We start from the raw sequence: 56304 nt of genomic DNA, 5'->3' as shown, positions 1-56304 counted from the left end.
TGACGGAAGATCCGGCACTGTCAGCCACTTTGTTCGCCGCCGCGGTGTCCGCGGGGTTGCCTCTGGCCAAGTCGGCGGCAGGATGGGCGCGTGCGTCCGCGCTTGCCGGCGATCTGGACGCCGCGTTGCGTTTGGCTGACCAGGCGCTTTCCGGGACGGACGCGGCCGAGGGCGCCCGGGTCGCGGCGACCGCGTTGGCCCATCGCGGCCAGTTGGGGCGCAGCGCGGAGCTGTACCAGTGGTCCGGGGACACGGCGTTCGCCACCATCGGGCTGATCGGCACCGGCCGGCCGGACGTACCCCAGCCGACCGCGAGCGACGGCCCACCGACCCTTTTGGACGGTTCCGCCTCGTTGATGGCCAACGGGCTTCGGGAGTCGGTAACCGGCGACACGGTAGACGCACTGTCCACTTTGGTGCGTGCGGCCGGGTTGCTCGAACCGGCCGGACGCGGGGTGCTGCTGCCGGACAGTCCAGCCGCCCTCGCCGCCCTGGTGGGCCTGCACTGCGGCGAACTGGGTGTGGCCGAGTCGGTGCTGGAGCGGGCGGCCGCCGCGAACATGGGCGGGCCGTTGTTGGCCACCCGTCACCGGTTGTTGCGGGCATGGATCCACATGGTCCGTGGACAGCTCACGACGTCGGCGCAGTTGCTGGCAGGCGTACGGCCGCGCGAGCCACGGGACTGGCTGTTCGCGGTCGCGCTCGAAGTGGGATTGGCCCGCCGCAACAGCGATGTCCAGGCATTGCGGCGGATCTGGGCGCAGGCTTGTGAAGCCGTCGTGCGCCACCCGGTGGACCTGTTCACCATCCTGCCGTTGGGCGAATTCGCCGTGGCAGCGGCGAAACTCGGCGACGAGAGCCGGCTCGGACCGCACCTGCGGGAGGCGTACGCGCTGACCGAACGGCTCGGCTCGCCGACGCTGTGGGTCACCTCGCTGCACTGGAGCGGCCTGCACGCCGCGATCGTCGGCGAGCGGCCGGCCCAGGACCACGTCGACGCGCTGGCGGACAACCCCAGCCGGTTCGGCCAGGCCCTCGCCGAGGCCGCCCGGTGCTGGCTGGACGTCGTGCACGGCAAGGTCGACCCGGTCCGGGCCGAGGCGGCCGCCCGGGAACTGCACGACGTCGGCATGTGGTGGGACGGATCCCGGCTGGCCGGGCAGGCCGCGATCCGGACGTCCGACCGCAAGGCCATGGTGACGTTGCTGGACTGCGCCCGGGAACTGCAGGGACGCCAGGCCGCGGCCCGTCCGGCGCCCACTCCCGGCGAAAGCCCGTTGAGCGAACGGGAACACGAGGTCGCCGGCCTGGTGTTGCAGGGAATGACGTACAAGCAGGTGGGCGACCAACTGTTCATCTCGGCGAAGACAGTGGAGCACCACATGGCACGGATGCGGCAACGGCTCGGCGCCACCAGCCGCAGCGAACTACTCAACCAGTTGCGTACGCTTATCTCTCGCCAGTAACCGCACGGTCAGGACCAGCCCGGCCAAGCACGCGGCCACCGCGACGGTGAACGCGGCCGGATATCCGATGCCGGCCGCGACCACTCCGCCGAGCGGGCCGGCGGCCATGATTCCCAGGTCCCAGAACGAAGTCATCGCGCCCACCGCCGCACCCGGCCGGGACGCGTCCACCCGGGCCAGGGTGATCGCGACCGTGGCCGGGTACATCAACGCGACTCCCGCGCCCGCGATCACCCCGCCCACCAGGGCAATGGGCGGCGCCCAGCCGATGACCGCCAAGCCGACCGACGTCACCACGAGCGACGCCGACGCCGCTCGCCCACCGCCGTACCGGTCGACCAACGGCGACCCGAACGCCCGGATCAGCAGGAAACCCGCGGCGAACAACGCGAGCGCCGCGTTCTCGCCGCCAATGTGCTGAAGCCGCAACACCATCAGCGCGCTGACCGTGCCGTAGCCGTAACTGGCCAGGCCGAGCACGACACCAGGCAGGATCGCCCCCGCCGGAGCGATGAAACCGTTGGGCCGTCGGGTCTCTCGACCTGACTCCCGGCACGTGAGGACCAGCACGGACGCGACCCCGGCAAAGGCGACCACACCCCACCAGACCCCGTCGACCCCGTGCCAGCCGTTCAGGCCCACCGCGAGGACCGGGCCGAGCGCCAGGCCGCCCCACATGGACAGCCCGAACCACCCGGCCACGCGCCCTCGGCGCTGTGGCGGGGTGCCCGCCAGCACCCACGGCTGCGCGCCGGAGAACAGTGCCGCCTCGCCCGCGCCCATCACCAGACGGGCCACCAGGAGCGTGCCGAGGTTCGGTGCCACCAGGTGCCCGAGGCCGCCGATCGCCGCGAGGACACCGCCCGTGGCCACCACCGGATGGGCGAACCCGGCGTCCGCGAGCCGGCCGGCGAACGGCCGAACCAGCGCTGTCGCAAGGAAAGCGATGCCCACGGCGGTCCCCGCGGCCGCTTCGCCGCCGTGGAACCGCTGGATCACATAAGTGGGCAGTGCCTGCAACGTGGCACCCAATGCCATGTAGCCGCACAGCACCGCGAGCCAGAGCCTGCGAACCGGAACCCCCATGAGATAAGACGGTAACGTACCATCTCATCTTGCGCTAGGATGGTGTCATGCCGGTGAAGGCGGGCAGCCCGATCGATCCCGAGGCGACCAGGGCCAGGGTCCTGGCCAGCGCGTCGAAACTGTTCTATGAGCGGGGCGTGCACGTGGTCGGCGTGGACGAGATCGCCCAGCACGCGGGCGCGTCGAAACTCACCGTGTACCGGAACTTCGGATCCAAGGCCGGCCTGGTCGAAGCGGTCGTCGCGAACCGCAGCGACCGGACCCACGCCTGGCTCGAACACGGGATCGCGGACGTCCCACCCGGCCCGGACCGGGTGCTGGCCCTGTTCGACATGTTCACCGGCTGGTACGCCGAAGACGGCTACCTGGGCTGCGGCGTGCTGCAGGCGGCCGTGGAGACCCGGGCCAAGCCCGGCCCGATCCCGCGCCGGCACCTGGCGCGGTACCTGGACCTGTTCCGCCGGCTGCTGGCCGAGTGCGGCATCGCCGAACCGGCCGGGTACGCCAGGCGCATGCTGCTGCTGATCGAAGGCGCGACCGTGGTCAGCTCGATCGAGGGCACGGCCGAGGCGGGCAGGGACGCCCGCGCCATGGCGGAACTTCTCCTGACAACCGCACCCAAGTCGTGACGTTCCCGGACGTTCCCGCCGTTTCACGTGTTTCGGACTTGACGGCCCTGGTGAACGGTGTTGTGACGTTCCCAGATAACGTTCAGGTAAGTCCCAGCTAGCCGTGGAGGGTCCCGTTTCCGAGCAGCCGAACTCCGTCCCCCGACGCCGGTTCATCGGACTCGGGCTGGGGGCCGCCGCCCTGGCGGCGTGCTCGGCGCCGCCCGAGACACGACCCACCCCGCCCGTGCCCACGTCCGCATCGTCAACGACCACTCTGCCGCCGTCGTCAACGTTGTCATCGGCGGCGAAACCCGCCGGCGGCCCCGCGACCGAGCTTGTCCGCGCCGCGAGCGGGCGTCCGGAGGTGGCGCTGACGTTCCACGGCGCCGGGGACGTCGGTATCGCCCGCCAGGTCCTCGCCGCGCTGGCGCAGCACAACGCGCACGTGACCGTGCTCGCCGTCGGGACCTGGCTGCAGGACAGCCCGGACGCCGCGCGAATGGTCCTCGACGGTGGCCACGAGCTGGGCAACCACACGTGGAGCCACCCGAACCTGTCGACGTACAAACCGGAGCCGATGCTGGCCGAGATCGAGCGCTGCCGGGACAGGCTGGTCCAGCTGACCGGTTCGCCGGGCGCGTTCTTCCGGCAGTCACAGGGCCAGCACGCGAACGCCGAAGAACTCCGGGAGGCCGGCAAGGCCGGCTACGCCAACGTGCTGTCCTACGACATCGACTCATTGGACTGGCGTGACCCGGGCGCGGCGGCGATCCGGAAAGCCGTGACCGCGGCGACCGCCGGCAGCGTGGTGAGCATGCATCTCGGCCATCCGGGCACCGTCGCCGCACTGCCGGGGATTCTCACCGACCTGGCCAACCGCGGCCTGACCCCCGTGACCGCCTCGAAACTGATGGGCTGACGTGTCGAAAACCAGGATCTCGCTCGCCGTCGCGTTGACAGCCGCTCTGCTGGCCGCCGGATGCACGTCGGCGCCGAAACCGCCGGACGCCCACGCCGACATGCACGACATGCCGGACATGGGCGACCCCAGCGCGCCGCCGATGACCAACCTGCCGAGCCAGCCGAACCCACCCGCGCCGGGCGCCGGCAACCCGTTGCCCGGCATGCCGCCGGTGACGGACCCGAAGAACGTCGACGCGGCCGCGGGCGCGGGCATGCTGCTGCCGGCCGTGGCGGGCGACAAACCGCTGGTCTACGTGCCGCACAACAAGTCCGGTGACGTGTGGGTGATCGACCCGGCGACGTTCCAGGTGGTCGGCAAGACCCACGTGGGCGGGGAACTGCAGCACGTCGTGCCGTCGTGGGACATGCGCACGCTGTACGCCACGGACGACAAGACCGACCGCGCGATGTCGTTCGACGCGCGCACCGGCCAAGCCGGACCCGCGTTCCCGGTTGTCGACCCTTACAACATGTATTTCACACCTGACGGTCAGTATGCGATCTCGGTCGCCGAACGGATGCGCAAACTCGTCTGGTACGACCCGAAGACGTGGAAGGTGCACGACGAGACGCCGACCCCGGAGTGCGGCGGCATCGACCACGCCGACTTCTCCCCCGACGGCCGGACCGCGGTGTTCACGTGCGAGTTCGCCGGCCGGGTCGCGGTGATCGACGTCGCCACGCACAAGGTGCTGCGGATGATCGACATGACTGTGCGGCACACCCACATGGGCCCGCAGGACATCAAGCTCGCGCCCGACGGTTCGGTGTACTACATCGCCGACTCGGACGCCAACGGCCTGTGGGTGATCGACGGCGCGGCGACCAAGGTGCTCCGGTTCATCCCGACCGGAAAAGGCGCGCACGGCCTTTACCTTTCCCGGGACGCGAAACAGCTGTACGTCACGAACCGCAACGAGGGCACCGTCTCGGTCCTGGACGCGTACACCGGCGCGCTGGTCACGACGTGGCGGATCCCCGGCGGCGGCAGCCCGGACATGGGCAACGTAACCGCCGACGGCAGCCAACTGTGGCTCTCGGGCCGGTACAACGATGTCGTCTACGTGATGTCGACCAAGGACGGCTCAATGATCAAGACCATCCCCGTCGGCCCCGGCCCACACGGCCTGTGCGTCTGGCCGCAACCCGGCCGCTACTCACTGGGCCACACCGGAATCACCAGGTAGGGCCCGCTGCTCGGCGCCATGTAGTCCGTGGCCGGCACGTACGTCATGGCGTTGGTCGGGTCCGCGATCGTCGCGATTCCGATCAGAATTCGGCACGTGCCAGAACGTCCTTTCTGTCCAATGGACTGACCACCGGCTCAGCGATCCATTCCCGCCGGGGTTTCCGTGGACAGTGATTCCCACTCGGTCGGCCGCGTCATAAGGGCCAATTTCCCGTAGCGGCGCGGTGTGCCCGTCGAGCGAATCCGGCGGCCCGGTCGAGCCGTTCCGGTGACACGTCCAAACCACACTCAGCCACCTCCGCCAGTACGGCCCGGGGATGCGTTTCCCGCGTTCCCAGCGGGATATCTCGGCTCGGTCACCGCCTCGTTCCCGGACGTCTCGGCCAGCCTGACCTGCGACTGGCCCAAAGTGGCCACGCAGCTGGGTGATCAGCCGCGGCAATGGCGTCGGTACGTGGGCGGATCCCGGTCGGGTCGTCATTGCCTCGATTCCGGTGAAACGCAGGCGGGCGAAGAAAGGTGAACCGCGGCGATACCGCGGGAATCCAACGAGGCCGGCATCGACAATGAAACGTGGGACGTCCGAACAAGTGTCCCATCGGCGCAAACCGAACGGCTCGGCTCTTCGGGTGAAACCCGGAGAACTCCACTGCTGTCGCCGAACTCCGTCCAGGGTCTTTGTACCCATGTCGCGAGAATCACTGGATCTGACTGATTCACAACTCCTGATCGGCCGTTTGGTCGGTAGCTGGAGGGGATTCAGACGAATTCGATGTGCACGCCACCCGCATTGTTCCACCACCCTGCTACGGTCCGATTACGGAGTGTCGTCCGACGGACGTACGAGGAGGCGCCGCCCAGGTGAGCTTGCGACCACTGTCCACCCTCGAGGTGGTCCAGCTCCTGCTCGGGCGGTTCGGCGCGCGCGACGCCGCCGGCCTGGCCCAGCTGTTCGCGGCCCGGGTGCGGTGGCGGGTGACCAGCCTGCCGGCGGATCCACCGGCCGGCGCCGGGCGAACCCGCCGCGAGGTGGAGTCCTTCTTCCTGTCGTTCTTCGGCGCCCTGGCCCCGGAGGCGCTGGCCGTGCGCCGGCTCGTCGTGGACGGCGACGACGCGGTGGTCCTCGGCCGGGCCCGGTGCCGTGTGGGCACTTCCCCCGAGGTGGTCTCGCTGGATTTCGTCATCTCGGTCGAGGTACGCGACGGGCTGGTGCGCGAGTGCTGGCTGATGTCGGACACCCTCACCGCCGCGATCGCCCTCGGCCGCGCGCGGCTCGTGCGGCCGATGGCCTGATCCGGCCAGACAACGTTCAGGCAGACGACGAGGTGAGAAGCTGTGAGCAAACGCAACGGCCTGACAACACGGGGAAACCTGGTGGCCGCGGCGGCCGAGATCTTCGACCGGGACGGGTTCGCCGGTACGAGCCTGCATGAGGTCTGTGCGCGCGCGGAGGTGAGCAAAGGGGCACTGTACTGCCATTTTCCGTCGAAAAGCGCGCTCGCCGTCGCGGTGATCGAACGGCAGTCCATGCTGTGGCACGAGGTCAAGCACGACACGTGCGCCCGCGGCACCAGCCCCGTACAGGCGCTGGTGGACCTGTCCTTCGAGATCGCCGAGCGGATGCGGATCGACCCGGTGATCCGGGCCGGCTGCCGGCTGGTGCTGGACGCGGAACTGTTCGACGTGGCCGCGGCGGGTCAGTTCGCCGGGTGCGTGATGGTCGTGCGCGACCTGCTGATCGCGGCCGAACGAGCCGGTGAGCTCGTGCCTGGCGCGAACGTCCGTGAGGCGGCCGAGGGGATCGTCGCCGAGCTGATCGGCACCCAACTGTTGGCGCAGGCGATGACCGGCGAATGCCAGCTGCTCACCCGGCTGCCGGCGATCTGGCGGGTGCGGCTGCGCGGCCTGGTCCGCGAGCACGTTCTGGCCGGTCTGTGCGTCGACCGCCATCCCGTCGCCGCCTGGCGGATCTGACCCGCGTCCATCCGGCTCCCAACTGCCTGCCATCTGGTTTCCATTGACAATTTCGCATTAACGCGGATTTCTCGAAATAGCTGCGCGGCCTCGATGTCATACGGTACTCTCCCTTTGGTCGGTGCGGGATGAATAGCGGCACCTGCGACATATTCCGGAGCGAAACGTGAGCATGAACCCTGAGGAACCACGCGTCGGTGACGTTCTGGAGGTCGAGATCGACCGCTGGGAAGCCGCCCGGGGCACGGTCAAGACGATCTATCTGCCGGCCACCAGCGGGATGCGTGAACTGACCATTCGCATCCCACCGGGGAGCCCGGACAACGGCCTGTTACGCCTGAGCGGCCAGGGTTCGGACGGAACGGATCTCTTCGTCCGGCTGCGCTTCCGGAAAGGATCCACGAAGCCGCCGGTGCCCGGCTGGTTCGTGGCCAGCTTCGTCGCCATTCTGGTGGGCGGAATCGTGGTGTTCACCCAGTCACACTCCTCGTCGAAGACGAACAGCGCCAGCAGCTCGGACACATCGACCTATTCCAGCTACACCACCGACACCAGCACGTCGACGTATTCCTACAGCTATACCCCGCCGACCTACCGGTACACGTACAGCCCGCCGGCCCCGGTGGTACCGGAGACCAAGGTGGAATCGGCCCCGGAGGACTCGGCGGGAATTGGCGACTGCCTACGAAACGACGGCACCGACACCAGCCCGCAAATGGTCAAAGCCCCCTGCGGCTCGGGCACCTTCAAGATCCTGGCGCGCAAAACCGGAACAACCCTCGGCTCAGCGTGCAACGGCGTCGCCCGAAGCACCCACGACTACGTAGTGGAGAAGTATACGGTGTACACACGCTACGGAGTGGAAACGAGTCGAATTCCCAACCTCCTGGAATCCTACGTCCTCTGCCTGCGCCGCCAGTGATCATGCGAGCCAGCAGCCATTTGCGAATTCCCGAGCACGGCCACGTGCGGCGGCCAGTTAAGGCCCCCGCTCGCGACCATCAGCACGGTGCGTAAGCAGTGCGATCAGCTACTCACGTATGCCCGCACCTCGCCGCCCCTCAGCGAACTCGACGGTGAAGCCGTCCGGGTCACGCACCTGCATCTGCCGTTCCCACGGTAGGTCCCTCGGCGGACTCACCGGCACGCCACGGGCGAGTAGATCCTGGTACAGCTGGTCGAGATCGTCAGTGGTCAGCTCCACCTGAACCAGCGCACGCAACCTGCGCGGCATCCCCTCCTCACCGGCCGCCGCCGTGCCGACCCGGAGCAGGCCGATCGTGCCGCCGCCCTGCCGCAGCAACGCGAACCGATCCGACCGGCCTTCCGTGACGAACCCCAACGACTCGTAGAAGGCGATCGAGCGATCCAAGTCGGCAACAGGCAAACTCATGCCCTCAAACCACACCATGGCGTGTTTCTCCCCGACAGCGCGAGGCTGTCTCGCCCAGGAAGGTCGTGGGCTTCGCCAAGGGGACAGGCATCCGCTCCCTCACCCAGCAGGCTAACACCGAACGCCACAGGCTCAGACAGCAAGACCACGAAATGCGAGACCGACACGGCCAGGTGCCTCCTCCCCGCTCTGTGGCCGCCAGCGGGGAGAGTGAACTGGCCACTACCACGCAGGCACGGGCCCGCTGGAAAGCGAGGCCGCCGAAGGCGGCACGTGGGGGGTTCGGGGGGCTCGGCCCCCCAACATAATGACAGGCGACCCCGGTTCGCGCTTTCCGCGAACAGAGATCGCCTGAGCCTGTGGGCGCAGCAGGGTTCGAACCTGCGACCCCCTCCTTGTAAGTTAGGTTCGGTAGTACTTACGACCGGCCCTCCTACGCGAACATGCAGGCCAGAGCGTTGGATGACGTTGGTCTGCGTGGGCGTCAGTGGCGGTCGGTCGTGAGTACCTCTCCCAGATTTCTCCCAACCAGCAGCGGTCGCATCGCTGTCGCCTACGACCTGCCGTCGACTGGGAGCGTCAGGAAAGTCGCGGGTCGACGAGAAGCCCCCGGTCCCTGTTGGGTCGGGGGCTTCTTCGCTGCCAGCATCAACCGGGCCTTCGACGTGACCCAGGTGGAGGCATCAGTCCTGATTGGTCTGGTCGCCTGTGGGCGGTTGCCCATCCTGGTGTTGTACAGCGTTACACGCGGCGCCGGTCCACCGCAACACGCTGCGGTCCAGCAGCCGCGCCGTGAGTTGGTCGTACGTGAGCCCGCAGAGGCCCGCCATGACTTCGAGCGCCGGCTGGTCGACCCGCACTGTCCGGTCGTCAGCGGTCAGGGCGTTCTTGACCCGGGTCTGTGCCCACTTGCGGACGGGCGAGAGCGCCAGGTCGGGCAACTGCGTGGCCGCTTCGAGGCTGATGGTCCAGCTGGTTCCGGGGGTGGCCATGCTGCGTTCTGCGGCGGCGACGATCTCGCTGGGGGTGGTGTAGTAGATCGCCGCGAGTTGCCAGAGCCGGTCGACGGACACGGACCGCGTACCGTTCTCCCACGAGCCTACGGAACTTTTGGTGGCCTGCATGCCTGCCTCGTCGAGTGCTCGGACCACCTGCTCTTGGGTCATGTCGTTGGTGCTGCGCAGCTGCCGGAGTACGCGGCCGAGGGCGCGGCCAACCGGGGTGGTGGTGTTGTGGTCGGTCATGTGCTTTCCCCGTCTCGGGGGTGGGTCGGTGGCTGGTGGTGGTGTCAGGGCATCACCAGCCACCGACCCGGGTTGTGTGGCTATTCGGTTGTCTCGTAGTTATCGAGGATCGGCTGGGGGCCGCCGTTGTAGCACCTGTCGAGTTCCCACCTGGTTCGCTCAGCGGTGGTCAGTTTGGCGAGGTCCTCGGCCCTGATCTTGTCGGGGTTTCGCTTGTCCCAGCTGCGTTTGACGCCGTCGGGCATGTCACACCCAGTCGATCCCGTTGACGGTGGGCCACAGCTGGTTACAGTCCGCTTCACCGCACCACATTGGGCACGTACCGCACCCGCGGTTTTGCGCGACGTCCGGTCCGGTGAGGTCGGCCGTGGTGGGTGTGCCGAGCCGGGTGTCGATTGTGGAGCAGGTCATGACGCGTCCTTCGGGGGTGCCGGCTGGTCGTCCTTGTCGGTGGCGATGAGCAGTGGGGTGGCGTTGGCGGGGTCGCTGGGCAGCATGTCGCCGGCGGCGTGGGCGGTGGTTTCGAGGTCGGCGCACACGTCCTTGTCGGTGACGATGAGCGTGAGGCTGTTGCCGTCGTCGTAGCCGACGACGATCTCGACTTCGCCGAGCGGGTTCGCCCGCATGGTCATGGGGCACCCGACTGGGATGGTGTGGAAGGTTCTGGTGATCACCGTGTCGTTCACGTGTAGTTTCCTATCGGTTGTGGTTGCCGGCGCTTGGTTGCGTCCGGACGTTCGGCGGGGACCGGTGTGGGGCTCAGTCCGCCGGTCCCCGCGTGTGTCGCCTGTTGGTGACGTGTGCGCGTCGTACCCCTGCCAGAGTCGACGCTTCGAACAAACGTCCAGGCGACACGGGAAGTCAGCTCTCCTGTCCCACAGGGAGAGCTGACGGGGTTCATGGTCGAGACCGCAGGATCAGCGCTAGGGATGCTTCGGGGGGCAGTGCGATGGCTGCGAGGTGTTCGAGTGCTTTCCTGATCCGGTCTGCATCGTGTAGTTGTGCGTAGTCTCCGAGGGCGTCTCGGGTGTACGCCTCGCCGGGTGGGTCGGTGAAGTCGAGGTGGATCATGGGGCCGGCGAGTCCGGCGTGTAGTCCTCGGTCTTGCGGTAGGACTTGCAGGGTGATGCGTGGCTCGTGTGCGCATCCGATCAGTCGGGATCGTTGCATGGCGCCGATCCCTTGGCGCAGTAGGGGTTCGTGCAGGATGATGTGGAGTTGCGCGTGCCGGTTGGGGTCGAGGATGCGTATTTGTCGGCGGGCGATGGCTGCTTGTCGGCTTTTCGGTGTGACGGGGGTGGGTAGTCCCGTGGTGGCTGTGCGGGTGTAGTCGATCGTTTGGAGTAGTTCGGGCACGGTGGCGAGTGCGAATTCGGTGATGGTGGTGGCGTCGTCTTCGGCCGCGTAGTACCGACAGTTGTCCGCGCCGTGTGTGGTGGGCGCCCACCACATGGGGCCGTCGGCTCCGTGTCGGAGCTGGTAGTACCGTCCCCGGTCGCCTAGCGCGACGTGGTATATGTCGAGCAGGGTGTGTAGTTCGTCCAGGGTGGGCAGTTGGCATTCTTCGAGGCGGTGCATCTTGCGTTGCGTGATTCCTGCGCGGACGCGGACTTCGTTGATGGTGAGCCCGGTTTGCGCGCGTAGGTCGCGCAACGCCGCGATGAGGCGTAGGCCGTTGTGGTTCTGTTTCGCTTGTACCACGGGGTTCTCGTTAGTTCGTGGGCTGACTGGAGTCGGCCGGGTGGTCAGAGTGGTGGCGTGTCAGCTCTCCTGACGCCTGTGTCGAAGCATTCCTTATCAGCGTGAGGGATTCTTCGGGGGAAAGCGCGATGTCGGCGAGGTGCCGCACTAGCTGTCTAGTGTGGACTACGTGTTCCGCTGCTGTTTCCGTGTAGTCGCCGAACACGTCCCGGGTGTATGCCTCGTCCGGTACTCCTGGGTCGCTGAAACCAAGGTGGGTCACGGGGCCGGTGAGCCCTCGGTGGAGTCCGTTGTCGCGCGGTAGGACTTGCAGGGTGACGTGTGATTGCAGTGCGAATCGAATGAGTTTGGTCCACTGGGGCGGGGTGATCCCTTGGTGCAGTATGGGCTCGTGCACGATCGCGTGGAATTCGAGGTCGGTCGGTTGGGTCATGCGTCGTTGGCGTCGGCGGACGGCGTTGACTCGTTCGTCGGCGATCATTCGGGTAGGGCCGGTTTCGAGTTGTCGGCCGAGTGTGCGGGTGTAGTCCTCGGATTGCAGCAGGTCCGGGACGGCGCCGAGCGCGTATTCGGTGACATGTTGCGCGTCGTGTTCGGCCGCGTAGTACCAACAGTTGGTGTCGCCGTGCTTGCCTCTGGACCACCACCCGCCCATCGCGGCTGCTTCCCGCAGCTGACGGTATGGCGCCTGTTCGGATTGCCGCACGCCGTACACGTTGAGCAGGGTGTCTAGCTCGTTGTAGGTCGGTAGTTCGTAGTAGGTCTCGATGCGGTGTAGCCGGTTGCGGACGAGGTGGGCGGCTATGGAGGCACTGGACGGGCTGAGTTTGGCTGCTAGTCGCATGGCGTGCAACGCGTCGATGAGTCGACGTCCACTGTGGTTCGGTGTTGTTCTAAGCACGGGGGTGTGTGTTTCTTTGTGTCGTGGGCCGGGTTTGTCAGGTGGTTGCGTCGGGTGGGGTCGGGTTGTCTCGTTCGGTCGGTGCGGGGGTTCGTTTTTGCCAGCGGAGTTCGTCCCCGGCTCGGATGAACGTGTTGACGAACCGCAAGCAGGTTTCTTCGTCGGCGAGGACCAGCCGGAGCGCGGGGCCGGGGCCGGTTTGCGTGCCGATGACCACGTCAACTTGTGGACTGTCGGCGGGGTGTACGTCGATTCCTGTGGGGCAGCTGGGGTGGATGATGATGCGTGCGTCGATGATGAGGTCGGTCATGTGTGTTCCTCGGGTGGGCGCCACACTGTGGGAGCGGCGCGGTGTTGTCCTCGTGTTTCGAGGACTTGGGGGTCTGGGGTGGCGTGGCTGCGGTAGATCTCCCACGCGGGGTTTTCGCCTCGTATCGCGTCGAGGGCTTCGGTTGCGGTGGCGGCGGCGCGTTGTGCTCGTCGTGCGGCTGCTTCGATGCGGTTGACGTAGTGGCGTCCGACGTGCCAGGTGGCGAGGAAGAACGCTGCTCCGCAGGTTGCGGCTAGGAGGGTGATCGTGGCCAGCACCGCCGGGTGGGTGGTCACGGCTGTGGTGTGGTTGACGGTGGTGGCGGTTCGGGCGCGGGTAGGGCACGGAAGGCGTTGAGGACTGCGTCGGGTGTGCCTTTGACCCACCAGAGGGTGCGGTTGTGGGGGTCGCTGCGGTCCCCGGCGGCGCTGCGTTCGTTGTGGATGGTGAGCACGTCGACGGTGACGTCTTCTTCGGTGTTGGGGTCGGGGTCGTCGGCCCAGACGCGGGTGTAGGCGCCGGGGGCGTATGTGGAGGGTGTCCACCGTCCGCCGAGTAGTTGGGTGAGCAGCAGAGCCACGAGGTCGGTCGTTCTCTGTTGCTGTTGTTCGTGGGGGGGTTCGGTTGTCATCTGCTCGTCTGTCCTTTGTTGTCTGGTCGTCGTTGACCAGTGGTGTGGAACCGGTAGGCGCGGGCGGGGCTTGAGTTGCCTGCGCCTACCGGCGGCCGGACCGTGGGGCGTGCCGGGGTTGTCGCTGCCTCAGCTGCCCGGCGGTCTGGGGTTTCGCAGCCGGCACAGGAACCACGTTGAACGCCCAGTTGATGCTTGCAGCGAAGAAAGCCCCCCGACCCAACGAGGATCGGGGGGCTTCTCGTCGACCCGCGACCTAGGTCACGTCATCAGGGTGAGCCTTGCCGACTGCCGACGCCCAACGCATGGTGAGCACGCGCTGCCCACATCCTCGGCCGTAGCCCGGGGTGTTGGACGAAATCTACCCACCGGTAAGAAGTTGTTGAGGCCCATCAAGCACCCCCTCCACTATCTGACCATGGGTTGGGTGAGTAACCCGAAGGTGACATCGTGCGCACACGCCATCGATCGAGACAGGGGGATGCGGATGGATAATGATGCGGCCAGGGATATGTGTAGCGACTTTTCCCTCTACGGCCTTATTAACGGAGCTATCCGTATCCGCTGCGACACACCTACCTGCTGCGTCAAGCAGTACGCCAACGATATCCCGGTACGCCACGGGTGCGAGCGACGTTCCTGTCGCCAGTATCAGCCACCCTGTGACCGCATCCCGAAGCTCGACGAGAGCTTTGAGTGCGTCGACTTCTTCCAGTTTGGGCGCGTCGGTTGGCTCAGGGTTGTTGACGTTGGTCTCCGGCCAGGGCAGTGGATGATCTCTCATGTCGCTCCCTCGTAGCCGCGCCTGGCGTGAGGTGCCTGGCCCCTGTGACCAGCGGCAACGCTGATGTGCATGTCCTACCTCCAGACGGGTACCCTGGGATGTCGTCTCCGACGTCCTGACCAGTGATCTCGCCGTCACAGGTCGCGCGGTGACCACCCGCGACCACGGCGAAGAGCGACTCGTGACCGTCCACGTCGACGCCTCCACCGGCGAGAGGGCTGCAATTCCGGGTGTTGTCGTGAGCGAGGGACGGGAAGTGCCTCGCTCACGACAACCCACCCCCAGGATGAGAATCGGCTGTGTTCCTAAGCAGTCAGCGTGTTCCGATGTAGACAGTTGGCAGCGGAGCAACCGCCGAGCCGTTTCCGTCGACCTGGTGGTCGTCATCGGGCACGAAGGTGACGTCGTCGATGTCGTAGACAGCGTCGGGTACGTCAACCAGGACCCGAACGTTGCCCTCGTTCTCAAGCAAGACAGCGAGTTTGCCGATCAGTTTCGCCAACTTCATGATCAGTGCGCATCCCTTCTTCCGTCAGTCCGCGAGTGCTGGACACGGCCAAATGTCGTCATGTCGGCCGGTCCGAAGGCGTGACGTCGTTGATGGCTGCCATGATCTGCATGCGCGCGACCTGAGCAGCCTTCGGCTTGACGTATCCGTCCATCTTGAGGTGGATCAAGCCGGTCGGAAGTGACTGGGCGAATCCGATCGGCTCACCCTCACCCGGCATGTCCCCGTCGGTGATGACCCACTTGCCCATCCGCCTCACGTCCGTCGCGGTAGCCTGCCCCCTCCGGTTGCCCGACGAGGCTGTTCGCGAACAAGCATGCTTGTTCGCGAACACGCGCGCAATGCCCTGAACGGGCGACCCTGAAGGGGCATCGTGCGGCGTCGTAGGCTGTGTTTTGTGGAGGAGAACAGGCCCACCGCAGCAGAGCGCGAACTCGGTGCGTTGATCAAAGCCGCCCGCGGCCGAGCTGGACTTACGTTGCGTGCACTGGCGTCGGAAGCTGGGTTCAGGGCGTTCTCTCGCATCTCGGAGATCGAGAACGCCAAGGGCAAGACGCCGCCATCCGTTGACGAAGTCCGCCGCATGCTTGACGCGCTGAACGTCGATGACCTGGACGAACGTGAGCGCGCACTCGGCCTGGCAGCTCAGGCGTCCGAGGCTCCCGGACAACTGAACGTCGGGCCCGCCGTGATCAATGAGACCCTCGTTCAGTTGATCGACCACGAGCGTGCCGCCCGCAGGATCACCATGGCGGGTCCGCTCTTGATTCCTGGGTTGCTTCAGACCACGGACTACGCGAGGCGCATCGTCGGCGATTCGGCGGAGGCGGAGCCGCGGGTAGCCTTGCGCGCCGGACGTCGAGACATCCTCACCCGTCGCGACCCGGTTGAGCTGTCGGCGCTGATCGACTCCGAGGCGTTGATTCGCCCGATCGTGCCGCCAGATCAGATGGTCGACCAGCTTCGGCACATCCTTGACATGGCCTCTCTTCCGAACGTCACTGTCCAGGTCGTCATGAGCACTACGCCCGGATACCACCCCATGCTCAGCGGGCAGTTCGAGCTACTGGAGTTCGTGACAGCCGCACCCATCGTTCTGGTCGATCATTACGACTCCTCTGTTTTCCTGCGTGACCCGGCGCAGGTAGACGAGTTCGCGAAAGCGGCTGAGTATCTCCGCAGCGAAATTGCGATGAGTCCGGAGGAATCGTCCAGGCTCATCGCTGAGATTGCCAACGGAATGGAGTCGACGTGATGACAGTGCCTCATCGAACTGATGCTTGGCGGAAGTCCAGCTTCAGCCCCCAAGGCAGCGACTGTGTAGAGGTGCACGGCAGCCTCCACGCGGTCCGCGACAGTAAGAACCCGTCGGTCGAATTGACCGGCGTGAATCTGCGGGCGTTGGTGTCGGCGCTACGGCACAGCTAGAAGGCAGAAGCTCAGGGTGCAGGTCACCTGGGATCTTTGCTGTACGTGGTGGTCGGAGTCCCCAACTGCCCGGTTGGACCTGAGCGGGGGAGCGAGTCATAGACATGGCGACGGACAGGTGGTAGGGAAGGGCTCTTCAGCCGTAGGCACGATGGAGGTGTCGGCGATGAGCGGACGGCCGGAGGCCGGGGACAGTGGCGGCTACGACGCGATTGAGCCGCCCGACAGTCGCGCGTGGGAGGAGTTCACGCCTTGGCGACACGGTGACAGTCCGGTCAGTGATCGCCCGACACCCGCGCCGGAGCGAGAGGCGCGGGAAGGTTTCAGGTGGTCCGAGGAACAACCTGACTCCTTCGACGTAGGTGACCGGGTACGGAGCACTCACGCCCTGGGCGGCCTGTTCGGTTCCGCGGTGCAGAAGGACACCATCGGGCATGTCGTGTCTACCAGGACTGGGCTGTTCGACGAGTACGTGACCGTCAAGTTCGACGGCGGCTACACCGAAGAGGTCTCCCTGTCGGACATCGAACACAAGGGCTTCTTCGACTGACCTTCTACGCCGGTGACCCGTACCCTCGGACTGTGGTCACCGAGAACCGTTCCCCTGCCAACAGGTCGTCGTTCAGCTCTGAGTCCGGCTGGGAGATCCTTCGAATCGCGTGCGCCGAAGCCAGGATCGACTGCACAGGCGCCAAACTGATTCGGCTGGGCGAAAATGCACTCTTCCATGTACCGAACGCCGCGGTAGTGGTGCGAATTGCACGCAGTGGGTACGGGAGTGATGCCCGCAAAGAAGTGAATGTCTCGCACTGGCTGACCGAGCGAGAATTCCCCGCTGCCGAACTTTATGACGTTGATCAACCGATTACTGTTGACAGCTATCCGGTGACGTTCTGGAAGTTCATCGATGGCCGTCCAGGCAGTAAACAGGATATTGCCGCGCTGGGAGGTGTCCTCAGGCGATTGCACGAGACAAAGCCACCCAGCGACTTCGAACTTCCTCATGCGAACATACTCGGCCGAGTCCGACCACGTATCGAGGTCGCACCTATACCAAAAGCCGACCGCAATTTCCTTCTGGAGCGGCTTGATGAGCTGGAATCAAAGCTGCCCGATCTTCGCTTTCGATTGAAGCCTGGACCGATTCATGGCGACGCTCATATTAAGAACCTGATGATTCAGGACGGACAGGCTGTAGTTATCGACTTTGAGCGGTTTGCGTGGTGGCAGCCTGAATGGGACCTCGCAATGACGGCAACTGAGCATTTGACCGCAGGTTGGTGGTCGGCTGATGAATATCATCGGTTTGTCGACGCGTATGGATACGACGTGACTTCTTGGGAGGACGGGTTTGACGTCTTAAGATCCATCAGTGAGTTGAATATGACTACATGGCTCATGCAGAACGCTGATGAGTCGGCGGAGATTGCTGCGGAGTATCAGGTGCGGATGCGGACGCTTCGAGGTGAGCCGTCACCTGGCTGGCGGGCGTTCTAGATTCCGGCGGGCTCCACAGCGTCGGATACGAGGCACGCAAAAGCTCGGCAAACTGGCGAACGGAAGGGTGCTCGGCGTGCTCAAGGACGATGGCTTCGCGAAAGTCCGCCAGGTACCGCAAGTAGCGCTGGGACTTCAATGACCGGTCCGTGTTCAATGAAGTTGTCGCAATGGAGATTGCTTCTTCTAGATTTCCTGCGTTCAACGCTCCAGCAGCGTGAACCATCCCAATGAACGCGCGGGTTCGAGGTGGCGTACGGACCGGATCAATCGCCTGTTCGATGAACCTCTGAACCTCATGTGGTTTGCCCAAGTCTCGGAAGCAATGGGCAGCTTCCCCGGCTAGTTCCAAGTCATCGAAATAGCTGATCCAGCTCGGGTCTTTACTGGAATCGCTCCGATCGAAAACCTGTTCTGCTCGGTGAAGAGCTTCGATACTACCGCGTTCGTCACCCAGGCTAGCGAGTGCGCGAGCCTCCATCGACAGAAACATTGCATCGACCGTAGCCGTGGATCGGCCGAACGTGGCCGACTGGGCGGCTCGCGCGAACTGGATGGCGTCATTGAATTTGCCGAGATAGTTGGCCTGGTGGCTGAGATTCGAGAGAATCCGACCACCCATCAAATGGTCTTTTGCTTCGCGAGCGAGACGTAGTCCTAGGTAATAGTATCGCTGAGCGAGCCAGTGTCGACCTGTATCGTAAGCGCTCCAGCCGAGTATTTGCGCAGCATCGGCAGCAGCGGCGAAGATCTCTCGCCTGACGGATTCTGGATAAGACCGCCGAAGCTCATCGACAATTTCTGTCCTCCAATAGAAGGTCAGCATCTTGCGAACATGACCGCCGCCGAACTGAAAGTCGAGTTCAAGGAAGTAACGAATCGTCGATCGGATGCGCTCCGCAACCTCGATCCCAGCGCTGGTGACCGGACCGCTAGCGATCACAAGCTGTTGCGGTTCACCAAACAGATAACTGGTGATCACGCTCGGCGCGGTGGCAGACGACCAATCAGCGTTCACCATGAACGGTCTGTCTGCAAGATCCCCTTCCGTGAGGCGGTCCATTACTTCAGCGACTTGGTCGATTTTCTCGGGGTATTGCGCAGCTTCGTCCGCCAGGGCAAGAGGCTCGTCCCCCGAGCCGGCCTCGCTATCTTGATCAGGTGACGGTGTGGCCACGTCGAACCCAAGATCGGCAGGCGTGAGCTTCCGGCCAAGCTTGGCGCTGAGGACGGCGACAATGCAGCGGATCGTTGCCTCATGAGGCACGCCGCCGGCCAGCCAGCGGCTCACCGCCACATGATCAGGCGATGCCTTGTGGCCAATCCGAGCCGCTTCGACGCGGACACGTGCGGCGAACCCCTTGTGACTGAGTCGCGCTTCCTCCACTACCGCAGCTAGGAGCGCATTCGGCCGCGCCTTGCCACCCACCCGATCATCACCTCTCGTAGGTGAGTAAAGCATGTGCACCCTACGATGCACCCCCCGATGCACATTTGCACCCCCTCGTGCACTCTTCTGCACCCCCCGTGGCCAGCGGTTTCCTTGTGCCATGAACGACGCGGCGAACACGGAACTCAATCGGAGTAATCGGTGCCCGTCGGTGAACAAGGGAGAAGGCAATGCCCAGGAACATGCTCCCCATGAAGCCCGGCAGCGGGATCATGGCGAAACTGATCATGGCCGTGGTCGGCTTGGCGGTATTGATGCTCGTGGTCAAGTACCCGAGCGACGTCGCGAGCTGGGTCACCGGGGCCGGACACGTACTGTCCAGTCTGGCCAACGGCCTGGTGTCCTTCTTCAGGGCGCTTTGACGCTAATGCGAACGTTTCTTACGTTCGAGCGTTTCGACCCGTTCGGCGAGGTCGGCAATAAGGGTGCGAAGCTCGGCAGCCTCTGCCTGCCACCCGGGCGTGGCAGCTTCAGTCGCTCCGGCGGCTCGGCCGTCGAGAACGTACTCCAGGTGCCCGGCTGGCCACTGCAATCCCTTGGAGACGTCTTCCAAGGTGTGGCGCGCACGTCGACGCGGGCCGTAGTTGTTCTGAAGTTGGCGGATGGTGGACACGCTCACGCCGGAGCGTTCGACCAACTCCTGTTGAGTGATGCCCAGCTCGGCCATACGAGATCGGATGGCGTCCGCCACGGCCGCCCAGTCACCACTCATGACGCCTCCGTTGTCGCTGTCACCAGCGCCAACACTATCGCCGCCGTCGCCGCGGCGTGACCTACCCCCAGGCAGACCTTCCATATCACCATTGAGCCGGTTGTACGAGCGCAACCAGAAGCGGTACCGTTACCGCAATGGTTACCGCTCACCCGGTCTCCGCTCTCAGAGGAGAACCAACGATGTCCAGCAAATCCCCAGCTCAGGAACCCGGTGAGCCCGAGTCGGACGCGAGCGAATCCCTGCCGATCGAGGCCGACATGAGCGATAGCGCTCTGTTGGAGCACGCGCTCCAGGCGGCTGTCGACGCGCATGCCGCCGGTCTGCTGGCCGCGCCGTTCGGCGTGGACGAGACAGCGCTCAAACGGGCACGGCGCCGCGCCTTCCGCTCGGATGTCCGCCGCCTGCTGGCCCAGGGGCAGACCGACCAGGACCACCACAGCACGACCTGATATCGCCCCGGTCCGGCGGCCAGCCGGCAAGCACGTCCGCCGGACCGGGCTCCCGATAGCTACCAAGCAACTTCAGGAGTTCCACCATGATGACCCGCACTGACCTGAATGGTCACGCGCACCCCGGGGTAGCTACGAAGAACAGCGCCTACCCCAGGCAGTTGGAAGAGTTGATCGAGCAGGCTCAGCACCTGGCCCGCGAAGCAGGTGCGATCCCCAGTCAGAACAAGCTCAAGGCCGCGCTGCACGTGCGATCCGAGCGAGCGCGAACCGTCTTGCAAGCGCTTCGGCAAACCGGGTTCGACCCCACCACCCCGGACGTCGAGCCCAACACGGGACCCGCCGAACCCGGCCGGGAACCGGCGACTGAACCCGTACCCATCGCCGATTCCGCCGGTGTGTCCGCAACCAGTTCCCAGACGGTTCCCGAACAGGTCAGCACGCCTCCGGAACCAGTTCCCGCACCGCGGACCCGGTGGGCAAGCGTGCGTCGGCCGATCTCAGGTTGGCCAATGGTGCTGTTGGCCGCTCCCGCGTTCGTTGCGATCTGGTCCGGCTGGGTCGGACTCGGCACGTTGACCGGGTTCGGCATGGTCCACCCACTTCCCGGAATCGCGGACGGCCTCGCGATCAATTCCGCGATCACGCTCCCGATCGGGGTGGAGACCTACGCCGTCTACGCGCTGCGCGTCTGGCTGGCAAGCGGCATCGGCTCGGACAGCCGTGCCCGTCGGTTCGCCAAGTGGTCAGCCATTGGCTCACTCACGCTCGGCATGTGTGGCCAGGTCGCGTACCACCTGATGGTCGAAGACCACATGACAACTGCCCCGTGGGGCATCACCACGGCCGTGTCCTGCCTCCCCGTAATCGTGCTCGGGTTCGGCGCCGCTCTCGCTCACCTGCAACACCGAGACCGAGCGGAGGCCCGGCCATGACTGACAAGAGAAGGGTCGGCACTCCCGACCCAGGCAACCCTGGCGATGACTTCCTGGCTCCCGTCGTGCACTTGCCCGACACCAGCACAGACGCCCTCGCTTCCGTTGGTGACGTCATCGACGCAGACACCGAAGACACGACGGCAGAGAACGAAGATCGCGAAGCGATCGTGATCCCGCTTCAACGCCAAGGCGTACCGGTTGATCCGCCGGACGAACCGACGTCGCTGATCACCAGTCGTCGGCAACGCCGTCCGATCGTGCCAACTTGGTTGCGCAGCAAGGAAAGCGTACTCAACACGGCACGATGGGCCACCAACCAGGCTGGCTATGCCTTGGCGTTCCATGGCATGCGGTTGCCGAAGTACTTGGGCAAGGCCATCATCTTCGCTCCTGTCGGCGTACTCCGTACGGTCGGGCGGTTGCTGCGTTGGGCAATGGCCGACGAAGGCAACTTCGCCCTCCGGCAGGCAGCAGCCGCGCAGGATGACGCGCAAGGTTGGCTTCGGCTGGACATGCAGCGCGAACGGCAATCACGTTGGCGTTGGTCGCTGCTGCTCACCGGAGCTATCGGCCTCGTGATCGTGGCGGTCATCGCGTCTGACGTACTGCCCGGCTGGTCGCCCTGGCTGGTGCTGGCTGCTGCAGTAGCCGTGTTCGCCCGGGTCGGCCGTCCGGCCGATCGGCCGATCACTGATCGGGTCACCGAGGGCCAGGCGTACCGCAAGCTCACTGCTGAGTTGGTGCGTCGCGCACTGCTCAGCGTCCAGTTGGGCGCGGTCAACTCAGCAGTGGCGAAGGATCCGAATGCGATCACGTTCCCGGTCGAGATTCACCGCGACGGACCGGGACACCTGGCCATCATTGATCTGCCCTACGGCGTGGAAGCGGGAGACGTGTGTGCCCGCCGTGGTCGACTGGCCTCCGGTCTGCGGCTTCCGTTGGACCAGGTCTGGCCGGAACCCGCACCCGGTCACACTGGCCGGCTGGCCTTGTGGGTTGGGCACGAACCCGCGTCTCAGATGCGGCAACCCGCTTGGCCGCTGCTCCGGGACGGCGTGGTGGACGTGTTCAAGTCCTTCCCGTTCGCCACGGACCCGAGGATGAACGTCATCGATGCCGAACTGATCTTCCGTAACTGGTTGGACGGCGGGCAACCTGGCTCGGGTAAATCCTTCGCCCTGCGGTTGAAAGTACTGGCGGCAGCGCTGGACGTGCGAGTGGAGCTACGCGGCTACGAACTCAAAGGCGTTGGCGACTTCGCGGTTCTCGAACCGCTGTTGACCGAGTACGGCAACGGGTTCGATGACGACACCTTGGCCGCTTGCGCGGCGATGTTCGACTGGCTGTACACCGAGTGCCAACGCCGTGCCAAGCGGATCGCCCACTACGCCCGGCTCGGCAAGGCACCCGAGAACAAGGTCACGCCTGAACTGGCCTCCTTGAAGGGTTCCGGCCTGCATCCACTCGTGGTGTTCGTCGACGAGATCCAAGAACTGTTCCTGTCATCCTTTGGCAAGCGCGCCGGTGAGGTGGCCGAGAAGGTCATCAAGCTGGGCCGGGCGTTGGGTCTAGTCCTGCTGATCGGCACGCAGATTCCGGACAAGGACAGCTTGCCGATTGGGATTACGCGCAATGTCAATACCCGGTTCTGTCTGTCGGTGGCCGACCAGAATGCGAACGACATGATCCTTGGCACGTCGGCCTACAAGCAGGGTCTACGCGCCACGGTCTTCAAGCCCGTGGAAGAGGCCGGGTGGGGCATCCTGTCCGGCATCGGTGAACCGGGTGCCCGTCGTTCGTTTGCGGTTGATTCCGAAAGCGCCAAGAAGGTCGTGGATCGGGCGATCGCCTTGCGAGTCAAGGCAGGCACGATGCCCGATCCGGACGCTCAAACCCGCGACGCAGGGCCGGCCTATGACGTCCTCACTGATCTGGTTGTTGTGTGGCCACAAGAGACAGATGCCATGTGGAACGAAACCTTGATCGAGCGGCTGACCGAGTACCGATCCGACGTCTACCGAGGATGGAAACCCGTTCAGCTCACTGCGGCGCTGTCCGTCCACGGGGTCAAGGTCGGCCAGATCGGCCGACGCATCGACGGCAAGACCGTCACTCGGCGCGGTCCACGCTTCGACGATGTTCAGTCCGCGATTGCCCGGCGTAACAGAACTCGGGGCATCGAGAACCCCTGAAATGGCTGCTGGCGCTAGCAGCCGACGCCGCTAGCGCTAGCACCTCCGCTAGCACACAAAAACTCCTCCCACCTGGGCGCTAGCGCGCTAGCGCCTTCGGCGAACGACACCCAAAACGCCCTGGAGACAGTGATGGACATCCTCAGCGCACTCGCTAGCATCCTGTTCGTTCCGGCCCTGTTGGTGACGGCCTGCTACCTCTTCACCTGCGTCTTCTGGCCGTTCAAAGCCTGTCGAGTCTGTCGTGGACACGGCCAGTTCTACGGCCTCTTCCGCGGCATCCGGCTCTGCGGCGCCTGTGACGGGACCGGCCTCCGTCTGCGGTTCGGCCGCCGACTGATCAACGCCGCGGGACGCCTCTACCGCGAACTCAACGCCGCCAACCGCAACCACCGCAACCGCTAACCACCCGTGGCCGAGCCGCCCGGCGGCTCGGCCACACCACCCAAGGACATAACCGTGATCACGCACTCCATCACCAACCGACTGATCGGCTCGTCGACGTCAACAGTCCCATATGGACAATCCGTGCTGGACGACGTCGTGGCGTTCATCCGCCGGTTCTCCGCGTTTCCTTCGCGGCATTGCGCACCCGCGCTCGCGTTGTGGTACGCGCACACCCACATCGCCGAACGACTCTACGTCACGCCCCGACTCATCCTGGACTCGGCCGAGCCAGGATCGGGCAAGACGCGAGTCCTGGAAGTCGCGCAATACCTGGTTTCAGCGCCAGAGATGACGCTGTCAGCCAGCCGCGCGGCACTGTTCCGCATCGTCGCCGAAGGCCCCGTCACGATCCTGTTCGACGAAGTCGACACCATCTTCAACGGCAAAACCGGCGGCGGCAACGAAGACCTCAGAGCGATGCTCAACGCCGGTTACAAACGCTCAGCCACCATCCCACGCTACGACGCGGCAGCCCGTGTCGTGCGCCGCTACCCGGTCTACACACCGGCTGCTTTGGCGGGGATCGCTGGCGGCATGCCAGCCACCATCACCACTCGCGCCATCACCATCCACATGCGGCGCCGCCGGCCAGAGGAACACGTCGACCCGTTCCGCGAACGGCTCGTAGAGCAGCAGGCCGCGCCCCTGCGCACGGCAATGGCCGACTGGGTTACCTCAGTTGCCGATCAGGTTGCCACTGCGGAACCCGCCATGCCCCAACGGGTTACTGATCGATCAGCGGAAATCTGGGAGCCCCTGCTCGCGATCGCGGACGCAGCAGGCGGCCATTGGCCGGACACCGCCCGCGAAGCATGCCGGTACTTCGTGCTGGCCCCGACCCTCCCGAGTGAATCGCTCGGCATCCAACTCCTGTCCGACATGCGCGATCTCTTCGCCGCCAGCCACACGGACCGGATGGCCACCAAGGACATCCTTGCCGCCCTGCTCACCCTGGAAGACGGGCCATGGGCCACGCTCCCAGAGGGATCGCTCCACGCCCGGCGACTGGCCCGCGAACTGGGCCGGTACGGGGTGAGCCCAGTGACGTTCGACGCCAAGATCGGCAAGGCCAAGGGCTACGTGTCCTTCTCCACGACCGGCAAACAGTCACAGCTTGGCCTTGCCGACGCGTGGAGCCGGTATCTGCCCGAGACCAGTAATTCCGATACCGAAGACAACCACGCTGGTCACGCGGTTACCCCAGTCGCCGCGGTTACCGAAGCAAGGATCACTCCGGAAGTTCGCCGCGGTTACCGATCTGTCGGCAATTCAATCCGCCCCGTAACGCTCTGACCAGGCGCGTTACTGACATTACCAGAAAGGAGTGAGTGGTCATGCCACCTGTTGACCAGTCGGTTGTATCAGCCTTAAAACGACTGGTGCGACCACCCCTGCGACCCTATTCGGGGGTGTCACGTGGCTGCGGCAAGTTCGCCAGACGACCCGGTTTACTACCGGCCCAGCGAAGTAGCTTCAATCCTTCGCTGCTCAGAATGGTGGGTGAAGGAACAGGCGAGAAAACGACGCATCCCGTTCAGTTGGATCGGTGGCAGCTACTTGTTCACGGCTGACCACATCGTGGAAATCGTTGCCCTTTTCGAACGGCGTCCCGCTGATGAATCAGCGACAACGACAACAAACAGGACGCGCAGCGCGGAAGGGTTGACGAAATCCACCACCGACAAGCCGATAGTCCAACTCGTGGCACGTGTTCCTCGTCGCGCACGCGGCACGGAGTCGGCGACTTGACAACACGAGTGTCCCGCCATCACCAAACTGATGGCGGGCACTCCTCCCAAAGAATGGGTGAGCACCTTGGGTTACGCCGAGAACCGCGGAACATACTTCCGCGGCCGATACAAGATTGGTCCCGGCAAGTACGGTACGGTATCCGATTCTACCGGCGCTACGATTAAGTTCCGCACGAAACGGGATGCAGAGCAGGCGGCCAACGACGAAGAGGCCAAGGTGCGTGGTGGCACTTGGCGTGACCCGTCCGTGGGGCAGACGACTTTTGGCGCCTACGCCTCGCGCTGGTACTCCGCTCAAGATCTCGCGGCATCAACCATGCAGAACTACAAGCAACATTTGGAGAATCACCTTCTGCCGAAATTTGAAGAAATGAAATTGGGTGAGATCTTCGCTTCGGACGTCGCTCGGTGGGAAAAAGAGGAAAAGACCGTCGGGTACGCTTTGTCCAGCCTCAAGACATGGCGAACGACGCTACACCTCGTGCTCGAAGACGCCCGCGAAGAGGGGCTCATCACCGCCAACCCTGCGACGAGACGGCGAGGCCGTGGCAAGCGCGCCGGTCGCACACATCACCGTGGACCGGAAAAAGTGATCACCAGTCCATTGGGCCTTCTCCTCATCGCCGAGCGTGCAGCACTGCTTTCCGGAAGGGACGACGAGTTCGTAGCCTGCGTCACTGCCGGGTACACAGGCATGCGGTGGGGCGAACTCGTCGGCCTGGAAACAGAGTTCGTGCGCCGGGGGTCGATTCGTGTCGAGTGGCAACTGTACGAACTGGACGAGGGTAAGTTGCATCGTTGTCCGCCCAAGGACGACAGCTATCGCGATATCGACCTTCCGGATTGGCTGTCGAAGCTCCTCTTCGACCACGTCGACCGGGCTACCCCACAACCATGCGCTTGCCATGGTCATACCTACGTGTTCCGCGGTCTTGGCTCGGCGAACAAAGCGGCTCACCGACCAGGAGCGAAGCTCGTTGATGTCGCCCGGCGCGCGGGTGTGTCGCCGGCCACAGCGTCGGCGGTGCTCAACCGGCCCTCAGTCGTCGCCGAGACGACACGGCAGTCGGTCGAAAGGGCCATCGCCGATCTCGGATACGTGCGGGGAGCCAGCTCGGGTGAGCCAGCCGCACATTGGCGACGCAGCGGGTTTGCTACGTGGCTCTTCAAGCCGGCCGTAACGGGTTGGTACCCAAAGAGGGGGCCGAACGAAGCGCGCCCTGTGCCTCTGCTGGCGGAACCGTGGCCCGGCGTGCCAGCACGCGGGCGTGGTGCCAACAGCCGCGCAAACGCCAGTTGGGTGCCGATCGCGACGGGGCTCACGCCCCACGGGTTGCGCCACACCCACAAGACCCGGATGCGCGAACTGGGGACTCCGCCGAAGCTAATGGACGAGCGTATGGGACACGAGGACGGCTCTGTCCAGGCTCGCTACGACCACATCACCCGGGAGATGCGGGCGCGGCTGATGGAGGGGCTCACGGGCGAATGGGAGGCCGCTCTGGACGCACGGCACGCGATGTGTGCGCGTTCACCAGTTGCCGCCCTGGACGAACTTCTGCGGGCACGCGCGTAGGGATCGGGGAGAAGCTTCAAGATCTTCTCCCAAGATTCTCCCCAAACGGGGGAAGCCCGTCCCGCCTTAACGGAGGAAAGGGCTCCTGACCTGGTGGGCGCAGCAGGGTTCGAACCTGCGACCCCCTCCTTGTAAGGGAGGTGCTCTTCCGCTGAGCTATGCGCCCCTGGTGCGACGCCGCTTCGTGACCGGCGCCGCTGGTGAAGATCATGCCAGTTCTGTCACGGCCTTTTTCCAGGCCGACTGGTCGCGGGCTTCGCCGGGCTGGTTGACCTCGGCGTAGCGGACCGTTCCCGCTTTGTCGATCAGGAAGGTGCCGCGCAGGGCGAGGCCGGCCTGGTCGTTGAAGACGCCGTAGGTCTTGGCCACTTCGCCGTGCGGCCAGAAGTCGGCGAGCAGGGGGAACTGGTAGCCCTGTTGGTCGGCCCAGGCTTTCAGGGCGAAGGGGCTGTCCACCGAGACGCCGAGGATCTGGACGTTCGCGTTGTCGTAGTCCGCGATCTCGTCTCGGACCTGGCACAGTTCGCCCTGGCAGATGCCGCTGAAGGCGAACGGGTAGAACACCAGCAGGACGTTCTTCGACCCCTGGTAGGACGACAGGGTCACGTCCTGCTTGTTGTAGTCCTTGAGTGTGAAGTCCGGGGCCTTCGAGCCGACCTCAACCGCCATGCCCAATCCTCCAGATGTCGCGACTTTCCGGCTGTGCCCAGCCTAGTACCCCGCCTGGGCGGTGCTCCCAGGCGGTGGGACTACTGAGGCGTCAGCGGCGGGTGTTGGCCGACTTGGGTGACACGAGTCGGCTGCCCATCCAGTCCTCCCCCACGCTGATGTTCGAGGTCTGCGCCATTCCAGCGGTCGACACTGCCTCGGCGATCTCACTGGGCTCGACGTGCCCATCGCGTCCGGTCTTGGGTGTGAGCACCCAGATCACCCCGGAGTCGGCGAGTGGACCGCGCACGTCGAGGATCGTGTCGGCGAGGTCGCCGTCGTCCTCGCGCCACCACAGCAGCACGACGTCGACGACTTCCTGGGCCTCCTCATCCAGGAGGTCACTGCCGATCTTCTCCTCGATCGCGGCGCGGACGTCGTCGTCCACGTCCTCGTCCCAACCGATTTCCTGGACGACTAGGCCAGGCTCGATGCCCAGCTTGTCGGCGACGCCTACTTTGCCGGCGTCTCCCGCGGCCACCACGGCTTCCACTCCTCCATGTGAACCAATGCGGCGCCTGAGGGGCACCGCGTGTTAGGCGATAGCGAACACTTTCCCCACCCGGGAGCGCAACCGTCCACACCGGGATAAGCCCCAACTGTGTCCATGGGTCAGTCCAACCGCGCGCGCACTACGGTGACCATGTGCTCGTGCTACGTACCGGCTGTACCACTGTGGAGAGTGTGGGCGACACCGCCATCGGGTTACTGACCAGTAGTGATGACGTGGCGCCAGATCGGGACGACCATTGGCACTGAGGCACGCCTACCGGGTTGAATTGTGCGTCCGGCCGGCTTGAACACGACGAAGACTCACCAGGCGAGGAGATCCCTTGGCCCCGCAACCGAACACCAGCAGCACGGGCAGCCCAGGCAGGGTGCACGTGATCCGCGACGGCCTCGCCGCCCACCTGCCGGACATCGACCCGGAGGAGACCGGCGAGTGGCTCGAGTCGTTCGACGCGGTCCTGAAGGACGCCGGGCAGCAGCGAGCCCGCTACCTGATGCTCCGGCTGCTGGAACGCGCCCGGGAGAACCGGGTCGGCGTACCGTCGCTGACCAGCACGGACTACGTGAACACCATCCCCACCGAGCAGGAGCCGTGGTTCCCCGGTGACGAGGAGGTGGAACGGCGTTACCGGGCGTGGATCCGATGGAACGCCGCGATGACCGTGCACCGGGCGCAACGGCCCGGGGTCGGCGTCGGCGGCCACATTTCGACGTACGCCTCGTCGGCGACGCTGTACGAGGTCGGTTTCAACTGGTTCTTCCGCGGCAAAGATCACCCGGGTGGGGGTGACCAGGTCTTCTTCCAGGGGCACGCGTCGCCGGGCATGTACGCCCGCGCGTACCTGGAGGGCCGGCTGTCGGACAACCAGCTCGACGGGTTCCGCCAGGAGTACTCGCACGCCGGCCCAGGTGCCGGCCTGCCGTCCTACCCGCACCCGCGGCTGATGCCGGACTTCTGGGAGTTCCCGACGGTGTCCATGGGCCTTGGCCCGATGAACGCCATCTACCAGGCGCGGTTCAACCACTACCTGCAGGACCGGGGCATCAGGGACACGTCCGACCAGCGGGTGTGGGCGTTCCTCGGCGACGGCGAGATGGACGAGCCGGAGTCCCGCGGGCTGATCCACGTGGCCGCGAACGAGGGCCTGGACAACCTGACGTTCGTGATCAACTGCAACCTGCAGCGGCTGGACGGGCCGGTCCGCGGCAACGGCAAGATCATCCAGGAGCTGGAGGCGTTCTTCCGGGGCGCGGGCTGGAACGTGATCAAGGTCATCTGGGGCCGCGAGTGGGACTCGCTGCTGCACGCCGACCGGGACGGCGCGCTGATCAACCTGATGAACACCACCCCGGACGGCGACTACCAGACCTACAAGGCCAACGACGGCGCGTTCGTCCGTGAGCACTTCTTCGGCCGGGACCCGCGGACCAAGGAACTGGTCACGCCCATGAGCGACCAGGAGATCTGGAACCTCAAGCGCGGCGGCCACGACTACCGCAAGGTGTACGCGGCGTACAAGGCGGCCATCGAGACGCAGGGCCAGCCCACGGTGATCCTCGCCAAGACGATCAAGGGCTACAACCTGGGTACGCACTTCGCCGCGCGCAACGCCACGCACCAGATGAAGAAGATGACCCTGGACGACCTGAAGGGCTTCCGGGACACGCTGCGCATCCCGATCAGCGACGCGGACCTGGAGCGCGACCCGTACCTGCCGCCGTACTTCCACCCCGGCATCGAGTCCCCGGACATCCAGTACATGCTGGAGCGGCGGCGGCAGCTCGGCGGGCACGTGCCGGAGCGCCGGTCCAAGTCCAAGGCGCTGGTGCTGCCCGGCGACAAGGTCTACGACGTGGTCCGCCGGGGTTCGGGCAAGCAGGAGGTCGCCACCACGATGGCGTTCGTCCGGCTGGTCCGGGACCTGGCCAAGGACCCGGAGATCGGGCCGCGGATCGTGCCGATCATCCCGGACGAGGCGCGGACGTTCGGGATGGACTCGATGTTTCCGACGCAGAAGATCTACAACCGGCTCGGCCAGCTGTACACGTCGGTGGACGCGAAGCTGATGCTCGCCTACAAGGAGAGCGAGCAGGGCCAGATCCTGCACGAGGGCATCAACGAGGCCGGGTCGACGGCGTCGTTCACGGCGGTGGGCACGTCGTACGCCACGCACGGCGAGCCGATGATCCCGATCTACATCTTCTACTCGATGTTCGGGTTCCAGCGCACGGGCGACGGCCTGTGGGCGGCGGCGGACCAGATGGCGCGCGGGTTCGTCCTCGGCGCCACCGCGGGCCGTACCACGTTGACCGGTGAGGGCCTGCAGCACAACGACGGGCATTCGCTGCTGCTCGCGGCGACGAACCCCGCTGTGGTCGCGTATGACGCCGCGTGGTCGTACGAGGTCGCGCACATCGTGAAGGACGGTCTGCGTCGCATGTACGGCGACCAGGCAGAGGACATCTTCTACTACCTGACGGTCTACAACGAGCCGTACGTGCAGCCCGCGGAGCCGGAGAACCTGGACGTGGAGGGCTTGCTGCGCGGGCTGTACCAGTACGCGGACGCGCCAATCGGGAACGGCCCGGTGGCGCAGATCCTCGGCTCCGGCGTGGCGTTGCCGTGGGCTTTGAAGGCCCAGCAGTTGTTGAACGACGACTGGGGCGTGCGGGCCGGTGTGTGGTCCGCCACGTCGTACGCGGAGCTGCGTCGGGAAGCCGTCGACGTGGACCGGCACAACCTGCTGCACCCGGAGGCGGAGCCGCGCGTGCCATACGTGACGTCGGTGCTGTCGGACGTCGACGGGCCGGTCGTGGCGGTGTCGGACTGGATGCGCGCGGTCCCGGACCTGATCCGGCCGTGGGTGCCGACCGACATGGTGACCCTGGGCACGGACGGGTTCGGCTTCTCCGACACCCGCCCGGCCGCCCGCCGGCATTTCCTGGTGGACGCCGAGTCGACCGCGGTGGGTGTGCTCACGGCGCTGGCCCGGCGCGGCGAGGTGGACAGGTCCTTGGTCGTCGAGGCGACCCGGCGGTATCAGCTGGACGACGTGTCCGCGGCCGGCCCGCAGACGTCGGATCCCGGCTCGGCCTGAGTCGGTGGCCTGGTGGGCGGTTCGCGGCCGCCCACCAGGGTCTCCGGCGCCGTCAGCCAGAATCCGGCGGACAGCACGGCCACGACCCCGGTGGCCGTGAACGCGGCCTGGTAGGACCAGTTGTCCGCGATCGCGCCGGCCACCAGCGGGCCGGCGATGCCACCGAGGTCACCGGCCATCTGGAAGAACGCGAGCACGGTCCCGCCGCGCCGGTCGACCCCGACGACGTCTGCCACAGTGGCCGTGAGGGCGGGGTTGAGCAGCCCGGAGCCGATGCCGCCGATCAGTGACGCGACCATGAACAGCGGCGTGGACGGTGCGAACCCGAGCGCGAGAGCGCCGATCGCGATGACCACGAGCCCGGCGAGCGCGAGCGGTTTACGACCACGCCGGTCCACGAGCCGTCCGGCGAGCAGGACGACTGACCCGGTGCCGACCGCGAACAGGGTCAACGACGTCCCGGCGACGACGTCGTCCCGCTTCAACTCCACCACGACGAACAGCGGCACCAGCGCGAACCGCACGCCGATGACCATCCAGCCGTACACGAACGACGCCCCCAGCACGGCCAGGTACGCCCTGCTGCGGAGCGCTTGACGCACCGGCATTTCTGGGATCTCCAGGGTGGCCCCGGGGGCGACTCGGGTGGATCTCCGCAGCAACAGCCAACTCAGGAACGCGGCGGCGAGCGTGGCCACGCCGTACCCGATGAAGGGCAGCCGGGTGGACACCCCGGCGACCAGGCCGCCGAGAGCCGGTCCGCAGATGTTGCCGAGCAGGAAACTCGTGGCCCACAAGCTGGAGACGCGGCCGCGCAGGCCGACCGGGGTCAGCCGGAGCACCAGGGTCAACCCGGCCACGGTGAACATCACCGAGCCGATGCCGCCGAACGACCGGAACGCGAGCAGTTGCCAGTACGACCCGGCCCACGCGCACGCCGCAGTGGCAACGGCGGCGATCGTCAGGCCGGCCAGGTACACCGGGCGTTCGGAGAACCGGGCCACCAGCCGTCCACCGAACGGCGCGAACACCAGGCGCACCACCGAGTACGCGCTGATCACGAACGACGCCGCGGTGACCCCGACGTTGAAGCTCGCGGCCAGCGCGGGCAGCACCGGCGAGATGACGCCGTACCCCATCGCGACCAGGAACACGGCCGCCAGCAGGATCCACACCTCGCGCGGCAACCGCTCGTCCCCCACGAGTACCTCACCTTCGACACCGACAACGGCAGGACTCGGGTGCCGAGCCGCCCTGTCGAATGTGCCCGGGAACCTGGTGGACGTCCAGGATCTGGCGGAAGTGGTCCACAGCCGCGTACGTGTCGAGCACCCGCCGGCTACACCAGCGACGGGTAAGAAGGTAGCCGCTCTGGCAACCGAACAGAAAAACCAGCAGCAGGTCGACATAGGCGTTCATCAACGTCACATCCGATGATCGTGCGGAGTTTTGTGACGTCCAGTGAATCATCGATATCTGGCCGACAGCGCCGATGGGCAAGTACAGGTATCGGGAACCCGGCTGACAACAATATGACATCTGACATGTCCACCCGGAATCTGACATGTTATCGACCGGATATCGAAAACCGCACGCGAACAAGATGACAGGAAAATGACAAAAAGCCTGATCATCGCCCCCGAACACGGCCGCGCCCAGTGGCGGAGCACGTGACCGAGCGGTTGATCCGCTCGTTTACACTCACCTCCCCTGGTGCGGATGGGGTGGATCGACAATGGGACCGTCAGACGACGGGGGCATCACCGAGACAATCGGCCGGTTGCATGTGCACGCAGGTGTGCGGCGCGACAGTCTCGGTGAAGTGCTCGTGGCCGAAGTTCGCGCCGCATGGCATATCGCACCCCAGGACACGGTCGAGACGGTTCGAGCGAAGGTCATCGGCCAGGTCCGGCGGGTACTCGACACCCTGTCCCCCAAGGCCCGCCTGGTCGGCGAGGTGCTCCTGAACATGTCCTACGACCTGCGGCTGTGCGCGGACGGGTACGACGAGCGCCGGGTCAAACTGGCCGACCTGACGCGCGCACGCGGATACTCACCCTCCGCGAGTTACCGCACTCTGCAAAAAGAGGTACAACCCGCACTTAGGCGGGTTGTACACGGCGGCGCCGAACCGTTGTCCCCAGCCGACATCGACCACATCATAGTTGCTGAGCGAAAGCATCTGGCGAGGTTGCCCGCGGCCTGGCCACCGCGGGACAACTGTCCGTCAAACGAGCAGCTCGAGCGTTTCATCGCCAACGACCTCTACCTTTCCCGACCCGACGAGCCCGGCGCCCTGCCGGCGCTGGATGTGCCCGGCCACGGAAAATGGATCAAGGTCTTCACCAGTATCAACAAGCTGGCCACGGATATGGGCGCCGACACGGGAGAATGGCTTAGCCTGTCCGCGCGGGATCTGATAGAAAACGTGTATGCGACGGGCGAACCGGTGGGACTGCTCGTCGATCCGCATTTGGGCGAGGTCATGTACCTCACGCCGGATATCGTCCGCGAACTGGCCGAGCGAGAGCATTAGCACCGATCTCAGGGGAGGACGTCGGTCATGGACGGCTTCACGGTCGAGCCGGGCGGGCTGGACCGCGCCGCGAACGCCGCGTTGAGCCAGCAGGAGGAACTCGTGTCGCATCCGGCCACCCGCTGGGAGCTGGCGGACCGGACGCTCGGGGATGACGACCTGGCCGCCGCGTTGGCCGAGTTCCAGGCCGCCTCCCGCCAGGCGCTCGACGTCCTCAGCCGGGACTGGGGTGAGCTGGCGGACAGGTACCAGCAGGCCGCCGCCCGCTACCGGGCCACCGACGCGGCGCTTGCCGAACGCATCGACGACCTGGCGCGCGAGCTCGAGAACTGAGCCGACGATGACGTTCGACCGGGCGTGGTGGTGGGATCAGTTCGCCGGTGATCCGATCAAGATCGACGCGGAACGACGCCGGCTGGCCGAGCTGCGCGACCTGTTGTCCGCGGTCCGGCGGACGCAGGCGTACGACTGGACGGGCGCGGCGGCGGACGGCCACGACAACGTCACGTCGGCTCTGGTGAAGCAATGCCAGCGCGCGTCGGACCGCCATGACGAGGCGGGCCTGGCACTCGACCTGTACCAGCAGACCTTGGCCACCACCCGCGGACTGGCCACGGACGCGCTCGACTGCATCGCCCAGGATCCCCTGTCCCTGCCCGCGCAGGCGGCCCGGGAAAGCCTGCCGCGTTGGCGTGACCAACTGCGGGCGGTGGCGGTCGACGCGGTCGGCGCTCTGCGGATGGCGGCCAACGACCTGCTCAAGATCCAGGCCGTGGTGCCGCACCTCCCGGAGCCCACCCCGAAGCCGGTCCGGCCGCTGCCCGTCGAAGTCGAGCAGCCGTCCCAGCCGGTTCGGCGGCCGGAGCCGCCGCACGAGCCGCCGCCCACCGACCTGTTGAGCATGTTGTCGTACGCGAAGCCGTTGACCATTCCCAGTCCGGTGCCGGTCAGCAGCTGGCCGGTCTGGCAACGCGGGTCGGGGCGGCGGATCGGCCGGTTCGGCCTGAACTGACCGAGAGTCAGCTGGCCGCGGCCACGGCCACCCCAGGCCGTTTGGCCGTTCGCCGCCAGTCCACGTAGCCCCAGATCACCAGGGCGGCGAACACGATGTACACCATGGCGCTGAACCACAGGTGCGACGCGATCTGCAGGGGCACGCCGACCGCGTCGACCGCGAGCCAGACCAGCCAGAAGTCGACCAGGCCACGGCCCTGGACGGCGAACGCGACGGCGGTGCCGACGAAGATCCCCGCGTCCGGCCAAGGCGCCCACGAGGCGTTCAACGCCTGCAGCAGGAGCGCCCCGGCGACGGTCCCGACCGCGAGGACCGCGACGATGGCCAGCCGTTCCCGCGCGGTGCCCTCGCGCACGGTCACGCCGTACACGGGGTCGCGGCGACGGGTCCATGCCCACCAGCCGTAGATGGAGATCAGCAGGATGATGATCTGGCGGGCGGCGAGGCCGCCAAGGTGCGCGGACACGTACACGCTGAACAGCAGCACGGTCGCGGCGACCTGGACGGGCCAGGTCCACAGCGTGCGGACCTTGGCGAGGAACACCACCGCCAGGGCGAAGATCTGCCCGATCAGTTCGGCAAAGGACGTCCTTTGCCCCAACAGGGTGATGCCGTTGTCCAGAAAGAACCGCACAGCGCCTCCTCGCCCGACACCAGGGCAACAAGTCACCCTATCGATGTGTTCCGGCTCAGGGTGTGACCTGTCTCTCGGACCAACACCTCCCAGTCCCGCCGGGGCGACTGGATCTCGCCGAGGGAGACGATTTCGCGGCGGGTCAGTGACGTGGTGAGCCAGTCGAGCAGGACCCGCAGCTTGCGGCCGGCGGTGGGCACGCGGCTCCAGTGGTACGCCCGGTGCATCAGCCAGGCGGGCCAGCCGCGCAGCTTGATCCCGTACACCTGGGCCACCCCCTTGTGCAGGCCGAGGCTGGCGACCGAGCCGACGTGGCGGTGCCGGTACGGCTTGAGCGGCTTGCCCCGCAGGGACGCGACGATGTTGTCGGCGAGCACCTTCGCCTGCCGGACGGCGTGCTGAGCGCTCGGCGAGCAGATCGCGTCCACTCCGGACAGATCAGGGACCGCCGCACAGTCGCCAGCGCTCCAGATGCCCTGCAGCCCCCTAGCCCGCAGGGTATCCGTGCAGATCAGCCGACCGCGGAAGTCGATCGGCATGCCCGACCGCATCGCCAACGGATTGGCCTTCACACCGGCGGTCCACACGACCGTGTCCGCGTCGAACTCCTCCCCCGACGAGAGCACGACGTGTCCGTCGACCATCGAGGTGACCGTGGTGTCGAGCTTGACCTCCATGCCGCGCTTGACCAGCCGCTTGACGGTGTAGTCCGACATCGCCGGGGCGACCTCGGGCAGGATCCGGCCGGACGCCTCAACGAGCACCCACCGCATGTCCGCATGCGACAGTCCAGAGTGGACTTTCATGGCGTAGCGGGCCATGTCCTCCAGTTCGCCGAACACCTCCACCCCCGCGTACCCACCGCCGACCACCACGAACGTCAACGCCCGCCGCCGCTGCCCCGGGTCGTCCGAGCTGGATGCCACGTCCAGCCGCGACAGCACGTGGTTGCGCAGGTAGATGGCCTCGCCGACAGTGCCGAACCCGATGCCCGACTCAGCCAGGCCGGGCACCGGCAACGTCCGCGACACCGAGCCCGCGGCGAGCACCAGCACGTCGTACGACATCGCCGTCGGCACCCCCTCGGCGGGCACCACAGTCGCGGTCTTCGCCTCGTGGTCCACCCCTGTGACCTTGCCGGTGACGACCCGGCACCCAGGCAGCAAGCGCCGCAACGGCACCACAACGTGCCTCGGTTCGACTGAGCCGGCCGCGGCCTCGGGCAGGAACGGTTGGTAGGTCATGTTCGGCTGCGGGTCGACAACCGTGATCTCCGCCTCACCGGGCCGCAACCGCCGCCGCAACCGCAGGGCGGTGTAGAGCCCGACGTACCCGCCGCCGACGATCAGGATCTTTGTCATGCCCCGAGACTGCTCCCCGCCCGGCCGCGAGTCCTCCCTCCCTGGCGGGATTCCGGTCCGGGACCTAAGTCCCATGCCATCTGGTTATGGACGCGGGTATTGGACGGCGGCCCCAGCGCTCAACGACGCTGGCAAGGTCAACGAACCACACAAGGAGAAGCCATGCCCGTACTGATGATTCGATACCAGGTCGCCGACGAAGGCGTGACCGAAGTCGCCACCGCCGTGGAGAACGCCTTCGCCGCCGTGGCGACCCAGCAACCGGACGGCATCCGATACGCCTACCTACGGAACGCCAACGAATTCATCGCCCTGCTCGCACTGGACGAAAACGTCGAGAACCCCCTCCCCGGCATCGAGGAGGCGCGCCAACTGCAAGCGACCGTCGCCAAGTGGGCAGTGGGAACCGCCCCCGCGCCACAACCATTCGAAATCCTCGGCACCTACCGCGTCCTGGACTGACCCCTGCACCCGCTGTGTCCAAGGTGGACCACGCCCGACATGCCACGATCGGGGGACACCGGTGGCGTCTGGATCAAGAAAAGTCCATAGTGGATCTACCGGTGGGGACCGGGGAGAGGCCCCCTGGAGCCAAGCGCACCAAGGCTCCAGGGGGCCCCAGAGCTCCAGGCTTGCCCTGCTCGGTGCTTCGCACCTTCGCTGGGTCGCTCTGGATCATTTTGGGGGGCCGAGCCCCCCAGACCCCCCACGTGCGGCTTCGCCGCCTCGCTTCCCAGCCCATCGGCGGCTCCGCCGCCTCATCACCACACCACCAACTCCCAGCCAACCCACACCCCGGCGGCTTCGCCGCCTCACCCCGCACACCGCCAGCTTCCAGCCCACCCACACCTCCGGCTGCTTCGCCGGCTCATCACCCACCACCAACTCCCAGCTCTACACCCTGGCGGCTTTGCCGCCTCGCTTTCCAGCTTCACCGGCTCCTGGCAGACCCACCCCTGCATTACCAGCTCCAGCCCCCACACCCCTGCGGCTTCGCCGCGTCACCCCGCACACCGCCAGCTTCCAGCCAACCCGCGCCTCCGGCGGCTCCGCCGCCTCATTACTCACCACCAACTCCCAGCTCCACACCCCGGCGGCTTTGCCGCCTCACTTCCCAGCTTCACCGGCTCCTGGCAGACCCACCCCTGCATTACCAGCTCCAGCCCCCACACCCCTGCGGCTTCGCCGCGTCACCCCGCCAGCTTCCAGCCGACCCACACCTCCGGCTGCTTCGCCGGCTCACTACTCACCACCAACTCCCAGCCCCACACCCCGGCGGCTTTGCCGCCTCACTTCCCAGCTTCGCCGGCTGCCGCTGGCTCCCGGCTGGGCCCACGCCTCCTGCGGCTTCGCCGCCTCACCCCGCACACCGCCAGCTTCCAGCTGACCCGCGCCTTCGGCGGCTTCGCCGCCTCCTCACCCGCTGCCGCGGGCTCCTCTCCTCCTTCTCCCCCTCCGCGTCGGTGTTGTCTGCGTGTCTCGCTTTCCGGGAGTTTGTGATTTTCGTTGGCGGTTCTCTGCTGTGGGGGTGGCGCAGAATTTTTGGTGGTTGGCTGTGCGTACCGCACTGGCGTTGGGTTGGGTTGTTCGTGCGAAGCTGTTCGGATGAAGAGAGCAGGGGCCGTTTCCGGGCGGACGCTCGCTGAGTTGGAGCGGGCTTCTGGCAAGTTGGCCTCCGCCACTTTGGCCGCCATGGATGGTCAGTTTCCCTGGTTCAGCCGGATGCCGGCCGACCAGCGGGCCAGTGTTCTGCTGATCGCTCAGTCCGGGGTGGCTGGGTTCACCGCTTGGCTCAAGGACGAGAGTGAGGCCTTGCGGCTCACCACCGACGCGTTCCGGGCAGCGCCGCGGGACCTGTCCAGGTGGATCAGCCTGCGGCAGACCGTCGAGCTTGTCCGGGTCGCTTTGCAGGTCTTCGAGAGGCAGGTTCCGGATCTCGCGGCGGACGCGACCGAACGGGCGGTGCTGTCCGAGGCGGTCCTGAGGTACAGCCGGGAGGTGGCGTTCGCGTCGGCCATGTCGTACGCGTCCGCGGCCGAGGCCAGGGGTGCGTGGGACGCGAGGCTCGAAGCCCTTGTGGTGGACGGGATCGTGCGGGGTGATGCCGAGGAGGCGCTGATTTCCCGGGCCGCGGCGTTGGGGTGGGATCCGGAGTCGGAGGCGACCGTGTTGGTCGGCAACCGGCCGTCGGACGATCCGCCGACCGTGGTCTACGAGGTACGCAGCCGGGCGGCGCGGGCCGGCCGTGCGGTGTTGCTGAGTGTGCAAGGCAGTCGGCTGGTCATTGTGCTCGCTGGGCCTACCGATGATCTGCTCGGTGAGGCGCCGCGCGGTCGGGCGTCCAGCAAAGCTGTGTTGGACCGGATCACCGCCGCGTTCGGCAACGGGCCGGTGGTGGCTGGGCCGACCGTGGCGAGTCTCGCTGAGGCGCACCGCAGCGCCGCCGACGCGCTGTCTGGGCTGCGCGCGGTTGTGGGGTGGCCGGCCGCGCCGCGGCCGGTCAGGTCGCAGGACCTGCTGCCGGAACGTGCGCTGGCGGGCGACCCGGAGGCGGAGTGGCAGCTGGTCGACCGGATCGCGCGGCCGCTGGAGGACGCCGGCGGGTCGCTGCTGGAGACCGTCACCACGTATCTAGAGGTCGGGGGCGTTCTGGAGACGTGCGCGCGGCAGCTGTTCGTGCATCCGAACACCGTTAGGTACCGGTTGCGGCGGGTGGCCGATCTGACCGGGCGCAACGCCAACGATGCCAGGGACGCGTTGGTGCTCCGGATCGCTCTCACGGTGGGCAGGTTGGCCCGCGCGCGGGGTCTGTGGTGACACAGATAACGCTCGTCCCGTTACAGTGACCCCCGTTCACGTCGACAACGTTTCCGCGTATCAGCGCGCCATCGGCCGTTGACAGTTGTAGACACGCTACAAAATTGCCGGGCGGACTTGGTAACTGACGGCATCCCGATGATCGGTCGTCAGAGTGTCTAGTTGGTGTGTGATCGCGATACTCGCGCCCGGCCAGGGCTCCCAGACACCCGGCATGCTGTCCCCGTGGCTTGAGCTCGACGGCGCCGAGGAGCGCATCGCGGCCTGGTCCGACCGGGCCGGGCTGGACCTGCGCCGGCTGGGCACCACGGCCACGGCCGAGGAGATCGTCGACACGTCCGTGACCCAGCCGCTGGTCGTCGCGGCCGCGCTGCTGGCCCAGGCCGAGCTGGAGCAGCGGTACACCCTGCCGGCGGACACGATCGTCGCCGGCCACTCCGTGGGCGAACTGGCCGCCGCGGCGGTCGCCGGCGTGCTCACCGCCGACGACGCGGTCGGTCTGGCCGCGGTCCGGGGCCGGGAGATGGCCGCCGCTTGCGCCCTGCACCCGACGGGCATGACCGCCGTCCTGGGCGGTGACCGGGACGTCGTGATCGCGAAGCTCGCCGAGTACGGGGTGGAGCCGGCCAACCAGAACGGGGCCGGACAGATCGTCGCCGCCGGTGACCTCGCGGCGTTGCAGAAGCTGGTCACCGACCTGCCCGAAGGCGTGAAATCCCGCGCACTGAAAGTGGCGGGCGCGTTCCACACCAAGTACATGGCGCCCGCGCAGGACGCGCTACGGGAGCACGCGAAGACCGTCGTCACCGCGGACCCGACCCGGACGCTACTGTCCAACGCGGACGGCGAGGACGTCCCCACCGGCGCGGAGACGCTGCACCGCCTCGTCGACCAGGTCATCCGGCCGGTCCGATGGGACGCCTGCATGGCGACCCTTGGCCGGCGTGGCGTGACCGCGGTCGTGGAACTGCCCCCCGCCGGCGCGCTGGTCGGCCTGATCAAGCGAGAACTGCCGGAAGTCGCCCGGGTCCGCCTGAAGACCCCCGACGACCTGGCCGCGATCGCGGAGCTCGTGGAGGAAGCCAAGTGAGTGCGGCACTCAACATCGCCACCGGCCCGGCCGGCAGCCGGATCGTCGGCGTCGGCAGCTTCCGGCCGGAGCGGATCGTCACCAACGACGACCTGTCGCAGCGGATGGACACCAGTGACGAGTGGATCCGCACCCGGGTGGGCATCATCGAGCGCCGGTTCGCCGGACCGGACGAGTCCCTGGTGGACATGGCGGTCGCGGCCGGGTCGCGGGCGATCGCGGACGCCGGGCTGCAGCCGACCGACCTGGACACCGTGATCGTCGCGAACTGCACCATGCCCTCGCCGATCCCGAACGCGGCCGCCCAGGTGGCCGACCGGATCGGGGTGAAGGCCGCCGGGGCGTTCGACCTCAACGCCGCGTGCGCCGGCTTCTGCTACTCGCTGGCCACCGCGTCGGACCTGATCCGGTCCGGCTCGGCCGGGCGGGTGCTGGTGATCGGCGCGGAGAAGCTCACCGACTGGGTGGACCCGACCGACCGGGCGAACGCGATCATCTTCGCCGACGGCGCCGGCGCCGCGGTGGTGGGGCCGGCCGACGAGCCGGGTATCGGCCCGGTCGCGTGGGGCAGCGCCGGCGACCTGGTCGACATGATCTACAACCGCGACAACAAGTACATCTACCAGGAGGGCCAGACGGTCTTCCGTTGGGCGACAACGCAGATCGCGCCGATCGCGATCCGCGCGCTCGAACTGGCCGGGCTGCAACCGTCCGATGTGGACGCTCTGATTCCGCACCAGGCCAACCTGCGCATCGTCGAGGCCATCGCCAAGAAGCTGCGCGCGGCCGGTGCCAAGGAGAAGATGGAGGTGGCCGACGACATCATCTACACCGGCAACACCTCGTCCGCCTCCATCCCGATCGCGCTGGACCACATGCGGAAAGCCGGCCGGGTGAACACCGGTGACGTACTGCTGATGGTCGGCTTCGGCGCGGGCCTGTCCTACGCCGGGCAGGTCGTGATCAGCCCGTAGACTCCCGCCGGGCACTGTGCCCAGCGGTGGAACGAACGCAAAGCAGAAAGGGAATTCGATGGCGAACGAGGAAATCCTGGACGGTCTGGCCGACATCGTGGAAGAGGTCGCCGGGGTGGCCAAGGATGACGTCACCGTCGACAAGTCCTTCGTGGACGACCTGGACATCGACTCGCTGTCCATGGTGGAGATCGCCGTGCAGGCCGAGGACAAGTTCGGGGTGAAGATCCCGGACGACGAGCTGGCGAACCTCAAGACGGTCGGTGACGCGGTCGACTACATCACCAAGAACAAGGTGTGACACGAGCCGGCGGCGCGTTCCGTCGGACTGACCCCGACGGAACCGGCGGCGGGACTGGGATTTCAAGGGCGGAGAGGTAATGAGCAACGACATCGTCATCACCGGACTGGGTGCGACCACACCGCTCGGCGGCGACGTCCCATCCACATGGGACGCGATGCTGGCCGGGCGCAGCGGGGTGGCCACGTTGGACGCCGGCTGGGTCACGGACTTCGACCTGCCCACCCGGATCGCCGCCCAGCTCGCGGTCCAGCCCACCGACATCCTGCCCCGGGTCGAGGCTCGCCGGCTGGACCGCTGCGAGCAGGTCGCCGTCGTGGCCTCGCGCGAGGCGTGGCAGGACGCGGGCCTGGCCGACGGCGCCGTGGACCCCGAGCGGCTCGCGGTGGTCATCGGCACCGGGATCGGCGGCGCGCACACGCTGTTGGCCCAGGACGACCTGCTGGAGGGGCCCGGCCTGCGCAAGGTGTCGCCGCTGACCGTTCCGATGCTGATGCCCAACGGGCCCGCCGCCCACGTGGGCATCGAACTGAAGGCCCGCGCCGGGGTGCACGCCCCGGTGTCCGCCTGCGCCTCAGGCGCGGAAGCGATCGCGTGGGCGTACCGGATGCTCAAGTCCGGCGAGGCGGACGTGGTCGTGGCCGGCGGCGCGGAGTCCGCGATCGCCGGCATCACCATGGCCGGCTTCTGCCAGGCCCGGACCATGAGCACCCGCAACGACGAGCCCACCAGGGCGTCCCGTCCGTTCGACGTGCACCGCGACGGCTTCGTGCTCGGCGAAGGCGCCGGGATCATGGTGCTGGAGCGGGAGGACCACGCGAAGGCGCGGGGCGCGAAGATCTACGGCCGGCTCGCCGGGGTGGGCACCAGCTCGGACGGCTACCACATCACCGCGCCCGATCCGGAGGGCTCCGGCCAGGCCAGGGCGATCACCACGGCCCTGCGCACCGGCGGCGTCGACCCGGCCGACGTCGGGCACGTGAACTGCCATGCGACGTCCACAATGGTCGGTGACGTCACGGAGACCATCGCGATCCGCAAGGCCATCGGTGAGCACCCGGTGCTGACCGCGCCGAAGGGCGCGTTCGGGCACACGCTCGGCGCGGCCGGCGCGATCGAGGCCATCATCACCGTGCTGTCCATCCGGGACAGCGTGGTGCCGGCGACGTTGAACCTGGAGAACCTGGACCCGGGTGTGGCCCAGGACGTGGTCGCCGGGGAGCCGCGCAAGATCGACCTGAAGGCCGCGGTGAACGACTCGTTCGGCTTCGGCGGGCACAACGTCGCCCTCGCCTTCGTCTCCGCCTGACCGGGACACGATTCGCTCTGGTGTTCGAACAATCGGCCTCTTGTTCGTGGTTGTCGAACAAGGGGCCGTATTGGCGTCTGAACAACCGGTGTAAGTTCCCCGGCTATGCGAACCCGCTTGGTCTCGTTAACCCTGCTGTCCGTTGTCGCTCTTGTCGCAGGCTGCGGCGGAGGGTCCGAACAGACTTCCTCGTCGTCGTCCGGGGCGGCGGCGCCGAGCAAGAAAGTCGCACTGGTGATCGCCCAGGGCGGCCTGGGCGACGAGTCGTACAACGACTTGGCCAACGCCGGATTCACCGCCGCCACCAAGGAAAAGGGCCTCGACGGCCAGCACATCGAGTCCAAGGACGTGGTCGCCCAGGGCGAGCAGCTGCTGCGCCGCGCGGGTACGTCCGGATTTGGGCTGGTGATCGACCTGGAATTCTCCCACGGTGAGATCCTGCCCACCGTCGCGCAGGCCTATCCGCAGGTGAAATGGGTCTTTCTGAACAACAAAATAAAGGGCGACAACATCGCCTCGGTACTGTTCTCCGAGCAGGACAGCTCATATCTGGCCGGCGCGCTCGCCGCGATGATGACCACCCAGACCGGCAACCCGAAGATCAACCCGGACAAGAAGATCGGCGTGATCGGCGGCACCAAGTCGGTCGGCATCGACAAGTTCCTGTCCGGCTACATCGAAGGCGCGCACGCGGTCGACAAGGACGTGCAGGTGCTCACCGCGTACAGCAACAGCTTCGGCGACCCGACCAAGGGCGCGCAGCTGGCCGACACCATGTTCCAGCAGGGCGCGGACATCGTCTACGCGGTCGCGGGCGGCACCGGCGCGGGTGTGATCCAGTCGGCGCAGAAGAACAAGCGCTACGCCATCGGCGTCGACGACAACCAGGACAAGCTCGCCCCCGGGTACGTGCTGACCAGCGTCCTCAAGCGGACCGACCTGGCCGTGCAGAAGGTCGTCGACCTGTACGCGGACGGGAAGTTCCCCGGCGGCCAGACCATCGGCCTCGGCCTGGCCGAGGACGGGGTGGGCCTGACCGACTTCCAGTACACCAAGCAGGACATCCCACAGCCGGTGCAGGACAAGGTCGCCGACTTGAAGAAGAAGATCATGTCCGGTGAACTGAAGGTGTGGAACGTGATCGACCAGGGCTACCCCGCCTGGCTCCAGGGCTGATGCCGGTCCGCCTTGGCGCGCGGGATGTGTCGCGTGCATTCGGTTCGGTGCGGGCGAACGCGCACGTGGACCTGACGGTCGAGGCGGGCACAGTGCACGCGGTCGTCGGCGAGAACGGCGCCGGCAAGACCACGTTGATGCGGATCCTCTACGGCCTCGACCAGCCGGACTCGGGCACGGTCGTGATCGACGACCACCCGGTCCGGCTGCGCGGGCCGGCGGACGGCATCCGGCGCGGAATCGGCCTGGTCCGCCAGGAGCTGGCGATGATCGACTCGCTGACGTTGCTGGAGAATCTGGTGCTGGGGGCCGAACCCCGGTCCGGGCCGCGGATCTCGTGGTCCGCGGCGCGCGCCTCAGCCGTCGACCTGGCCGCCGGGTTCGGCATCTCGCTGCCGTGGGACTCGCCGGCCGGGTCGGTGTCGGTCAGCGTGCGTCAACAGGTGGAGATCCTGCGCGCGCTGCGGCGGGGCGCGGACGTGCTGATCCTGGACGAGCCGACGGCCGCGCTGGCCCCGGCCCAGGTGACCGAACTGCTCCGGTTGCTGCGTGGACTCCGGGACGCCGGCCGGACCGTGATCTTCATCAGCCACAAGCTGGACGAGGTGCTGTCGGTCGCGGACACCATCACGGTTCTGCGCCAGGGCAAGGTGATCACAACCGTGCCGGCCGATTCGGTGACCCGGCCGGAGCTGGTGTCGCTTGTGGTCGGCGCCCCGCTGGAGGCCGAGGGGTACTCGCCGTCCGCCGACGTCGGTCCGCCTGTGTTGGAGGTCGCGGACGTCATTTCGCTGCGGGTGCACGCCGGTGAGATCGTCGGGATCGCGGCCGTGGCCGGTAACGGCCAGGACGAACTGGTCGAACGGATAGTCGGCCTGCGGCCGTGCACGGGCCGGATCACGTTGTCCGGCAAGGACATCACCGGCTTGCCGGTGGACCGGCGGCGCTCCGCGGGCCTTGGCTACGTGTCGGGCGAGCGGCGGACCGAAGGCCTGTCGTTGGACGCGTCACTGGCGGACAACACCATCGCGGGCACCCACCGGACGTTGGGCCGCTTCGGTTGGCTGGCCCCAGGCCGGGTCCGTGCGCACGTCCAACGGGTGCTCGACGGCTACTCGGTCCGATATGGACGGACGTCGGCGCCGGCCAGGACACTGTCCGGCGGCAACCAGCAACGCCTGGTCATCGGCCGCGAACTGGACCGCGGCCCGACCCTGCTGGTCGCGGCCGGCCCGACCCGCGGTGTCGACGTCCTCGGCGAGGCGTACATCCACGCGCGACTGAAGGAGCTGCGCGACAACGGGTCCGGCGTCCTGCTGGTGTCCGAGCAGCTGGACGAGCTGCTGACGCTCAGTGACCGGGTCGTGGTGCTGCACCAGGGCGAAGTGGCCGGCGAAGTCCCAGGCGGCCCGGAAAACCGCACCGCCGTGGGAAACCTGATGCTGGGAAGACAACCATGACGCCCAGCCCCGACCCCAACCCGTGCCGCAGCCGCGACTTCACGCACGCCGCGACGGGCGTCCCCGCGCAGGGGGAACCCCTAAAAACAACACTAGGGCAAGGCACCGACAAAAACGGCACACCCCAACGCCGCACCATGGCAGGACCGCGAACACACCAACGCCACCCCGGCGCGCGACCGGGAACCCCCACAGGACTCAACGATCCGCTGCCGCTCGGTACCCGCCAACGGCGCACCGGGGCGCGACTATGAACACCTCACCGGATTCCGCGGTCGAGCCTGCCCGGCGCGCGCTGCCGGTCGGCGCGGTTCTGCGACCTGTCCTTCCGTTCCTCGTCGCTTTGGTGATCGGCGCTGTTGTGCTGCTGGCCACCGGCCATGACCCGCTTGACTTCTACCAACTCCTGGTGCGGGAGGCGTTCGGTGGCACCGATCGGATCGCCGCCACGCTCAGCTCGGCCACTCCCCTGCTGTTCACCGGGCTCGCCACCGCGATCGCGTTCCGGGCCGGCGTGTTCAACGTCGGCGTCGAAGGGGGCTTTCTGCTCAGCGGCCTGGTCACCGCGACCGTTGCCGTGCACGTGTCCGGGCCGCTCGTCGTTCCCGTCGCGATGCTGGCCGGCGCGGCGGCGGGTGTGCTGGTGAGTGTCGGCCCTGGCTGGCTCAGGGCCAGGTGGGGTGTTGACGAGGTGGTCACCACGTTGATGGTCAACTTCGTGGTCACCGGGGTCACCGGGTGGCTGGTGACGTCCTTCCTGCAGGCCAGGGGGGTCGCGAACGCCGCCACCCCGCTCATCGCCCGGAGTGCGTGGCTGCCTGATCTGCTGCCGCCGGACAACCTCACGTCCGGTGTCCTCATCGGACTCGGATTGGCCGTCACGTACGCCGTGTGGATCCGGCATTCCGTGCTCGGCTACGAACTCAGGCAGACCGGGCTGAACCAGCGGTTCGCCGCCGCCCAGGGGATCCGGGTCGGCAAGGTAATTGTCGTCGCCATGGTGATCTCGGGGGCGATCGCCGGGCTGGGCGGCGCGGCGCACGCGCTCGGTGTCGTGCACCGGTATGTCGACGGATTCTCTCCAGGGTACGGGTTCACGGGCATCGCGGTCGCGCTGCTGGGGCGCAACAGCGCGGTGGGCGTCGTGATCGGGGCCGTCTTGTTCGGCGCGCTGGCCTCGGCGGGGACGACCGCCCAACTGTTCAGCGACATCCCGTTGGACATCGTGAACGTGCTGTCGGGCACGGTGATGGTCTTCGCGGTCGTCCGGTTGTGGCGGCGACGATGATCCATTCCGCGCTGCTGCTGTGGACCCCGCTGGCGCTCGCCGCGCTGGGCGGCATGCTGCACCGGATCGCCGGCGTGGTCAACATCGGCCTTGAGGGGCAGATGCTCGGCGGCGCCCTGGTCGGCGCGCTGGTGTCCGGCGTGACCCAGAACTGGGTGCTGGGGGTGCTCGCCGCGGGAGCCGCGGGAGCCGCGTTGGGGCTGGTGATGTCGCTGTGCATCACGAGGCTGCACGCGAACGAGATCATCGCCGGGCTCGGGTTCACCATCGTGATCACGGGGTTGACCAGGTATCTGCTGCGGGACGTGTTCCACGTGTCCGGCACGCTGCGGGTGGCCGGCCTTGACCCGTTGCCCGGCATGCTCGGGGTGGACCCGCTGTTCTGGCTGGCCGTCGCGCTCGTCCCCGCGATCACGTGGGCGCTGCGGCACACCGCCGCCGGGCTGCGGCTGCGGGCCACCGGCGACGGGTTCGACGCGGCCGGCGCGCTCGGCCTGCCGACCAGGCGGATCCGTGACGTCGCCGGCGTGATCGCGGGTGTTCTCGCGGGATTCGCCGGCGCGCACCTGGTGTTGGGCCAGGTCGGCCTCTTCAATGAGAACATGGTGGCGGGGCGTGGGTTCATCGCGTTGGCCGCGTTCTATTTCGGGCGGTCACGGCCGTGGGCGACGGCGTTGGCGTGCCTGCTGTTCGCGGTGTTCGACGAGGCACAGGCCAGGCTGCAGACCGCGGGAGTACCCGCGCAACTGGTCCAGACATTGCCGTATCTTGTGGTGATCGCGGTTCTGACGGCCACGGCCGTCCGCGATGCTCGGGGAAAAGCTGGGAGGACGGGCTGAAACATGGCCAACAGTGGGGTCGCTTTACTTCTGGTCGACGTGCTCGACGCGTTCTTCGCGCCGGGCCGCCCGGCCTACTATCCGGACTCGGCGCACGTGCTCGACCCGATCAAGGCGCTGCTGACCAGGGCTCGTGAACAGGACCGGCTCGTGGTGCACGCGGTCGAGCGGCACCGCCCCGGACTGGCCGACTTCGAACACAAGAAGATTCCGGTGCACTGCGAGATCGGCGACGACCAGTCGCCGTACGTGCCGGGTTTCCAACCGGTCGAGTCGCCGCACGAGATCGAGGTGCCCAAACGCCGGTATTCCGCGTTCTTCGGCACCGACCTGGATCTGCTGTTGCGCGAACAAGGCGTCCAGACGCTGGTGGTCGGCGGGGTCAAGACAAATGTGTGCGTCCGGGCAAGTATCCAGGACGCCTTCGCCTGTGGCTATGAGATCATTTTGGCGAGGGAGGCCACCAATTCGAACCGGCCGCACCTGGCCGAGGCGTCCCTCGAGGACATCGACCGGTACTTCGGTTCGGTGGTTTCGGTCGAACAGGCATGGGAGCGGCTGTGAGCAGCAGGGTCGCGGTTGTCGGCTACGCCAGCATGGACCACTCGATGGAGTGCGACGAGTTCCGCGCGGCGTCCGGCACCACGCTGATCAAACGTCGGCTGTCCGATCCGTGGCCGGGCATCGGCGGGATCGCGCACGCCGCCCGCGGCCTGGCCGCCGCCGGGCACACGGTGCACGCGGTGACATGGGTCGGCACGGACGAGCCCGGCAAGGAGTACATGGAGCGGCTCGGCTCGTACGGCGTGGACATCACCGGCGTCTCCACGGACAGCGTGCGCACGCCGTCGTGCTTCCTGTTCTACGGGCCCGACGGCGAGACGGTCGTCGTGTACGACCCAGGCGACCGGGCCGCCGGCAACCTCACGGACCTGCAGCGCGAGATCGTCGCGAGCAGCGACTGGGTGTGCCTGATGGTCGGCCCGCGACCGGCGAACATCGAGGTCCTGGACATGCTGCGGGACGACCAGCAGCTCGCGTGGGGGGTGAAGGGCGACCCGGACGCGTACTCACCGGGAGTCGTGCACCGGATCCTGTCCCGGGCGAGCGTGGTCAGTTTCAGCGCACGGGAACGGGTGTTCCTCGACCGGATCGTCGCCCCGCGCACGTTGTTGGAACGCACCAGGCCGGACGCGTTGCTGGCGGAGACGCACGGCCCCGCGGGTGTCCGGATCTGGCGTGGCGAACTGCACGACATGGTGCCGTGCACGGAGATCGACGCGGTCGACACCACCGGCGCCGGTGACATGTTCTTCGCCGGCATGGTGTCCAGCATGATCGAGGACCCGTCGGAGCCGCGGGGCGCCGCCCAGCGCGGTGTGGACGCGGCCACCGGGCTGCTGCTCGAGCGGCTGCCCGCCAGTGCCTGACCGCGCCTGGTTCCTGCGGTGTTCGGCGGACGAGGTCGCGGACCGGGCCGTCCTGGTCGGTGACCGGGGACGGGTCGACAAGGCCGCGACCGTGCTGGACGACCCGGTGGTGCTCAACCAGGACCGCGGGCTGAGCGCGGTCACCGGGCGTTACTGTGGTCGGCCGGTCACGGTCGCCGCGTTCGGCATGGGCGCGCCGATCGCCGCTGTCGTCCTGCATGAGCTGGCTCAGATCGGGGTGCGGCGGTTCGTACGGCTCGGCACCGTCCTGGGCATCGGCGGCACGTCCCTCGGGGACTTCGTGCTGGCTGAGGGCGCGGTCCGGAACGAGGCCACGTCCGGGACGTACCTGCCGGCGGGGTTCCCGGCGATCGCCGACCACGAACTGAACACCGCCCTGCGCGGCGTTCTCTCGGCAGGCACGCATCCCTGGACCGCCGGGCTGATCGCGTCCTACGACGGCTTCTACACCGAGATGTTCGCGGCAGCGCCGGACCGAATCGAACCGACCAGGCAGCGGATGCAGGACCTGGCCCGGTACGGCGTCAAGGCGGTCGACATGGAGACGTCAGCGGTGCTCGTGGTCGCGCGGGCGCTCGGTGTGGCCGCCGCGTCCCTGTGCCTGGCCAGCGTCGACGGCGTCACGCAGGAGAAACTCGGTGCCGGCCGGGGCGAAGCCGAGGTGGAACTGCTGCACACCGGCCTGGCCGCACTGGCCGGGCTGGACCCGGTCTAGGCCGGGGCGCACGCGTCGTGCTGGGGTGAGGAGAGTTCCGGGCCGGAGTCGATCCGCCACTTGGCGCCGTCCCGCACCAACGGCCAGACGACGTGCCAGGTGATACACGGTACGGGCAGCTCAGGTGGGGCGTCGGCCACGTCCTGGGTGCTGGTGAAGCCGATCAGCACCCGCAGCTTCGCGTCGGGCGCGGCGTCGATCCGGTAGATCAGGATGCTGCCGTCCGCGCTGGACCGGAAGTCGTGGTCGAACTTGGCCTTGGGCAGCAGGTCGGCCCTGGCCTTGGTGATCACGCCGCGGAACTTCGAATAGTCCCGGCCGTTGATCGCGTCGAAGTAGTCCTGGGTCATCTTCTGGACGGGCTCGTACTGCGGGTGGGCCACCGCGTCCTGCGAGCCCTGCACCAGTAGTGAGCCCGGTGGCGGAACGGGCGTGGACGGCGTCGCACTGCCGCTCGGCCCGCCGGCCACGATCGACGTGATGACCGTGGTGTCCGCGTGCTGCTGGTACAGGTACCGACCGCCCAGCGCCGCGGCCGCGGTGACCACGGTTATGGCGAGCAGAGCCGGCCATAACCGTGGCGGCCGCTCAACGGTGATCTGCTGCACCCGTCGAGCGTCCCATGAATCAGCCGACCCGGTGCAGCCAGGTCACCGGCGCGCCGTCGCCGGCCCGCCGGAACGGCTCAAGCGCCTCGTCCCAGGACGACCCGAGCATCTCGTCCACCTTGTGCACGAACGACTCACCGCCGCGACTGGCCGCCGCGACCGCTCGCAGCTGGTCCTCACCGACAACGATGTCACCATTCGCTGACGTGCGGGCACGCCAAAGACCGAGGCCGGGCGCGAAACAGAAGCGCTCGCCGTCGACGCCGGTACTGGGTTCCTCGGTGACCTCGAACCGGATCATCGGCCAGGCTCGCAACGCCGCGACCAGCCGCCCGCCCGTGCCGGCCGCGCCGGTCCACGAGCATTCGGACCGCAGCTGACCAGCGGCCGCCGGTTGGGCGGTCCACTTCAGCTCGGCCCGGACACCCAGGGTGCCCGAGATCGCCCACTCGACGTGCGGACAAACCGCAGACGGCGACGAGTGGACGTACACCACGCCTCGGGTGCTGCCACTTGTGCTCACTGCTGAACCTCCGCTACTCGACGAGGAAACGTCTTCCCCTACGACCTCGTGAAGCGTGTGGTCCATCGTGGGTACAAGTCGACCCGGCGCCTATTGTGCCTCCTCACTGTGCAATTTCGCCACAAGAACGATCAGAAGACACACCAGTCACTCGTTCGAGGCGGAATTTACGGCGTGTCGCGCTGGCGTGTCTTGTCCTGCGGGGATTTCTGACCACAGGCCGGCGGGTTCGGTGGGTGGTCGACGCCACTCGCCGTCCGGCCCGTCGGCGCCCAGGGATACCGTGGTGCGGCTCTGTGAGGGGAGGTGCGGCCGTGCGGCTGGTGCGGCTCGGTGACGAAACGTCCACGATCGGCGCCGACGTCCGGGCGGCGCTCGCGTCCTGGGGCCGCGGCGGCGCGGTCGTCGGCGGGATCGCCCTGGTCGGCTGCCGGCCGCCGGACTGCCCCGAGCCGGTCGAGGCCGTCGTGATCCTGCCCCGCGGCCTGCTCGTCGTGATCGGCGTGGACCTGCCCGACCCGGCCATGCGGATGGACGCGCCGGTCGACGGCCCGTGGCGGATCGACGGCTGGCCGCTGGTCCGGGAGGACGGCGCGGTGAACCCGGCGGTCGAAGGCCTTAACGCCGCCGCCGCGGTGGCGGCCCGGCTGCAGGCGCAACGGGTCGAGCCGATGCCTGTCGGGACCGTGATCGCGGTCGGCCCGTACGTGGCCAGGGTGAGCCAGCCCACGACAGACCTCGCCCGAGGCATCCGGATCATGCATCCCGAACCGAAGACCCTGCTCAACGCCGCGCGCGAGCTCGCCGTGTACGAACGCCGGTGCCCGGTGCACCAGGCCAACGTGATCGTGGCGGCGCTGGCCCCGGACCTGCCGCCGTTCACCCCCGAGGAACTCGCCGACGAGGGGTTCGAGGTGGCCGCCGGCCCGGACATGAGCGCCGCGAGCACGCTGCTCATCCCCCGCGTGCCGCCCGAGGCGGCCCTCCCCGCGGCGCCGAGCCCGCGACTGGGCGGAGGCACGTACAGGTGGGTGCCGGTCGTGGCCATGGCCGCTCTGGCCGTGCTGCTCATGACCGCGATCGTCGCGGGGCTCGCGTCCACCGGCGACAGTTCCGGGTCAGCCTCGGGCGGGCCCGCCGGGCCGGGGCCGACCGGCTCGCAGGCGACCAGGTCGCAGGTGATCGACGGGGTCACGTTCACCCCGAAAGGCCTGCTCAACGACAACGACTGCGCGCGACGGGCGATCGGCGACATCCAGGTATGGCTGCAACAGCACCCGTGCTCGTCGCTGGTTCGGTCCCGATACGAGACAACGGTCAAGCAGGACGCCGCCGTGTTCATCGCCGACATCGTGTTCGCCAACGACGCCACCGCGGGCGATTTCCTGAAAGTCGCGAACACGACCGGAACCGGCACCCTCGTCGACGCCTCGACCGAAGGGATGCCGTGGCCCGGCAACCGGCGGCCGATCTTTGACGCCGCCGCATACGCGACAAAACGGATTGATTCGCGGGTGCGGATCGCGCAGGTGGCGTGGTTCGACAAGGCCAGCACGCCGACCGACCCGGTTCTCCAGACCACCGCCCGACAAGCGCTCGAACTGCCCGCGCCATGACCGAATCACTGCCGGCCGAGTTGATGGACCTGCCGAGTTTCCTGCTGTGGCAGGTCGTCCGGGACGCCCGCCGAATCGGAATCGAGCTGCACGGCACGACATTGCGCGCGCCACATCTCACCGTGCTGGCCGGGCTGACCGAGTTCGGCCCGGCTTCGCAGAAGGAGATCAGCACGCGGCTGCGGATCGACCCGAGCGATCTCGTGTCGGTACTGGACGACCTGGAACAACGGCAAATGGTGGATCGGTCACGGGATCAAGTCGACCGGCGACGGTATGTGGTCACCATCCGACCGGCCGGACACAAAGCGCTGCGGCTGCGGTTGTCCCAGCTCCGCGAATTGAACGACGCGCTGCTCGCCCCGCTGTCGGCCGAGGAACGTGAGCGGCTTCACGAACTGCTGATCCGCGTGCACAGTCACCATCAAGTGAACCCGCTGTAGCGCAGCGCCACCGCCCATGTTTTGACCAGGCTTTTGACACGTTTACCGGCCACGCCGGCCACGGCAGCCGCCATCCGGTAACCCAATGTGCTAGATGGGCCGCCCGCAGGCGGGCACGATCCAGTGTCGTAGGAAAACGATCGTGCAGGTCACGCCGGGTGAAGGAAAATCATCCGAAGATATTCGACACCGCACTTTATTTCCACGGCCCCCTCATGGCTATCATTACCCCAAGGCTGGGGCACAGACTCAAACTCACCACACGGAGGAACCGTGGCACAGAAGACCGTCGTGGAGTTGGTCGACGACCTGGATGGCGGAATCGCTGACGAGACCGTCGCCTTCACCCTGGATGGCGTGGAGTTCCAGATCGATCTCTCCGCGGACAACGCCGCCCGCTTGCGTGACTCGCTCGCGTCATATGTCGCGCACGCCCGCCGAATCGGGGGCCGCAAGCTGCGGCTCGCCCCCGGCGGCGACGCGGTAAAGAAGTCGAGCGAGGAGCAGGCACAGAATCAGGCGATCCGCGAGTGGGCCCGCGCACAGGGCAAGACAGTGGCCGAGCGCGGCCGGCTGCCGCACGCGCTGGTAGTCGAGTTCAAGGAAGCCCACGGGGGCTAGGGCGTGCCGGCGGATCACGGTCGATGAAAACCTGGCCTCGGCGGGTAGGAACCCCGCTTGGTCCAGGTGAAAGCCCGCCCGTGGGTATCTCATGGCACCACCGTGAGAGCACCCCTGATACTCCAGCAGTATTCGGGCGTTTCGGCAGGGGCGCCAGGGGCGCGGCTGCCGCGATCGTGATCCGCGGGACACGCTCTGGGCCTGGGCGTGGAGTCCAGGCCGCGCCGAGGGAATCCCTTTCGCTCTGTCACCACCTTCGTCACCTTCGTCGCCAACGGTGACAAGTGGTGTCCGATGTGTCGCATGCGGTGATATCGCATATTGACATGGACCACTCCTATGCCTTTGGTTTATGGGCAGCGACAGCCCTGGAGTGGAGGCGGGCCGGGTGGGTGCCACGCAGTTCCTGGAACGACCGGACGGCCGGCTGGCCTATGACATCCGAGGCCAAGGCCCGCTCGTCCTGTGCTCGCCAGGTCTCGGCAACCTGCGCGGCACGTTCGACGATCTCGTCGAGCCGCTGGTGGCGGCCGGTTTCACGGTCGCGACCGTCGACCTGCGCGGCCATGGCGAGTCGACATCGCACTGGCCGTCGTACAACGAGACCGACGTGGCGTGCGATCTCGTCGACCTGATCGAGGCGCTCGGTGTCGGCCCCGCCGTGTTGCTGGGCAACAGCTTCAGCGCCGCCGCGGCCGTGGTCGCCGCCGCGGACAATCCAGGCCTGGTCACCGGTCTGGTACTGACCGGGCCGTACCTCAGGGAGCAGCCGAAGACGCTGGTCGGCGCGTTCGGCCGCTGGGTGATCACCAGGCCGGCAATCGGCCGGTGGGCATGGAACCGCTACTGGCCGCGTTTGTTCGGCCCACGGAAGCCAGCAGACCTCGCTACGCGGGTCCGTACGGTGTCCGTGAACCTCGCCGAGCCGGGACGCTACGACGCCGTGCGGGCGATGCTGTCCGCGAGCCACCACACCGCGGACCAAGCACTGCCGGACATCACCTGCCCGACTCTGGTCGTCATGGGGGACGCTGACCCGTGTTTCGCCGATCCGGAGGGCGAGGCGTGGTACGCGGCCGAGCGGACCGACGGCCTGGCCGAGGTGCTCATGGTCCGCGGCGCCGGCCACTACCCGCATGCCGAGTGCCCGCAGTGCGTGTCGTCGACGGTCGTCCGGTTCCTTCGATCGGCCTGCTTTGGTGAGAAACCAACCATTGGCTGAAGCTTCTCGGAAACGATTGACAACGCGCTGGGGTGGGGCGTACACCCCTGGCATGAACCTCTCCCGCCGAAACCTCATGCTGGCGGGCGCCGGAGCACTGGCCGCCGGCGTCACGTCCGAGATGATCATCGGGGTCCCTGCCTCGGCGGCAGGCGTTGTCGACTACCCGGGTGCCCAGTGGGTGCCGGCCAGCACGTCCAACTACACGGTGTCCAACCGTCCATCCAGCTATCCCTTGAACGTCGTCGTGATCCACGTGACCCAGGAGTTCTACCCGGACGCTCTGGCGATCTTCCAGGACCCGGCGCGCAAAGTGTCGGCCCACTATGTGGTCCGGTCCGGTGACGGCCACATCGCCCAGACTGTTCGGGAGAAGAACATCGCCTGGCACGCGGGCAACTGGGACTACAACACCAGAAGCATCGGCATCGAACACGAAGGCTGGGTCGACCAGCCACAGTGGTTCACCGACCAGCTGTACACCGCGTCGGCCGCGTTGACGCGCTCGATTTGCAACCGGTACGGCATTCCGAAGGACAGATCGCACATCATCGGCCATATCGAGGTGCCGGGTTCGACCCACACTGATCCTGGCCCCAACTGGGACTGGACGAGGTACATGCGCCTGGTGAACAGCTGACCACAACGAAGAAGGCCCCCACATTCCGTGGGGGCCTTCTCCAAATTACGTACGGCGGTGTCCTACTCTCCCACACCCTACCGAGTGCAGTACCATCGGCGCTGGAAAGCTTAGCTTCCGGGTTCGGAATGAGACCGGGCGTCAC

The 56304-nt window shown here is 67.0% G+C and carries 63 protein-coding genes, 1 tRNA gene and 1 rRNA gene (1 of these 65 only partly in view); 41 read left to right on the top strand and 24 right to left on the bottom strand.

From position 1 onward, the window contains the following. A protein-coding gene (locus EV192_RS47720; protein WP_243727544.1) for a helix-turn-helix transcriptional regulator crosses the window boundary here: on the top strand, positions 1-1466 show its 3' portion. It extends 934 nt beyond the left edge of the window; 1466 of the gene's 2400 nt are visible here — the last part of the coding sequence; its start codon lies off the left edge, out of view; it ends in the stop codon at positions 1464-1466. Here the strand turns inward: EV192_RS47720 and EV192_RS47715 are convergent. Beyond that, on the bottom strand, positions 1428-2552 hold the full coding sequence (locus EV192_RS47715) for an MFS transporter (RefSeq protein ID WP_132125425.1): 1125 nt from the start codon (positions 2550-2552) through the stop codon (positions 1428-1430). The two genes, EV192_RS47720 and EV192_RS47715, sit on opposite strands and share 39 nt — an antisense overlap. Positions 2553-2599: 47 nt before the next feature. Between EV192_RS47715 and EV192_RS47710 the strand changes: the two genes are divergently transcribed. From EV192_RS47710 to EV192_RS47680, 6 genes are all read left to right on the top strand, one after another. Then, a complete protein-coding gene (locus EV192_RS47710) occupies positions 2600-3181 on the top strand; it encodes a TetR/AcrR family transcriptional regulator (protein ID WP_132125424.1) in 582 nt (193 codons plus the stop codon). Between the two features lie 103 nt (positions 3182-3284). Beyond that, entirely contained in the window at positions 3285-4082 is a 798-nt protein-coding gene (locus tag EV192_RS47705; protein ID WP_132125423.1) for a polysaccharide deacetylase family protein, read from the top strand. A gap of 1 nt (position 4083) precedes the next feature. Beyond that, on the top strand, positions 4084-5313 hold the full coding sequence (locus EV192_RS47700) for a YncE family protein (RefSeq protein ID WP_243727543.1): 1230 nt from the start codon (positions 4084-4086) through the stop codon (positions 5311-5313). Positions 5314-6176: 863 nt separating this feature from the next. Next, positions 6177-6608 carry a nuclear transport factor 2 family protein gene (locus tag EV192_RS47690; protein ID WP_165960975.1) on the top strand — a complete coding sequence of 144 codons (432 nt, stop codon included), beginning with the start codon at positions 6177-6179 and terminating at the stop codon, positions 6606-6608. 42 nt (positions 6609-6650) lie between these two features. Further along, positions 6651-7289, top strand: coding sequence for a ScbR family autoregulator-binding transcription factor (locus EV192_RS47685; protein WP_132125421.1), 639 nt, complete (start codon positions 6651-6653; stop codon positions 7287-7289). Positions 7290-7461: 172 nt separating this feature from the next. Continuing rightward, the gene (locus tag EV192_RS47680; protein WP_424923445.1) at positions 7462-8211 is read left to right on the top strand and encodes an LppU/SCO3897 family protein; all 750 of its coding nucleotides are present in this window, start codon (positions 7462-7464) and stop codon (positions 8209-8211) included. A gap of 108 nt (positions 8212-8319) precedes the next feature. On the opposite strand, the gene EV192_RS47675 is transcribed toward EV192_RS47680, so the two are convergent. From EV192_RS47675 to EV192_RS47630, 12 genes are all read right to left on the bottom strand, one after another. After that, entirely contained in the window at positions 8320-8682 is a 363-nt protein-coding gene (locus EV192_RS47675) for a VOC family protein (RefSeq protein WP_165960974.1), read from the bottom strand. 683 nt (positions 8683-9365) lie between these two features. Next, a complete protein-coding gene (locus EV192_RS47670) occupies positions 9366-9926 on the bottom strand; it encodes a helix-turn-helix domain-containing protein (RefSeq protein ID WP_132125418.1) in 561 nt (186 codons plus the stop codon). Positions 9927-10006: 80 nt separating this feature from the next. Next, positions 10007-10171 (bottom strand): hypothetical protein, encoded by a 165-nt coding sequence (locus tag EV192_RS54385; protein WP_165960973.1) that lies wholly within the window; start codon positions 10169-10171, stop codon positions 10007-10009. A 1-nt stretch (position 10172) separates the two neighbouring features. Continuing rightward, positions 10173-10337: a hypothetical protein gene (locus tag EV192_RS54380; RefSeq protein WP_165960972.1), complete on the bottom strand. Its 165-nt coding sequence runs from the start codon at positions 10335-10337 to the stop codon at positions 10173-10175. After that, entirely contained in the window at positions 10334-10612 is a 279-nt protein-coding gene (locus tag EV192_RS47665; protein WP_132125417.1) for a hypothetical protein, read from the bottom strand. The genes EV192_RS54380 and EV192_RS47665 overlap by 4 nt, the downstream gene beginning before the upstream one ends. A gap of 211 nt (positions 10613-10823) precedes the next feature. Continuing rightward, positions 10824-11627, bottom strand: a complete 804-nt coding sequence (locus EV192_RS47660) for a helix-turn-helix domain-containing protein (RefSeq protein WP_165960971.1) — start codon at positions 11625-11627, stop codon at positions 10824-10826. Between the two features lie 10 nt (positions 11628-11637). Continuing rightward, positions 11638-12471, bottom strand: coding sequence for a DUF5753 domain-containing protein (locus EV192_RS47655; protein ID WP_132125415.1), 834 nt, complete (start codon positions 12469-12471; stop codon positions 11638-11640). Positions 12472-12565: 94 nt separating this feature from the next. Further along, the gene (locus EV192_RS47650) at positions 12566-12838 is read right to left on the bottom strand and encodes a hypothetical protein (RefSeq protein WP_132125414.1); all 273 of its coding nucleotides are present in this window, start codon (positions 12836-12838) and stop codon (positions 12566-12568) included. After that, positions 12835-13134, bottom strand: coding sequence for a hypothetical protein (locus EV192_RS47645; RefSeq protein WP_132125413.1), 300 nt, complete (start codon positions 13132-13134; stop codon positions 12835-12837). Before EV192_RS47645 ends, EV192_RS47650 begins: the two co-directional genes overlap by 4 nt. Beyond that, entirely contained in the window at positions 13131-13469 is a 339-nt protein-coding gene (locus EV192_RS47640; protein ID WP_132125412.1) for a hypothetical protein, read from the bottom strand. Before EV192_RS47640 ends, EV192_RS47645 begins: the two co-directional genes overlap by 4 nt. 1097 nt (positions 13470-14566) lie before the next feature. Beyond that, entirely contained in the window at positions 14567-14761 is a 195-nt protein-coding gene (locus EV192_RS47635; RefSeq protein ID WP_132125411.1) for a hypothetical protein, read from the bottom strand. Between the two features lie 58 nt (positions 14762-14819). After that, positions 14820-15011, bottom strand: coding sequence for a hypothetical protein (locus EV192_RS47630; protein WP_132125410.1), 192 nt, complete (start codon positions 15009-15011; stop codon positions 14820-14822). Between the two features lie 147 nt (positions 15012-15158). Between EV192_RS47630 and EV192_RS47625 the strand changes: the two genes are divergently transcribed. The 4 genes from EV192_RS47625 (at position 15159) to EV192_RS47610 (ending at position 17686) form a co-directional block, all read left to right on the top strand. After that, on the top strand, positions 15159-16016 hold the full coding sequence (locus EV192_RS47625) for a helix-turn-helix domain-containing protein (RefSeq protein WP_165960970.1): 858 nt from the start codon (positions 15159-15161) through the stop codon (positions 16014-16016). Next, on the top strand, positions 16016-16189 hold the full coding sequence (locus EV192_RS47620) for a DUF397 domain-containing protein (protein WP_132125408.1): 174 nt from the start codon (positions 16016-16018) through the stop codon (positions 16187-16189). The genes EV192_RS47625 and EV192_RS47620 overlap by 1 nt, the downstream gene beginning before the upstream one ends. 166 nt (positions 16190-16355) lie before the next feature. After that, entirely contained in the window at positions 16356-16739 is a 384-nt protein-coding gene (locus EV192_RS47615; RefSeq protein ID WP_132125407.1) for a hypothetical protein, read from the top strand. Between the two features lie 32 nt (positions 16740-16771). After that, the gene (locus EV192_RS47610) at positions 16772-17686 is read left to right on the top strand and encodes an aminoglycoside phosphotransferase family protein (protein ID WP_165960969.1); all 915 of its coding nucleotides are present in this window, start codon (positions 16772-16774) and stop codon (positions 17684-17686) included. Here the strand turns inward: EV192_RS47610 and EV192_RS47605 are convergent. Next, positions 17586-19115, bottom strand: coding sequence for an NsdA family TPR-like regulatory protein (locus EV192_RS47605; RefSeq protein WP_207926852.1), 1530 nt, complete (start codon positions 19113-19115; stop codon positions 17586-17588). The genes EV192_RS47610 and EV192_RS47605 overlap by 101 nt on opposite strands. Positions 19116-19306: 191 nt before the next feature. On the opposite strand from EV192_RS47605, the gene EV192_RS47600 reads away from it, so the two are divergent. After that, positions 19307-19498: a hypothetical protein gene (locus EV192_RS47600; RefSeq protein WP_132125405.1), complete on the top strand. Its 192-nt coding sequence runs from the start codon at positions 19307-19309 to the stop codon at positions 19496-19498. Positions 19499-19500: 2 nt separating this feature from the next. On the opposite strand, the gene EV192_RS47595 is transcribed toward EV192_RS47600, so the two are convergent. Then, entirely contained in the window at positions 19501-19848 is a 348-nt protein-coding gene (locus tag EV192_RS47595; RefSeq protein WP_132125404.1) for a helix-turn-helix domain-containing protein, read from the bottom strand. A 182-nt stretch (positions 19849-20030) separates the two neighbouring features. Here EV192_RS47595 and EV192_RS47590 point away from each other — a divergent pair, with 182 nt between their 5' ends. From EV192_RS47590 to EV192_RS47560, 7 genes are all read left to right on the top strand, one after another. After that, the gene (locus tag EV192_RS47590) at positions 20031-20300 is read left to right on the top strand and encodes a hypothetical protein (RefSeq protein ID WP_132125403.1); all 270 of its coding nucleotides are present in this window, start codon (positions 20031-20033) and stop codon (positions 20298-20300) included. Between the two features lie 86 nt (positions 20301-20386). After that, complete coding sequence (locus EV192_RS47585) at positions 20387-21235, top strand: ABC transporter permease (RefSeq protein WP_243727542.1); 849 nt, start codon at positions 20387-20389, stop codon at positions 21233-21235. Continuing rightward, the gene (locus EV192_RS47580; protein WP_207926850.1) at positions 21232-23430 is read left to right on the top strand and encodes a cell division protein FtsK; all 2199 of its coding nucleotides are present in this window, start codon (positions 21232-21234) and stop codon (positions 23428-23430) included. Before EV192_RS47585 ends, EV192_RS47580 begins: the two co-directional genes overlap by 4 nt. Positions 23431-23562: 132 nt before the next feature. Further along, positions 23563-23835, top strand: coding sequence for a hypothetical protein (locus tag EV192_RS47575; RefSeq protein WP_132125402.1), 273 nt, complete (start codon positions 23563-23565; stop codon positions 23833-23835). Positions 23836-23889: 54 nt separating this feature from the next. After that, positions 23890-25170 (top strand): DUF3631 domain-containing protein, encoded by a 1281-nt coding sequence (locus tag EV192_RS47570; RefSeq protein WP_424923444.1) that lies wholly within the window; start codon positions 23890-23892, stop codon positions 25168-25170. A 123-nt stretch (positions 25171-25293) separates the two neighbouring features. Next, entirely contained in the window at positions 25294-25626 is a 333-nt protein-coding gene (locus EV192_RS57595) for a helix-turn-helix domain-containing protein (protein ID WP_132125400.1), read from the top strand. Positions 25627-25683: 57 nt separating this feature from the next. Then, entirely contained in the window at positions 25684-27204 is a 1521-nt protein-coding gene (locus EV192_RS47560; RefSeq protein ID WP_207926848.1) for a tyrosine-type recombinase/integrase, read from the top strand. 91 nt (positions 27205-27295) lie between these two features. Here EV192_RS47560 and EV192_RS47555 read toward each other — a convergent pair. The 3 genes from EV192_RS47555 to EV192_RS47545 form a co-directional block, all read right to left on the bottom strand. Next, positions 27296-27370 (bottom strand) — tRNA-Val (locus EV192_RS47555). Positions 27371-27411: 41 nt separating this feature from the next. Beyond that, on the bottom strand, positions 27412-27873 hold the full coding sequence (locus EV192_RS47550; protein ID WP_132125399.1) for a peroxiredoxin: 462 nt from the start codon (positions 27871-27873) through the stop codon (positions 27412-27414). A 91-nt stretch (positions 27874-27964) separates the two neighbouring features. After that, a complete protein-coding gene (locus EV192_RS47545) occupies positions 27965-28396 on the bottom strand; it encodes a DUF3052 domain-containing protein (protein WP_132125398.1) in 432 nt (143 codons plus the stop codon). Positions 28397-28745: 349 nt separating this feature from the next. Here EV192_RS47545 and aceE point away from each other — a divergent pair, with 349 nt between their 5' ends. Next, positions 28746-31520: a pyruvate dehydrogenase (acetyl-transferring), homodimeric type gene (aceE, locus tag EV192_RS47540; protein ID WP_132125397.1), complete on the top strand. Its 2775-nt coding sequence runs from the start codon at positions 28746-28748 to the stop codon at positions 31518-31520. On the opposite strand, the gene EV192_RS47535 is transcribed toward aceE, so the two are convergent. Then, positions 31463-32722: an MFS transporter gene (locus tag EV192_RS47535; RefSeq protein ID WP_243727541.1), complete on the bottom strand. Its 1260-nt coding sequence runs from the start codon at positions 32720-32722 to the stop codon at positions 31463-31465. The genes aceE and EV192_RS47535 overlap by 58 nt on opposite strands. A 533-nt stretch (positions 32723-33255) precedes the next feature. Between EV192_RS47535 and EV192_RS47530 the strand changes: the two genes are divergently transcribed. The 3 genes from EV192_RS47530 to EV192_RS47520 are packed head-to-tail and all read left to right on the top strand — an operon-like array spanning position 33256 to position 35068. Next, positions 33256-34056 (top strand): hypothetical protein, encoded by an 801-nt coding sequence (locus EV192_RS47530; protein WP_132125395.1) that lies wholly within the window; start codon positions 33256-33258, stop codon positions 34054-34056. 27 nt (positions 34057-34083) lie between these two features. Further along, positions 34084-34389 carry a hypothetical protein gene (locus tag EV192_RS47525; protein ID WP_132125394.1) on the top strand — a complete coding sequence of 102 codons (306 nt, stop codon included), beginning with the start codon at positions 34084-34086 and terminating at the stop codon, positions 34387-34389. Between the two features lie 7 nt (positions 34390-34396). Further along, positions 34397-35068, top strand: coding sequence for a hypothetical protein (locus EV192_RS47520; protein WP_132125393.1), 672 nt, complete (start codon positions 34397-34399; stop codon positions 35066-35068). A 7-nt stretch (positions 35069-35075) separates the two neighbouring features. Here the strand turns inward: EV192_RS47520 and EV192_RS47515 are convergent, their stop codons facing one another. Next, positions 35076-35705, bottom strand: coding sequence for a nicotinamide mononucleotide transporter family protein (locus tag EV192_RS47515; protein ID WP_132125392.1), 630 nt, complete (start codon positions 35703-35705; stop codon positions 35076-35078). A gap of 32 nt (positions 35706-35737) precedes the next feature. Continuing rightward, complete coding sequence (locus tag EV192_RS47510) at positions 35738-37066, bottom strand: NAD(P)/FAD-dependent oxidoreductase (RefSeq protein WP_132125391.1); 1329 nt, start codon at positions 37064-37066, stop codon at positions 35738-35740. A gap of 162 nt (positions 37067-37228) precedes the next feature. On the opposite strand from EV192_RS47510, the gene EV192_RS47505 reads away from it, so the two are divergent. The 13 genes from EV192_RS47505 (at position 37229) to EV192_RS47445 (ending at position 50486) form a co-directional block, all read left to right on the top strand. Continuing rightward, positions 37229-37528: a hypothetical protein gene (locus tag EV192_RS47505; protein ID WP_132125390.1), complete on the top strand. Its 300-nt coding sequence runs from the start codon at positions 37229-37231 to the stop codon at positions 37526-37528. Positions 37529-38671: 1143 nt separating this feature from the next. Continuing rightward, a complete protein-coding gene (locus tag EV192_RS47500; RefSeq protein ID WP_132125389.1) occupies positions 38672-39883 on the top strand; it encodes a PucR family transcriptional regulator in 1212 nt (403 codons plus the stop codon). Positions 39884-40052: 169 nt separating this feature from the next. Continuing rightward, positions 40053-40973 (top strand): ACP S-malonyltransferase, encoded by a 921-nt coding sequence (locus EV192_RS47495; protein ID WP_132125388.1) that lies wholly within the window; start codon positions 40053-40055, stop codon positions 40971-40973. After that, positions 40970-41947, top strand: coding sequence for a beta-ketoacyl-ACP synthase III (locus tag EV192_RS47490; protein ID WP_132125387.1), 978 nt, complete (start codon positions 40970-40972; stop codon positions 41945-41947). The genes EV192_RS47495 and EV192_RS47490 overlap by 4 nt, the downstream gene beginning before the upstream one ends. A gap of 58 nt (positions 41948-42005) precedes the next feature. Continuing rightward, positions 42006-42248: an acyl carrier protein gene (locus EV192_RS47485; RefSeq protein WP_132125386.1), complete on the top strand. Its 243-nt coding sequence runs from the start codon at positions 42006-42008 to the stop codon at positions 42246-42248. Between the two features lie 79 nt (positions 42249-42327). Beyond that, positions 42328-43557, top strand: coding sequence for a beta-ketoacyl-[acyl-carrier-protein] synthase family protein (locus EV192_RS47480; RefSeq protein WP_132125385.1), 1230 nt, complete (start codon positions 42328-42330; stop codon positions 43555-43557). Positions 43558-43662: 105 nt separating this feature from the next. Further along, a complete protein-coding gene (locus EV192_RS47475; RefSeq protein WP_132125384.1) occupies positions 43663-44733 on the top strand; it encodes a BMP family lipoprotein in 1071 nt (356 codons plus the stop codon). A 47-nt stretch (positions 44734-44780) separates the two neighbouring features. After that, positions 44781-46193 carry an ABC transporter ATP-binding protein gene (locus EV192_RS47470; protein ID WP_207926846.1) on the top strand — a complete coding sequence of 471 codons (1413 nt, stop codon included), beginning with the start codon at positions 44781-44783 and terminating at the stop codon, positions 46191-46193. Between the two features lie 250 nt (positions 46194-46443). Continuing rightward, positions 46444-47481: an ABC transporter permease gene (locus EV192_RS47465; protein WP_132125382.1), complete on the top strand. Its 1038-nt coding sequence runs from the start codon at positions 46444-46446 to the stop codon at positions 47479-47481. After that, positions 47478-48320, top strand: coding sequence for an ABC transporter permease (locus tag EV192_RS47460; RefSeq protein WP_207926844.1), 843 nt, complete (start codon positions 47478-47480; stop codon positions 48318-48320). Before EV192_RS47465 ends, EV192_RS47460 begins: the two co-directional genes overlap by 4 nt. A gap of 3 nt (positions 48321-48323) precedes the next feature. Further along, on the top strand, positions 48324-48884 hold the full coding sequence (locus EV192_RS47455) for a cysteine hydrolase family protein (protein WP_132125380.1): 561 nt from the start codon (positions 48324-48326) through the stop codon (positions 48882-48884). After that, positions 48881-49750 (top strand): carbohydrate kinase family protein, encoded by an 870-nt coding sequence (locus EV192_RS47450; RefSeq protein ID WP_165960968.1) that lies wholly within the window; start codon positions 48881-48883, stop codon positions 49748-49750. The genes EV192_RS47455 and EV192_RS47450 overlap by 4 nt, the downstream gene beginning before the upstream one ends. Further along, positions 49743-50486 carry a nucleoside phosphorylase gene (locus EV192_RS47445; RefSeq protein ID WP_165960967.1) on the top strand — a complete coding sequence of 248 codons (744 nt, stop codon included), beginning with the start codon at positions 49743-49745 and terminating at the stop codon, positions 50484-50486. The genes EV192_RS47450 and EV192_RS47445 overlap by 8 nt, the downstream gene beginning before the upstream one ends. On the opposite strand, the gene EV192_RS47440 is transcribed toward EV192_RS47445, so the two are convergent. Further along, the gene (locus EV192_RS47440; protein ID WP_132125377.1) at positions 50483-51094 is read right to left on the bottom strand and encodes a hypothetical protein; all 612 of its coding nucleotides are present in this window, start codon (positions 51092-51094) and stop codon (positions 50483-50485) included. The genes EV192_RS47445 and EV192_RS47440 overlap by 4 nt on opposite strands. A gap of 19 nt (positions 51095-51113) precedes the next feature. After that, the gene (locus EV192_RS47435) at positions 51114-51617 is read right to left on the bottom strand and encodes a DUF3145 domain-containing protein (RefSeq protein WP_243727540.1); all 504 of its coding nucleotides are present in this window, start codon (positions 51615-51617) and stop codon (positions 51114-51116) included. Between the two features lie 314 nt (positions 51618-51931). Here EV192_RS47435 and EV192_RS47430 point away from each other — a divergent pair, with 314 nt between their 5' ends. The 5 genes from EV192_RS47430 (at position 51932) to EV192_RS47410 (ending at position 56159) form a co-directional block, all read left to right on the top strand. After that, positions 51932-53233, top strand: a complete 1302-nt coding sequence (locus EV192_RS47430) for a hypothetical protein (RefSeq protein ID WP_132125375.1) — start codon at positions 51932-51934, stop codon at positions 53231-53233. Further along, positions 53230-53676 carry a MarR family winged helix-turn-helix transcriptional regulator gene (locus EV192_RS47425; RefSeq protein ID WP_132125374.1) on the top strand — a complete coding sequence of 149 codons (447 nt, stop codon included), beginning with the start codon at positions 53230-53232 and terminating at the stop codon, positions 53674-53676. Before EV192_RS47430 ends, EV192_RS47425 begins: the two co-directional genes overlap by 4 nt. 273 nt (positions 53677-53949) lie before the next feature. Further along, positions 53950-54297, top strand: a complete 348-nt coding sequence (locus EV192_RS47420; protein WP_132125373.1) for a histone-like nucleoid-structuring protein Lsr2 — start codon at positions 53950-53952, stop codon at positions 54295-54297. Positions 54298-54649: 352 nt separating this feature from the next. Continuing rightward, the gene (locus EV192_RS47415) at positions 54650-55519 is read left to right on the top strand and encodes an alpha/beta fold hydrolase (protein ID WP_132125372.1); all 870 of its coding nucleotides are present in this window, start codon (positions 54650-54652) and stop codon (positions 55517-55519) included. 52 nt (positions 55520-55571) lie between these two features. After that, the gene (locus EV192_RS47410; protein ID WP_132125371.1) at positions 55572-56159 is read left to right on the top strand and encodes an N-acetylmuramoyl-L-alanine amidase; all 588 of its coding nucleotides are present in this window, start codon (positions 55572-55574) and stop codon (positions 56157-56159) included. A 49-nt stretch (positions 56160-56208) separates the two neighbouring features. Here the strand turns inward: EV192_RS47410 and rrf are convergent. Continuing rightward, positions 56209-56304 (bottom strand): 5S ribosomal RNA (rrf, locus tag EV192_RS47405); the annotation flags it as partial.

Origin of the sequence: Actinocrispum wychmicini (assembly GCF_004345645.1) — a bacterium.
GTDB classification, from domain to species: Bacteria; Actinomycetota; Actinomycetes; order Mycobacteriales; family Pseudonocardiaceae; genus Kibdelosporangium; species Kibdelosporangium wychmicini.
This window is presented reverse-complemented; position numbering and strand designations above follow the sequence as displayed.

What these genes read in the sequence shown, in the direction of transcription:
- EV192_RS47715 (WP_132125425.1), bottom strand. Translation starts at nt 2,552, where the DNA reads ATGGGGGTTCCGGTTCGCAGGCTCTGGCTCGCGGTGCTGTGCGGCTAC.
- EV192_RS47710 (WP_132125424.1), top strand. Translation starts at nt 2,600, where the DNA reads ATGCCGGTGAAGGCGGGCAGCCCGATCGATCCCGAGGCGACCAGGGCC.
- EV192_RS47680 (WP_424923445.1), top strand. Translation starts at nt 7,462, where the DNA reads ATGAACCCTGAGGAACCACGCGTCGGTGACGTTCTGGAGGTCGAGATC.
- EV192_RS47675 (WP_165960974.1), bottom strand. Translation starts at nt 8,682, where the DNA reads ATGAGTTTGCCTGTTGCCGACTTGGATCGCTCGATCGCCTTCTACGAG.
- EV192_RS47670 (WP_132125418.1), bottom strand. Translation starts at nt 9,926, where the DNA reads ATGACCGACCACAACACCACCACCCCGGTTGGCCGCGCCCTCGGCCGC.
- EV192_RS54385 (WP_165960973.1), bottom strand. Translation starts at nt 10,171, where the DNA reads ATGCCCGACGGCGTCAAACGCAGCTGGGACAAGCGAAACCCCGACAAG.
- EV192_RS54380 (WP_165960972.1), bottom strand. Translation starts at nt 10,337, where the DNA reads ATGACCTGCTCCACAATCGACACCCGGCTCGGCACACCCACCACGGCC.
- EV192_RS47655 (WP_132125415.1), bottom strand. Translation starts at nt 12,471, where the DNA reads ATGCGACTAGCAGCCAAACTCAGCCCGTCCAGTGCCTCCATAGCCGCC.
- EV192_RS47650 (WP_132125414.1), bottom strand. Translation starts at nt 12,838, where the DNA reads ATGACCGACCTCATCATCGACGCACGCATCATCATCCACCCCAGCTGC.
- EV192_RS47640 (WP_132125412.1), bottom strand. Translation starts at nt 13,469, where the DNA reads ATGACAACCGAACCCCCCCACGAACAACAGCAACAGAGAACGACCGAC.
- EV192_RS47635 (WP_132125411.1), bottom strand. Translation starts at nt 14,761, where the DNA reads ATGAAGTTGGCGAAACTGATCGGCAAACTCGCTGTCTTGCTTGAGAAC.
- EV192_RS47630 (WP_132125410.1), bottom strand. Translation starts at nt 15,011, where the DNA reads ATGGGCAAGTGGGTCATCACCGACGGGGACATGCCGGGTGAGGGTGAG.
- EV192_RS47620 (WP_132125408.1), top strand. Translation starts at nt 16,016, where the DNA reads ATGACAGTGCCTCATCGAACTGATGCTTGGCGGAAGTCCAGCTTCAGC.
- EV192_RS47615 (WP_132125407.1), top strand. Translation starts at nt 16,356, where the DNA reads ATGAGCGGACGGCCGGAGGCCGGGGACAGTGGCGGCTACGACGCGATT.
- EV192_RS47600 (WP_132125405.1), top strand. Translation starts at nt 19,307, where the DNA reads ATGCCCAGGAACATGCTCCCCATGAAGCCCGGCAGCGGGATCATGGCG.
- EV192_RS47595 (WP_132125404.1), bottom strand. Translation starts at nt 19,848, where the DNA reads ATGAGTGGTGACTGGGCGGCCGTGGCGGACGCCATCCGATCTCGTATG.
- EV192_RS47590 (WP_132125403.1), top strand. Translation starts at nt 20,031, where the DNA reads ATGTCCAGCAAATCCCCAGCTCAGGAACCCGGTGAGCCCGAGTCGGAC.
- EV192_RS47585 (WP_243727542.1), top strand. Translation starts at nt 20,387, where the DNA reads ATGATGACCCGCACTGACCTGAATGGTCACGCGCACCCCGGGGTAGCT.
- EV192_RS47580 (WP_207926850.1), top strand. Translation starts at nt 21,232, where the DNA reads ATGACTGACAAGAGAAGGGTCGGCACTCCCGACCCAGGCAACCCTGGC.
- EV192_RS47575 (WP_132125402.1), top strand. Translation starts at nt 23,563, where the DNA reads ATGGACATCCTCAGCGCACTCGCTAGCATCCTGTTCGTTCCGGCCCTG.
- EV192_RS47550 (WP_132125399.1), bottom strand. Translation starts at nt 27,873, where the DNA reads ATGGCGGTTGAGGTCGGCTCGAAGGCCCCGGACTTCACACTCAAGGAC.
- EV192_RS47530 (WP_132125395.1), top strand. Translation starts at nt 33,256, where the DNA reads ATGGGACCGTCAGACGACGGGGGCATCACCGAGACAATCGGCCGGTTG.
- EV192_RS47525 (WP_132125394.1), top strand. Translation starts at nt 34,084, where the DNA reads ATGGACGGCTTCACGGTCGAGCCGGGCGGGCTGGACCGCGCCGCGAAC.
- EV192_RS47520 (WP_132125393.1), top strand. Translation starts at nt 34,397, where the DNA reads ATGACGTTCGACCGGGCGTGGTGGTGGGATCAGTTCGCCGGTGATCCG.
- EV192_RS47510 (WP_132125391.1), bottom strand. Translation starts at nt 37,066, where the DNA reads ATGACAAAGATCCTGATCGTCGGCGGCGGGTACGTCGGGCTCTACACC.
- EV192_RS47505 (WP_132125390.1), top strand. Translation starts at nt 37,229, where the DNA reads ATGCCCGTACTGATGATTCGATACCAGGTCGCCGACGAAGGCGTGACC.
- EV192_RS47500 (WP_132125389.1), top strand. Translation starts at nt 38,672, where the DNA reads ATGAAGAGAGCAGGGGCCGTTTCCGGGCGGACGCTCGCTGAGTTGGAG.
- EV192_RS47485 (WP_132125386.1), top strand. Translation starts at nt 42,006, where the DNA reads ATGGCGAACGAGGAAATCCTGGACGGTCTGGCCGACATCGTGGAAGAG.
- EV192_RS47480 (WP_132125385.1), top strand. Translation starts at nt 42,328, where the DNA reads ATGAGCAACGACATCGTCATCACCGGACTGGGTGCGACCACACCGCTC.
- EV192_RS47475 (WP_132125384.1), top strand. Translation starts at nt 43,663, where the DNA reads ATGCGAACCCGCTTGGTCTCGTTAACCCTGCTGTCCGTTGTCGCTCTT.
- EV192_RS47465 (WP_132125382.1), top strand. Translation starts at nt 46,444, where the DNA reads ATGAACACCTCACCGGATTCCGCGGTCGAGCCTGCCCGGCGCGCGCTG.
- EV192_RS47460 (WP_207926844.1), top strand. Translation starts at nt 47,478, where the DNA reads ATGATCCATTCCGCGCTGCTGCTGTGGACCCCGCTGGCGCTCGCCGCG.
- EV192_RS47455 (WP_132125380.1), top strand. Translation starts at nt 48,324, where the DNA reads ATGGCCAACAGTGGGGTCGCTTTACTTCTGGTCGACGTGCTCGACGCG.
- EV192_RS47425 (WP_132125374.1), top strand. Translation starts at nt 53,230, where the DNA reads ATGACCGAATCACTGCCGGCCGAGTTGATGGACCTGCCGAGTTTCCTG.
- EV192_RS47415 (WP_132125372.1), top strand. Translation starts at nt 54,650, where the DNA reads ATGGGCAGCGACAGCCCTGGAGTGGAGGCGGGCCGGGTGGGTGCCACG.
- EV192_RS47410 (WP_132125371.1), top strand. Translation starts at nt 55,572, where the DNA reads ATGAACCTCTCCCGCCGAAACCTCATGCTGGCGGGCGCCGGAGCACTG.